Origin of the sequence: uncultured Sneathiella sp., from assembly GCF_963976355.1 — a bacterium.
Taxonomy (GTDB): domain Bacteria; phylum Pseudomonadota; class Alphaproteobacteria; order Sneathiellales; family Sneathiellaceae; genus Sneathiella.
Genome location: NZ_CAXBKA010000005.1, coordinates 286015 through 343532, shown reverse-complemented (window position 1 = coordinate 343532; position 57518 = coordinate 286015). Strand labels below are relative to the sequence as shown.

Below are 57518 nucleotides of genomic sequence, written 5' to 3'. Positions count from 1 at the left end.
TTAAGACCTTCCGTGGCATATAGCTCCAGTACGTCACCGGCCCGCCTGAGATAGCACGAACAGACCTCGGCAATCATATTGCCGGCGATTAGACGTACAATCTCATTCAGGCGCTGTTCCGCATCACCATGCCCCGCCATAACCTGGTGGAGCTTGCGTAGAAGCAATCTGGGCGCGCTGATGCCGAGGCCACTCATTTACGAGGTATTCCTCTCCACCTCAGAACCCTCAAGCGCGGCACGGGCCTGCGCAACCAGTTCCTCGACGATCTCTGTCGTTGCCTGTTCCTTCTTGACCATGCCAACACTTTGACCGGCCATGACGGAGCCATACTCAACATCGCCCTCGATCACAGCCCGACGCAACGCACCTGCCCAAAAATGCTCAATTTCAAGCTGTGCAGCCTCAAGATCCAGTTCACCGGATTTGTATTTCGCAATCACTGCGTGTTGCGTTTCGATGAATTTCTTCCCGCCTTCATTGTTAAGAGCCCGAACGGGGATAACCGGAAACATCGGATCGACCTGAACCGTTGTGACCGCGTCGCGCGCGCTTGCACGGATAAAGGCTTTCTTGAAATCGGGATGGGCGATGGATTCATGCGCGCACACGAAAACCGTGCCAAGTTGACAGCCGGAAGCGCCCATCCGCAGATAATTGGTAATTGCTTCGCCACGGCCAATGCCGCCCGCCACAAAAACAGGCACTTCCGTAACATGCGGCAGGATCTCCTGCGCCAGTACACTGGTTGCCACCGGCCCGATATGTCCACCGGCTTCCATGCCCTCAATAATCAGAGCATCTGCACCTGTACGGATCAGCTTCTTGGCCAGCGCCAATATCGGCGCGAAACAAATAGTCTTGGCGCCGCCTTCCTTGATTTTGAAGATGGTTTCCTTGGACGGCACACCACCCGCAAGCACGACATGTCCGACATTATTGGCAAGGCAGATGTCAACAAGCTTGTCGAGATCAGGATGCATGGTGATCAGATTCACACCGAACGGCTTGTCTGTGAGCGCCTGCGTTCCCTTGATTTCCGCATCAAGCAATTCCGGCGTCATTGCCCCGCAGGCGATAACACCGAACCCGCCAGCATTGGAAATTGCAGCAACGAGATTACGTTCCGACACCCAGGACATCGCCCCGCCCAAAATCGCGTATTTGGTGCCGAGGAAATCGCACCCGCGCTTCCAGGCCATCTCGATCGTTTCAGGCCCGTTCGTCATCTTCTTGTCCATCTTACGCCGCATCCAGTCCAAAGGCAGTATGAAGGGTTCGTACTGCAAGTTCCGTATACTCTTCCGCCAGCAACACGCTGACTTTAATTTCCGAGGTTGAAATCACCTGAATATTAATACCCTTTTCGGCCAGCGCGGAGAACATTGTCTTGGCGACACCGGAATGACTGCGCATCCCCATTCCGACTATCGACACCTTCACGACATTCGGATCGGGGACAATCGCCCGACAGGCAGCCTTGTCTTTCAATTGATCCAGAACCGCAAGCGCCTGATTCATTTCCTTGCGACCGACGGTAAAGGTAAGGTCCGTCGCCTTGCCGTCTTCCGAGACGTTCTGGACGATCATATCAACATTGATATTCGCATCTGCCAATGCACCGAACACAAGCGCCGCCATTCCCGGGCGATCCGCCACCTGTTGCAATGTCACCTTGGCTTCATCACGGGTGTAGGTAACGCCACTCACAACCTGCTGTTCCACGATATCTTCCTCATCTACAACCAATGTTCCTGGTAAATCTTCGAAACTAGAGAGTACCTGCAATTTCACCCGGTGTTTCATCGCCATTTCGACGGACCGTGTTTGAAGAACCTTGGCACCAAGGGACGCCAGTTCCAGCATTTCCTCATACGTAATTTTATCAAGTTTAGCGGCTTTTGTCGCGATCCGCGGATCGGCGGTATAAATTCCGTCAACATCCGTATAGATATCACACCTGTCCGCCTTTAGTGCTGCTGCGAGTGCCACAGCGGATGTATCGGAACCGCCGCGGCCCAGTGTCGTGATCCGATTGTCCGACCCAATTCCCTGAAATCCGGCACAGACGGCCACCTGCTGATCCTCAAACCGCTTGATGATTTCCGTGCAGTCTATGTTCTCTATCCGCGCCGCGCCGTGAACAGCATTCGTCTGAACCGGAATCTGCCAGCCCAGCCAGGATCGCGCGGATACACCGAGGCCCTGAAGCGCAAGCGACAGGAGACCAATGGTCACCTGCTCACCACTCGATACAACGACGTCATATTCCCGTGCATCGTGCAAAACAGAGACATCCGATACAAGATCAACAAGCCGGTTCGTATCGCCGGACATCGCGGAGACGACCACCGCCACCTCATGACCAGCATCAACTTCCCGCTTCACTTTCAGGGCGACGTTCTTGATCCGCTCTACCGTGCCGACCGAGGTTCCCCCAAATTTCATCACCAGCCGCGCCATGGCCGCATTACCTCTCCCCCCGCCCCTTGGCAAGGGTCCAAAAAATGATGTTTGTTGTCACATTTGCCCTTTGGCTACAAAGGAGCGTATACATATACTTAAGGATGCCTGTGGGGCAAGCTCCACGGCGAATTTAATACAATAAGGCTGACTTTTTTATGGCGTCTGATAAAGAGGCAATTATGAACGACGCAACGACGGCGAAATCCGTAGATCCGGTCGAGATAGCAAATTTCGAAGCGATGGCCGAAGAATGGTGGGATGAGAACGGCAAGTTCAAGCCCCTGCATAAGTTCAATCCGATTCGAATTGGCTATGTCCGCGATACGGTTATCTCTCATTTCGGGCTGCAAACGGACGATGCCGTGGTGAAACTCAAACCTTTCGCTGGGCTGAAAGTTCTGGATATTGGCTGTGGCGGCGGATTGCTGTCTGAACCTATGGCCCGACTGGGGGCACATGTTATTGCGGCAGATGCCTCCCGGAAAAATATCCAGATTGCCTCCCTTCATGCTGAGAAATCTGGTCTCAATATCGACTATCGCCATACGACGGCTGAAGAACTTGCCGCAACGGGAGAAAAATTCGACATAATCCTGAACATGGAAGTGATTGAGCATGTCGCGGACATCGACGGCTTTGTCGAAGCCTGCGCTGCTATGCTCAAACCCGGCGGAATTATGTTTGTCGCGACGCTGAATCGCACGGCGAAAAGCTTTGCCTTTGCCATTGTCGGCGCGGAGTATGTCCTTCGCTGGCTGCCCAAAGGCACTCATAGCTGGAAAAAATTCTTGAAACCGTCGGAAGTCGCCCGCCTTGCCCGAAACAATGGCCTGGCGGTCAAAGATGTTGCAGGTGCGACCTATAATCCGTTCGAAGATCGATGGCATATCAGCAAGGATCTCAGCATCAATTATCTCCTTGCCGCCGTAAATCCTGCATAATCTTATTGAATCCGAATTGACCGCACCAATAAAGTTGCCTTATTGGGTAATTTTTTAGATGTAAAGAGAACCGTCATGTCCCTTAAGCCGTCACCGCTCGCCCCTGCCGCGTTTCCTGCTTTCCCGGAAATCAAGGGGGTGCGATTTGCCACCGGCAATTCCGGCATGCGCTATAAAGGCCGCGATGACGTCATGCTGGCAGAATTCTCTGACAAGACGACGGTTGCCGGGGTATTCACTAAGAACGCCATGCCGGGTGCCCCGGTTGACTGGGACCGCGACATCCTGCCGTCCGGTACCGCGCGGGGACTTGTCGTCAATGCCGGGATCGCAAATGTCTTTACCGGCTCTGCTGGCCGCAAAGCCGTGGAAGATACGGCCGCCGCCGCCGCTGACCTTCTCAGTACGGCACCGGAACAGATTTATATTGCGTCGACCGGTGTAATTGGCGAGCCTCTTCCGACGGAGAAAATCACGAATATTCTTCCGCGGCTGGCGGGGGACCTGTCTCCTACAGCCGGCGAAGCTGCAGCAAAAACCATCATGACCACCGACACCTTCGCCAAAGGAGCCGTCGCAAAGGCGACCATCGGGGGGAAGGAAGTGTCGCTCGCGGGATTTGCAAAGGGATCCGGGATGATCGCGCCAGACATGGCGACCATGCTCGCCTTCCTGTTCACCGATGCCGCGATCCCTGCCGACATATTGCAGGCATTACTGCAAGAGGCAAATGAGAAGAGCTTTAATTGCGTTACCGTGGACTCCGATACATCCACCAGCGATACAGTTCTTCTTTTCGCAACAGGAGCCGCAGGAAACGAGGCCCCGACGCAATCAACGGACCCGACCCTCGATGATTTCAAACGCGCGCTTCTGGAGATCATGAAAGATCTTGCGCAGCAGGTCGCACGCGATGGGGAAGGCGCCAGCAAGTTCATAACCGTAAAGGTGAGCGGCGCGACAAGCGATGCGTCTGCGAAAGTCATTGCACTGGCCATTGCCAACTCCCCGCTCGTGAAAACGGCAATTGCCGGAGAGGATGCCAACTGGGGCCGGGTTGTCATGGCGGTCGGAAAATCAGGCGAAAAGGCGGACCGAGACAAAATGAGCCTCCGGATGGGTGGCATTCTGATTGCCGAAAGTGGCGCTCGCTCCCCCTCATACCGTGAAGCGGATATCATACCGCATATGCAGGGAAAGGAGATCCTGATTGAGGTAGATGTCGCTATTGGAAGTGGATCGGCATTTGCCTGGACCTGTGATCTGACACATGGTTATATCGAGATCAATGCCGATTACCGAAGTTGAGAGCCCTGTGATGTCCTTTCCGACCATTCTCGTTGCGGCCGTTGCACTGGTTGATGATGATAACCGTGTCCTGATCGCCCAGCGCCCCAATGGCAAAAGCATGGCCGGATTGTGGGAATTTCCTGGCGGTAAAGTCGAAACCGGGGAAACTCCCGAAACAGCCCTCATCCGGGAGCTGAAAGAGGAACTCGCCATTGATGTGACAGAGGCCTGCCTTGCTCCCTTTACCTTCGCGAGCCACACATACGAGGAGTTCCATCTATTGATGCCGCTCTATGTCTGCAGACGTTGGAGTGGCACACCGCGCCCGATTGAGGGCCAAACACTCAAATGGGCGCGTGCGCCAAGACTGGGGGATTTTGCAATGCCTCCGGCGGATATCCCTCTGATCGCCATGCTCAGGGATCTTCTATAGAACAAAAGCATCTGTGAGAGCGCCTGTTCTGACATAAAAAAGGCCGGTATTTGGACTTTCTCCTCATCCAAAGACCGGCCTATGTAAACTATACCTCAAATTTTTGAGTTTGAAACCCAAGGCAGGCACCAGATGCCTCGACATTCAGCAAGTCTACATTAGAAATTACAAACCAAAAAGCGCTCCAGATCAACTACTTTTATCCTCGAATATGGTTATAAATCCTTAGTTTTCTGCATTTTTTGCGGATTAATATCTAGTAAGTACCGAGTTTTCATCATTATTCTGCTTTATGGCTTCTGTTGGCTGAATTTATAAAATTCTACCCTCACGCCAACAATTGCACCGAAAAATACAATCAAAGCGGGGCTAGATTTGCACTTTCTAATCGTCAGTTTTAAGAATATCGCTCATGTTATGATGCGCGCTGCCACGCCGTAGCGGTTTTTGCTGGCTGTCATGCGGGGACCAGCCCGTCATATAGATTATCTGGAATGTCGCGGGCACGCGGCCATTTTCATCGGCATATCGCTCCAAGTATAGTTCCGCTGCCCGCATCAGGACTTTACGGCCTGTGAAATTTTTCTGCCGCGCCATGAGAGCATTTGCCTCCCCCATTCCGCGCAATTCATGCATGAGAGCAAATGGATGCTCGTATTTCAGCGTGATCATCTCCGTATCTGTCACCGGCAACGCCAACCCTGCCCTTTGAAGCAGCGCGCCAGCATCCCGAATTTCCGTAAAAGGTGAGACACGCGGGCTAACACCGCCCTTAATGTCCGATTCCGCCTCAAAAAGGCAGGATTTTAGCTCCTGCAGGCTGTCAATGCCAAACAGAGCCCCCAAGAACAGCCCGTTTGGCTTGAGTATACTTCTTATCTGTGCGAGCGAGCCGGGGAGGTCGTTTGTCCAGTGCAGGGCAAGAACGCTCCCCACAAGATCAAATGTTGCAGGCTTAAATGGCAAAAATTCTTCATCAACTACAACAGCAGAATCTTTACCGTCGCGCAACATTTCCGCGCATATATCGGTGCGGATTACCTGCTGCGCTTTCTTGAGGGAAATCACCTGCTCCGCGAACCCTCCCCCTCTTCCCCCAAGATCGAGAGCCAGCTTAAAATCGTGATTGATATCCAGAAGTCTCTCCGACAGCCGTGCGGCAACCTCGTCAAACAGGAAGCGATATCGCGGCCAATCGCTTAGGGCGGCACGGCGGCGATGATCCGCAACCACTCTGCGATCAAACAGAATATGGCCGGAATCTATTAGCGAGGTTGGTTTTCTCATTTTGACCTTATGGCATTTTCCCGATTAGGACACAATTACAGAGCGCATGTACCGTCACCCAAAGTTTATTTATCGATATGTTTTCAAACATGTTTGCCGTATAGTTCGCCAGCATGACTATCTCAGCCCGCCTGCTCATTAATCACATACAAAAAACGGCTCTGGATGCCGTCTTCCCGCCGGGCTGCGTCAACTGTGCTGAACCCATCGATAGCCCTGGCAATCTGTGTGGCCGCTGCTGGCCTGAAATGACATATATATCGGCTCCGTTCTGCAACATCTGCGGATATCCATTTGAGTATAATGCGGGAGATGACATGATCTGTGCCGCCTGCCTTAAACGAGCCCCGGCATATTCAAAGGCCCGTGCCGTCCTCAAATATGATGAGGCAAGCCGGGACATGATTCTCGGCTATAAACATTCGGATCAGACGAACCGGGCGCCGACCTTCGCACAGTGGATGCATCGTGCTGGGATGGATCTAATTAATGATTGTGATATTATTTGTCCTGTTCCCTTGCACCGGCAAAGACTGATCCGACGACGCTTCAACCAATCGGCGATGCTTGCCCGGGAACTGTCGAAGCTAAGCCATAAACCAGCTATACTCGACCTCCTCATAAGAAAGTATCATACCAGAACGCAGGGAGGATTGAGTGCAAGGGCCAGATTCCGAAACGTTCGCGGGGCGTTCGACGTAAACCCAACGCGCGCTATGCTTCTTGAAGGGGCTCGGGTATTATTGATCGACGATGTATTGACGACCGGCGCTACGGTAGAGGCCTGCAGCAAGTGCCTGATAGATGGCGGGGCACAGAATGTAGACGTCCTCACCTTCAGTCGCGTTGTCAGAGCGGTCAACACCATTATATAATTTATCCAGTTCGGTATGTATCCTATAAGGGAAGATGCACTCGATGAAGAAAATAGAAATATACACGACGATGTTCTGTCCCTTTTGTTCACGGGCAAAAAAGCTGCTGAACAACAAGGGAGTCGATTACAAGGAAATTGACGTGACTGTAGACGGAGAACTCCGTGAGGAAATGACGCGACGCGCCAATGGTGCCTATACCGTTCCGCAGATATTTGTCGATGGCGACCATATTGGAGACAGCGACCAAATCCATATGCTCGATGCAAAGGGAAAACTAGATCACATTTTGGGAATCAATTGATCCCGAAAGGAGAATAACATGTCTTCATTCACCGCTGCCTGCATACAGATGACGAGCACAGGTGATGTGCGGGGAAACCTGGATGTCGCAACCACGCTGATCCGGGAAGCGGCGAGCGCTGGTGCTGACTTTATTGCAACACCGGAAGTAACGAACATGCTGGAGCCTAACAAGGCGGAAGCACGCGCCAAGGCACAGTTTCAGGAAAATGACGTTACATTGAAATCCTTCCGTGCATTGGCGGAAGAAACCGGCACCTGGATTCTGGCGGGTTCGCTTGTTGTCAAAAAGCCGGATGATGAGCGTCTCGCCAACCGGTCCTTCCTGATCCGCCCCGATGGCGGTATTGCCGCCCAGTACGACAAGATCCATATGTTCGACGTTGAACTCAGTACCGGGGAAAGCCATAAGGAAAGCCGCGCCTATGCGCCCGGAAACACTGCGCAAATCGCAGAAACCACATGGGGAACAGTTGGACTCTCTGTCTGCTATGATGTGCGGTTTGCCCATCTCTATCAGCAATTGGCGTTAAATGGTGCAAAGTTCCTGACGGTTCCGGCAGCCTTTACAGCGACGACGGGCAAAGCGCATTGGCATGTTCTGTTAAGGGCGCGCGCAATTGAAAACGGTGCCTTTGTTATTGCCCCCGCTCAGTGCGGACAGCATTCGGAGAAAAGACGCACCTATGGCCATTCGCTGATTGTCGATCCCTGGGGGGAGGTTCTCGCCGATGGCGGTGAGGAGCCCGGCTTCGTCACTGCAAAGATTGATCTGGAGGAGGTACAAAAACGCCGCCGCCAGGTGCCTAATTTAAGCAATATTGTGGACTTCACGTTGCAGACGCCAGAAGCAGTTTCCGATGCGGCTGAGTGATGTTTCCTGATCAGAAGCGTTTTCTTGCGGCAACGGATTGACGGCAGGCCGGTACCGGCTCTTCCGTATAACCGTCGAAACAATCAATAACGTCGAAGGCCCCTTCCAGCCGCTCGATAAGTTCTCCCGGCGCCAATAGAAAATCCGGGTTCCTCGGGCGCCCGTATTTTTCATTCCCTAGCGCAAAGGTATCATAGAGCAGAATGCTCCCGGGTCTGAGCGTCTCATACATATATGGAAAAAGAGGACGCCAGAGATAATTCACGACCACAATCGCGCCTGCGCTTTCGAGTGGGAAGGGCCATGCCGCCCCCTCTAGGTCCGACTTGATTATGGTAAGACCGCGCCGTCCTTCAAAGGACGCGATTGCCGAGGTATCAATATCCACCGCAAGCACTTCATGCCCCTGTTCCAGTAGGAACAGACTATGCCGCCCACCGCCGCATGCCACGTCAATAACCGGCTGACCTTTCGGGATGAGGTTCGCATGTTTTTCAATCCATGGTGATACGGGGCGCATATCTTATCTTGCTTCCATCGATTAAGGACTTGTGTTTAACTGGAAAACGATTATTTCTTAATAAGAGATATTTTCAACTGTTTGCCGTTATTTTTGCAGATGATTAAATACGATCTTAAATGTGAAAATGCCCATGTATTTGAAGCATGGTTTAAAAACAGCGCCGCCTTTGATGAACAGGCGGACGCGGGCGATGTGATCTGCGCCGTTTGCGGATCAACGGCCGTGGGCAAGGCGCCAATGGCACCGTCCGTCTCGCGCAAGGGAACAACGAAAAGTTCGGAGCGTGACAACACCGCCAAACAAGAAGCCAACCAAGCTGCTATGGTCATGTCGGCGCTTCGGCAGCTCCGCAAATCTGTTGAAGAAAACTGTGACTATGTGGGAACACGGTTTGCCGAGGAAGCGCGTAAAATTCACTATGGCGAAATTGAAAATCATGGCATTTACGGCGAGGCGACGGCGGAGGAAAGCCGGGAATTGAGCGAAGAAGGTGTCGAAATTGCTGAAATTCCTTGGCTTCCAGCGACTAACAGTTGACCCTCCCGATCAGATAAAGAAGGCCCGGAAATTCCGGGCCTTCTTTTTGGACGCCGCAAAGGCCGCTTACTCTTTTTTGCCATCTCCCGTTACGGAATTTTCCTGCGATTTCTCCGCCGCCTTCTCATCTTCAGTCGGCGTCATCAGAATAATTGAGGCATCCGCCTTCAATTCTTCAATCAGCTTGTCGATCACCAAGTTGCTTACCTTGGACTGGAGTTCAGGCTTCTTCTCTTCGAAGGTCGGCGGTTCGGTATTGCGCCGGTCCTCAGCCTTGATGACATGAAAGCCGAACTGGCTCTCTACAGGCGCTTTCGTATATTCGCCATTCTTGAGGTTAAAGGCCGCGTCCGCAAATTCCGGCACCATGCTGCCCTTTGCAAAAAACCCAAGGTCACCACCGTTTGGACCTGATGGGCCGGTCGAGTATTCTTTGGCAAGCTCAGCAAAATCACCGCCTTCATCCAGAAGCTTGATGACATCGTTGGCTTCTTCTTCCGTCTTGAGAAGAATATGCCGTGCATGGAGCTGTTCTTCAGGCGTGAAGCCAGCGACGATCTTATCGTACTCTTCCTTTAGCAACTCATCTGTGACCAGCTCATCAATCTTGGCCTTGATGTAGAACTCCTGCATTAGCTGCGTCTGCACCGCGTCAAGACGGTCCTTATATTCCGGGTTATCGCTCAGATTCTCTTTCGCGGCCGCCTGAGAGATCACTTCCATGCTGATCAATTGCTGCAGCAGTTGCTCCTTGATCATGGCTAATGGTGCCTGACGGTATTGTTGTGGCAGAGAACTGTATAGAAACGCAATGTCCGCCTCAGTAATGTTTTCGCCGTTCACAGTTGCGAGAACGTCACTGTCTGGCTCTTTGGCTGGCATGGCCTCCTCTGTCTTCACCTCATCCGAAGCGACCATATCCATGCCCGGGATCGCGTCACTTTGCGTGCCAACGTAATATCCGATAACCAGACAAAGCACGGCAACGACAGCCAGAGCGAAAAAATGTAGTGATTTCATAATACTAGGACCCTGATTTCTATTTTATGCGTTTGGGAGCAAGCTTAAAAGTTCCCGCGAGCGGAGATTTCAAGCGAATATAGTAATATTTCAACTCATAACAACCTTTGTTCCCTCTGAACCGATTTTTTCTATCTTTTTGCCATTAAATCCAACGGCTTTTTGCTCCTTCCTCGCCGGATTGATTGACATGATTGCACTTGCCCCTTATCTGTCTGAATATTTATAATGCTGGTTTTGCCCTCGAAGTGAGACTATTTAAGACATAACCTCCGCGCACGAAACTGCGCACCCAGAAAAAAGCAACCCATGACTGGAGTTTAGTCAGATATGTTCGGTTCCTTTGCCAAGAAGTTGTTCGGGTCGCCGAATGACAGGGCACTTAAACTTGTTCGAACCAAAGTTGACGAAATCAATGCGTTTGAGGACAAGATCAAGCCATTGTCCGACAGCGAACTACTGGCGAAAACCCAGGAATTCAAGGATCGCCTCGCGGCGGGATCTACACTCGACGATCTCCTGCCCGAAGCCTTCGCCTGTGTCCGTGAGGCAGCTTCCCGCGCTCTTGGGGAACGACATTATGATGTCCAGTTGCTCGGCGGCATCGTCCTGCATCAGGGAAAAATCACCGAGATGAAAACCGGTGAAGGTAAGACCCTTGTCTCCACCCTCCCTGCCTATCTTAATGCCCTGACCGGCAATGGTGTGCATATTGTTACCGTAAACGACTATCTGGCCCAGCGAGATTCACAATGGATGGGACAGGTATTCTCCATGTTGGGACTAACGGTCGGCTGCATTATTCATGGCATCGATGAACAGGAGCGTGCCGCTGCCTATCAGGCCGACATTACATATGGCACAAACAACGAATTCGGCTTCGATTATCTCCGCGATAATATGAAATACGAAAAATCGGCGATGGTGCAGCGAGGGTTTCATTATGCCATCGTCGACGAGGTGGACAGCATCCTGATCGATGAAGCACGAACGCCCCTCATTATTTCCGGGCCGGCGGAAGATTCGTCGGAACTTTATCTGGCCATTGATGCTTTGATCCCGAACCTCAAGGAAGACGACTACGAGGTAGATGAAAAAACAAAGACAGTCGGCTTTTCGGAGGATGGTGCCGAAGATATTGAAAAGGTGCTGGATGAGGCCGGCCTTCTAAAGGGCGACAATCTCTATGACGTGGAGAATGTCGCGATTGTTCATCACCTCAATCAGGCGCTTCGCGCACATAAACTTTTCGAGAAAGACAAGGACTACATTGTCAAGAACGACAAAGTCATCATTATTGACGAATTCACCGGTCGTATGATGGAAGGGCGCCGCTACTCAGAAGGACTTCATCAAGCTCTTGAAGCCAAAGAAAAGGTCACGATCCAGCCGGAAAACCAGACACTGGCCTCCATTACCTTTCAGAACTATTTCCGCCTGTATGACAAGCTTTCCGGCATGACCGGCACAGCCGCGACGGAAGCGGATGAATTTCATGAAATTTATGGGCTGGAAGTCATTGAAATCCCCACAAACGTGCCCGTCGCGCGGCTGGATGCGGATGACGAAGTTTACCGCACAGCCGAAGAAAAGTATAACGCCATTGTCATAACGATTGAGGATTGCCTGAAACGGGGCCAGCCTGTCCTTGTTGGTACTGTCTCCATAGAAAAATCCGAAATGCTGTCAGGTCTTCTAAATCAGAAGAAGATCCCACATAAAGTCCTGAACGCCCGCTATCACGAACAGGAAGCTGAAATTATCAGCCAGGCGGGCCGCGTCAGCGCCGTTACGATTGCCACGAACATGGCAGGACGCGGAACGGACATCAAGCTTGGCGGCAACGAAGAGATGATGATCGCCGCCAAAACTGGAGATATGACGGATGAGGCAGAAATCGCCAAGGTAACTGCCGAAATCAAAGCCGAGATAGCCGAACAGCGCAAACAGGTGCTTGCAGCAGGCGGACTCTTCGTCATCGGGACAGAGCGGCATGAATCCCGGCGTATTGACAACCAGCTTCGCGGCCGCGCCGGACGGCAGGGAGACCCCGGCACTTCACGCTTCTTCCTCTCGCTTCAGGATGACCTGATGCGCATTTTCGGGTCCGAGCGGATGGATGGCATGCTCCGTAAACTTGGCCTGGAGGAAGGAGAGGCAATTGTCCATCCTTGGATTAACAAGGCACTGGAGAAGGCGCAGCAAAAGGTCGAGGCGCGGAACTATGACATCCGTAAGAATCTCCTGAAATTCGATGATGTCATGAATGACCAGCGCAAGGTCATTTATGAACAACGGATTGAATTAATGGACACGCAGGATGTGTCGGAGACAGTCACGACCATGCGCAATGAAGTGATTGACGATATGGTTGCGACCCACATTCCCCCCAAGGCCTATCCGGAGCAATGGGATGTGGAAGGGCTGAAACTGGAAGCGGCCCGGACACTGGCTCTTGAACTGCCCGTGGATGAATGGGCGGATGAAGAAGGGATTGCCGATGAGGAGATCCGTGACCGCCTGAAAGATCACGCCAATCGCAAGATGGCGGAAAAGGCAGTCCGCTACGGTTCTGAAGTTATGCGCATGGTCGAGAAAAGTGTCCTGCTGCAAATACTCGATCAGGCATGGAAGGAACATCTTCTCCAGCTCGATCAGTTGCGCCAGGGTGTTTCACTGCGTGCATATGCCCAGAAAGACCCGCTCAATGAATATAAGAGCGAAGCCTTCAATATGTTTGAAATGATGCTAAACCAGCTACGGGCAACGGTGACGACCTATCTTTCGCATGTCCAACTGCAAAATCCGGCGGAGCAGTTAAAGCGTCCCGAGCCGAACGAGCAGGAAATGACGGCAACCCATCTTGATCCAACAACCGGTGAAAACGAACTTGAAGCCCCAGATATCAATACGGACGGGGACAATAATGAGAATTGGGGCAAGGTCCGACGCAATGCGCCCTGCCCTTGTGGTTCGGGAAAAAAATTCAAACAATGCCACGGCCGGATCTGAGGGTGCAGGAAAAAATTATTTCAGGGCAATTATATGATCTCTTTTCTAAAATCTTTGCTGTCCGAAGATAATACGGCTAAGCCCAGAACACAGGATGAGGCGCGTATCGCAACGGCTGCGCTCTTGATTGAGGCCGCCCTGTCCGATGATGATTTCAAGGATGTCGAACGCGATGCAATCGTCGATGTGATAACGCGACATTACAAGACATCTGACGCCGAGGCCCGTGAACTTGTTGCTCACGCTGAAGAGGCACAATCGGAATCGGACCAGCTTTTTTACTTTACCCGTGCGGTAAAAGACAGCTTTCCCGTCGAGACGAGAGTGCAAATGATCGAGATGTTATGGGAAGTTGCCTATGCTGATGGCGTTCTCAGTAAATACGAGGCCAACCTTGTCCGCCGCATTTCCGGACTGATCTATGTAAGTGACCGAGACAGCGGCACCGCGCGCAAAAGGGTTATGGCCCGCCTTGGTATTACAGAAGACTAATTTTTCCTGCCCGTGATGTTTTTAGGGTTGTTTTTCCCTGTTATTAGCGATAATCCGTTAGGGAAAGACTTCCATGTCTTGTGTTTTTGTTGCTTCCACGAACTGACCGGAGAAAATAAATGACCTACGTTGTTACCGAAAGTTGCATCCGCTGCAAATTTATGGACTGCGTGGAGGTGTGTCCGGTCGACTGTTTCTACGAAGGCGAAAACATGCTGGTAATACATCCCGATGAATGTATCGACTGCGGTGTGTGTGAACCTGAGTGCCCGGCAGAGGCAATTCTTCCTGATACAGAAGAAGACGCTGAAAAATTCTTGGAGCTTAACCGTGAGTATTCTGAAATATGGCCGAATATTACGGTAAAAGGCGAACAGCCTGAAGATGCTGAAGAATGGCAGGGTAAGCCTAATAAATATGAGACCGAGTTCAGCCCAAAACCTGGCGGGCAAGGGTAATTTCCGTCAACACACCGCGGAAATACGTAAAACTCTCAGAATTTAGATAACATTATTAGCTTTTAGCCTAAAATTGTGCTATGGTTACTCCATGCTTTAGGTTTGTTATAGTAGGGGTAGTGTGCAAACTGCATGTATTGCCGTTTGCGCCAAATATAGCTTGGCCTATTTTTATGATGGATTCCGTAAAGATCTGCAGCGCTGTTAACGCAGCTGCTTTTTTTTGCGCCATCACAGGAATTCGGGAATTCCCGCGGTTGATGAGAAGGACTTAAATGACAAAAGAAATGGATTTCGCACCGCTTGATCATGTGGTCTATCCAACTCATGGTGTTGGACAGGTTGTCAGCATAGAAGAGCAGGAAATTTCAGGCATGTCCCTGACGTTGTATGTGGTCGATTTTGCCCATGAGAAAATGACCCTTCGTGTACCTGTCAAGCAAGCCAAGAACGTCGGCATGCGCGCCTTGTCTTCCCCCAAGAAGATGAAGTCGGCACTCGATACCCTAAAGGGCCGCGCTCGCATCAAGCGGACCATGTGGAGCCGCCGGGCTCAGGAATATGAAGCAAAGATCAACTCCGGTGACCCGGTACAGATTGCGGAAGTCGTTCGTGACCTGCATCGGAATGACGATCAGCCGGATCAGTCTTACAGCGAGCGGCAGATTTATGAAGCTGCCCTGGTAAGGCTCTCACGTGAGCTTGCCGTTGTCGAACAGATCGAGGCGGACGCCGCCACCGAGAAAGTACAGAAGGTTTTGAAAGTCGCCTGACTTTCGTAAATGAAGAATAAATCAAGGCCCGGAAGAAATTCCGGGCTTTTTTTATAATAATTTGACGAAAATCTTTCGGGAGACTTGCCAACAACTCCACAAGGTTTCATTGTGAGCACTATGAAATCAAATAGTTACAAAGAGAAATTTGGCAGCCTGAGCGCCGCCAGACGTGTCTGGGCTATTGCCTCAATCCATGGGGAAGCAGCGGCGCTTGTAACTGTTCATGATGAAATTTCCCGCCGATGGGAACATGGCGATCGTCTTGTATATCTTGGAAACTATTTGGGTCGCGGCTCGGACATCAAGGCTGTATTTGATGAGCTTCTCTCCTTTCGTATCAATCGCCTCTGTATGCCCGGCATGATACCGGAGGATATTGTCTTTCTGCGTGGTGCGCAGGAAGAAATTCTGCGCAGCCTCCTCCAGTTGCAGCTCGCGCCGCAGCCAACCGACGTATTTAATTGGATGATTGCGAATGATATCGGCTACACCCTTGAGGCATATGGCGAATCAGAAGAAGAAACCCGACGCTATGTCCGTGAAGGTATACTGGCCACGACAAAATGGACGAACCGCCTTCGCGAGAAAATCCGGGAGCATCCGGGCCACAACGATATCCTGATCGCGCTCCGCCGCGCCGCCTTTACGGAGGGAGGGGAACTCCTGTTTGTTCATGCCGGCATCGACCCTGATCTGCCCGTCGTCGAGCAAAATGACAACTTCTGGTGGGGTCACAGCCATTTCAAAGATATCAACACGCCCTATGCCGGTTTTCGCAAAGTCATTCGCGGTTTTGAAAGGCATCATGGCGGCGTTACCGTGACGCCCTATACAATTACGCTCGACGGCGGTTCGGGTTTTGGCGGCACATTGGAAGCCGCTTGCTTCAATCTGGACGGCAAGACCGTCGACCAGATTAGCGTCCCAACCTGATTTCAGATTTCTTAACTGCCAAACTTGATATTTTTATATTGCTGACCCGCAGGCGGCACCCCGTCCTCAAACGCCGGGTTGAGAAGAATGAATAATGCTTTCTTGTCTTTCGACACATCCGCCATTCCGGACAAGATAGAAGAAAGGCTCTCATCGCTTGTAACCGCCTCAATCTCTATTTGTGCCGGTTTGATGGCCGCCGCTTCCGCGTCATCGATCGATCGGAAGCTTTGGAAGCTCTGGGTAAATCTATCCTGAAGACTGCTGTCCGACACGGTGCTCTGATAGACAAATCGTGCGACACGTCCATCATCAAAATCAATCGCCGCTGCCGTCAGGTATATAGTCGTTCCATTACGATCAAGTGCAAGCCGGGTTACAGCCGCCGGGGCACCCCCAACCTCGATAGAATTAACACTGGGAACAGTCAGCTTCGCGAGCCATTCCCGCTGCAAATAATTTGCCATTGACTGCCCAGTGTTTGCCTGTTTGCCGAGATCAAAAACCATTTGGCTTCCCTTCCCGTCAACCGCATAGACTGCCTGGGCAGAGTTGATAAGCTGAAATCCTTCCGGCGCCATGAATTTGAACTTAAGGACAGGATGCAGAAACTCTCTGCCGCGAATGATGCCTTCTTTTGGGTCATCGCCATACAGCATGCCGTTAATGGCCGCTAAATAGCGCTCCTTCTCAAACTGGCGGTCCAGGTCGTCGGCATTTTGGGTGGCCGATGTTGCCGCCCGTTCAATACGATCTCCTGTTTGGGGGTGGGAGGCAAAGAAGTCAAAGCTGCCGCCGCCGGAATTTCCTGTGAGAGCCGCCATATATTCGGTCTGAGCCTGCATACGGACCAGAAAATCCGCCATTGCCTCCCGCGGATAACCTGCTTTTCCAAGATATCTGACACCGAGTTGATCGGCCTCATACTCCTGCTCCCGGGAATAGGATGCAACATAGAGACCGCCCAACTGCTGCCCGAGCTCCTGAACAATCGAACTGCCGGTCAATACACCTGCAAGCGCCCCCAGCAGACCTATCCCCGTTGCGCGGGACTGGCGCGCCGCGCCATGGCGGGCCGTGACATGCCCGATTTCATGGGCGAGTACGCCAGCAACCTCAGCTTCATTGGTGGCAAGGGCCAGCAGACCGCGCGTGATATATACATATCCGCCCGGAAGCGCAAAGGCGTTGACGACAGGTGAGTTCAGAATAGTGAATCGCCAAGGCAAATCCCGCATTTCCGAGACAAAGGCAAGGCGCAGGCCAATATCGAGAATATATTCGTTCAACCCTTCATGAATATATTCACCACCATATTGTGCAACAACACGCTCATGCTGCTCCGCTCCGATTTTCTGGTCATCTTGCGGCTCGAAAACGGAGAAGAGATTATCCAACAGGTTGGCATTGGCCGGTGTACTGGTTGGGGCTATCAATCCAAGTGCGACCACCGGGACAATGAAGAGCCGGGCCTTTCGCCAGCGTTTATGTGATGTGCTTTTCTTCACCTGTTGCTATCCTTCACCTGCGGCTTCCTCTATTTCGAGCTGCTCCGGAAATTCCAGCTCCATATATGGGCCGTTATAGAACCGAACGAGACCCCTTACCGTAATTGATTTACTCTTCAGGTCCGCCAACTTCCAGTCCCCGCGCTCTATTTTTTTCCATGCACTCGAAGATATGGCCGCCGTAAAGTCAGTTCTCCAATCCTCCCCGAAGTTAAGATAGGTAGTACTGCCCCCCTTATAAACGTCGAGAACGACCCCCTTCGCAATAATGAATTGTCCGTTCCAATATTGCTTTGGGGGATGGTTTGCGTCCAGTACAGCGAACTGACGCCAGAGCCCGACTTTCCGCTCCGCTGCCTTCTTTTCTGCCTTAATCAGGCGCTGCCGAGAGGCCAACGGATAGCCGGGAGCCCCGCTCCACCAACCATACCCCTCGGCAATCAGGGCTTCCTCAAGCCACACACCGTCAGATGTAATGATGCGGCCTTGCAGATCACCATACCGATTATCAAGCGACCCGGACTTTCGAAATTCTTCCGCTTTTAATACAAAAGGCAAGCCGTTGAGGGATTTGAGAATAAATTGGCGGGCATCCTTGTAAAGAGAAGGATCGGCGTGTTCATCAACGAGCCGCACCCCATGAAGCGCAATCCGGGAATCCTTAATCGTCACTATCCGGTCGCCGTCAAGTTTTTGCATGACAAGACCAGATTGGGGCGTTTCTGCCTGAGCTATGGCACATAGTCCAATCACGACGCCTGCAATAACTAGTCCCAGACCACGCATTCTTCCCTCCTGCCCCTAGTCTGGCGGCTATTTCATCGGCAATCAATCACAATAAGAGCAAGCCCTTTTTATTTTACATATATTTATTGTATAAATATTTTTACACAATTGTAGTTGATATTTAATAATTTACCTCATAACTATGGTGGGAATACAAATTGATTGGATAGAGAATGACAGATTCCAGCGCCCAGTTTTACCCCGAATCGGAAGCCGCCCGGCTCCGCGGCCTCTATGGTCACCTTTCCGGCGCCGCATTGCTTGATGCGCTGGTCGCCAACGACCTCGGCGGAAAGATAATGCTCTCGTCCTCCTTCGGCGCGGAATCCGCCGTCCTGCTCGACATGGTCGCCGAAGTTGATCCGACAATCCCGGTAATTTTTCTCGATACACGTCGGCTGTTCGGAGAAACATTGCGCTATCAGAAAACACTGACGGATCATTTCGGACTGGAGGATGTACGGATCATCAGCCCTGATAACGGCGTACTATTGCGGCTTGATCCTGACGACATGCTTTTCAATGAAGACCCGGACAAATGCTGTCAAATCCGCAAAGTGGAGCCGCTTGATAAGGCCATGGATAAAATGGGAAATCTGGGATTTAGAGCCTGGATTACCGGCCGCAAGAACTTCCAAGCGGCGACCCGGTCCGGGCTTCAGACGATCGAAGCGGATACGGATTTTATCAAGATCAATCCCCTTGCCGACTGGACGGGGGAAGATATCAAGCAGGCATTTCTGGCAAAAAACCTACCGCCGCATCCGCTTGTAGCGGACGGGTTCAAATCCATCGGCTGCATGCCCTGCACCAGCCGTGTCGCTGAAGGCGCAGACCCCAGATCCGGTAGATGGGCAGGAAAAGCGAAAACGGAATGTGGCATCCACATGCGGCGCCCATCAGGACTGGCAACCCCTATATAACATATTTTTAATGTGATTTAATTTTAAATCACATTTTTCTTGCGATATTAAAATAAATATCTACATTTATAAGAAATAAGGATATTGGCTCGCGTCTTGTTGTATGTTGAGCCCTTTATAAGGAGAACAACAATGGCATTGCAGGTTTATACGGCATCCCTGTTGAAAGAAGGTCTGGTCGCGTATCTTACACTTGAAAACGGCAGTCCTTCTTGGACTCCCGATATACGGCTGGCGACTGCAGGAACGGACGCAGAGCTTGAAGCACTGAAGCTGGCGGCTGAGCAATCGGAGCTTGAAAATCATGTCGTCGCCCCTTACGCGATTGACGTCCTTGAAACTGAAGCTGGCTATGTCGCCTCGACGAAGCGCGAGCAAATTCGCGCGAGCGGTCCGACGATCCGCCTGCCTCAAGACGCAGTCCGGGCGAGCCGCAAAGCCGCCTAAAGGCAAGGTATCCAATGTATCAATATTCAGAGCAGGACCATCAGCTCCTGCTGGAACGCGTTGCCCAGTTTCGCGGCCAGGTCGAGCGACGGGTGAAGGGCGACCTTTCCGAGGAAGAGTTCAAGCACCAACGTCTCCGTAACGGCCTGTATCTGCAGCTTCATGCTTACATGCTCCGGGTTGCTATTCCCTATGGGCTGCTATCATCGGACCAGATGCGTACACTCGCCCATATTGCCCGTAAATACGACAAGGGCTATGGCCATTTCAGCACCCGACAGAATATCCAATATAACTGGCCAAAGCTCGAAGATGTTCCGGATATTCTGGACGACTTGGCGAAAGTGGAAATGCACGCCATCCAGACGAGCGGAAACTGCATACGCAACACGACGTCCGATCCGCTTGCAGGCGTTGCCCGCGATGAGGTTGAGGATCCCCGCCCCTATTGCGAACTGATTCGCCAATGGTCTACCTTCCATCCCGAATTCAATTTTCTGCCACGCAAGTTCAAGATTGCCGTCAGCGGCGCAATTCATGACCGGGCAGCGGTCGCCGTGCATGACATTGGCCTGCGGCTGATCAAGAATGACAACGGGGAAACCGGGTTTGAAGTACTCGTCGGCGGTGGCCTAGGCCGAACGCCGATGATCGGAAAGACAATTCGCCCCTTCCTCCCGAAACAGGATATGCTGACTTATCTTGAGGCCATCTTGCGGGTCTATAATCAGCTGGGCAGGCGCGACAACCTTTATAAAGCCCGCATCAAGATACTCGTTCATGAAACCGGAGAAGAAAAGTTCCGTGAACTGGTCGAGGCCGAGTGGGAAAAGATCAAAACCAGCGGGCTCTTTATCCGCGATGAGGATTTTGCCTGGATAAAAGGGTTCTTCAAGGACCCCGAATATGAAAGCCTGCCGGATCAAGACGGGGACTATGAGAACCTTCTGCTGAGCAACCCGGATTTCGCGCGCTGGGCCGATAAGAATATCGAGCTGCACAAGCAGCCGGGCTACCGGATTGTATACCTGTCCCTGAAAACAGCCCATCAACCTCCCGGCGATGTAACAGCCGATCAGATGGACGCGATTGCCGACCTGGCGGATAAATACAGCCTTGGGCAAATTCGCACTACTCATCGGCAAAATCTCGTGCTCTCCGATGTGAAGCTGAAAGACCTGCCGGCGCTATGGGAAGAACTGGTAGCGCTTGATCTTGCGACGCCGAACTACAATCACGTAACGGATATCATTTCCTGCCCGGGGCTGGACTACTGCGCGCTGGCAACTGCGCGGTCCATTCCGATTTCTCAAGCCATTACGGAGCGGTTTGACGACCATGACTATGTGAACGACCTTGGAGATGTCAGCATCAATATCTCGGGTTGCATAAATGCCTGTGGGCATCATCATGTCGCTAACATCGGAATTCTTGGTGTTAACAAGAAGGGAACGGAAGTTTATCAGTTGACATTGGGCGGCAGCGCTCGTGAAGATGCGGCGATTGGCAAGATTATTGGCCCGGCTTTTGAGGCGGACCAAATCGTTGATGCCATTGACAAGGTGCTTTCGGTCTACCTCGAGAACCGCGAAGATCCGGAGGAGACCTTCCTGACGACCTATCGTCGGCTCGGGCAGCCCTTGTTCAAGGAACGACTTTATGGATAACTATATCAAGGATCGCAAAGCGGAAGACGATGAATGGATGCCGTTCACCGGGCTGGAGGAGAGCAGTTCTCTGCCGACGGGTGATATCTATGTTCCACTTGAAGAATGGCTGAAATCCCGCGAATCGCTTCTTGAACGCAATGGACGGCTGGGTGTCTTGCTGCGCAATACCGATGACCCCGCGCTGATTGCAGACGATCTGGAGCGGCTCGACCTGGTCGTGCTGGAATTTCCAAAAATGGCGGATGGCCGGGCCTTCAGTCAGGCAAGGCTCTTGCGGGAGCGTTATGGCTTCAAAGGAGAGATCCGGGCCACTGGCGATGTGCTTTACGATCAGCTATTCTATATGCAACGATGTGGCATTAACGGATTTGAGCTCCGGGGTGATCAAGATGTCGCGAACTCGCTAAAAGCCTTTGACGAGATGACAGTAACCTATCAACCTGCCAGTGACGAAGAGTTTCCAATCTGGCGGCGGGAGAGTTAAGTTTCCCGGAATAAGAGAGCCGCGCAACGCGGCTCCTTTTGAAAGCACCTGGTTCTCGCTCCCCCGGCAGCCAGGTGCTTTTTCATTCGAGATCCTTCTCAATTCCCGGCCAATTGCCATTAGCCTGCTTTATGTTGCCGGGGATATCTTCCTCCCACGTGCTCTGCACGCCTTTTGAGTAGTTCAGGTAAAGCTTGTCATCCACGATTTTCCATGCCTCAGGAACTGTCGATGCCGTATAGCCCTGACTTACCGCCCAGGCGCAATAGCCGCCATATTGCGGCGCGTATTTTTCGGGGTTAGCCTCGAACATCTTCTTATGTTCTTCATTGGCGAAATGCCACTCGGCCCCTTTCCATTCAACACTGTAGTCGCTGTTCCCCTCAACCGGTTTGCCCTCGGTAAAATAGGCAACGACGTCATACCCTTCAACGGCCGTTCCGAACAGAGTGCTATAATAGCGTTTTTCTGCTGCGGCCGTCTGTGTCATCGCAACGGAAATGATCGCGACAACAAGGGCGATTGCGATGCCTTGAAGATTAATCCAGCGGTTCATCATCTTGAATACCTCCCATGCAGGGTTGAAAACCATGTCTTTGCAATGAGAAGAAGATAATGAAATAGGCTTCAGCAGCCAGCCACATTTAATAACAAAGGCGTGAACGCTATCGCCGTGTGGGCCGCCCGCCGACATAAAGGAGAGCCATCAGGAATCCCGTCACAAATCCTGCGACATGCGCTATCCAGGCAATCTCCGCACCCGGCCCGACCAGCAACGTACCGAGCGGAGTCGCGCCAATGATAACATTAAGCCCAAGCAAGACAGCAATCAGGGTCAGCACACCACGCAATCCGTAACGTGGAAGGAGGATAATAGTCGTCGCCCCCATCGCTCCGAACACAGCTCCCGATGCGCCGTAAAGCGTGACATCAATATTGGGCACGGCGATAAAATATTCCGCCACAGCACTGAGCCAGCCAGAGATACAGTACAGAAACAGATACCGCACCGCCCCAAATTGCCGTTCCACCATGGACCCGAACGCCAGAAGCATTCCGGCATTCAGAATCATATGGCTCCAATCATGGTGGAGGAACATATGGCTGCTCAGCGTTATAAATATATGCGCAAGGTCGGCCGGTGTCGGCTTCTCCAAAATCGCCGATATGATGACCGGACGAAAAGAGAAATTTTCGTAAACCCAGCCGAATGTCTCAGAAGTGGTAACCGTCAGCAACAGGTGAACGATGAAAATTGCGGCAACCAGATACACCGTTACAGGTGGTACATTAAAGACCGGTTCCCGATTTTGCTGTTCGTCTGTCACGCAGTCCCAGTCCGATTGTTTTCAATATGTTGACGGACCATAAGAGTATTTTACCCCTTTTTCAAGAGGGCGCGAGGACACCAAACCCGCCCGAGATTCGAAGGTACTTTGACATATCGCCATCTCATCACGCAGCCGGTTTATCCATAAAGGTCGAAAACCTGCCGTCGCTGGCTATCCCTCATTCAAAGCAAGAATTTTAGCAATTTCTCTGTCTCCATATCCAAGCCCGCGCAGCACCTCTTCCGTATGCTGACCGACTTTCCCCGGAGGTGTCGCAACATTCATCGGGCTGTCCTCATTGGCAATAAAAGGTGCCCCGACGAGACGCAATGCCTCATCAAATCCATGGACGTTATCGGCCGTGACCAGAATACCGCGATGTTCAAGTTGCGGGTCTGAAGTCGCCTCACCAAGGGTTCGCACTGCCTGTACGACAACACCGGCCTTGTTCATGATGTCTATCCATTCGGCGGTTGTTTTGGTCCGCATCGCCTCCCCTACCAGTTCGAGACCGGCCTTGAGGTTTGCCTGACGCGCTTCAAACGTCGCAAAACGCGGATCTTCCAGCATGTGAATAAGGCCTGCTGCCTTCAGCATCGCAATATTCTGGTCCGGCGTGATGGTCGCTATAAGGACAATTCCGTCACTTGTCTCGAAGACCCCGGCCGTTGGCTGCCGGGTCGGCGACTCATTGCCGATCAGAGGCGGAATGTTTCCACGCACCATATAGTCCGCCATCTGCGCAGCGGCAATCATTAGGGCGCTGTCATACATTGCAACATCAACATATTGACCCTTGCCGGTCTTTTCCCGCCGATATAGAGCCGATGAAATGGCAAAAGCGGCATTGGCTCCGGTGAACATATCAATCACCATGATACCGATGCGTGTCGGACCTGACTCCTCATGGCCATTCAGTGTAAACAGCCCGGAGGCAGCTTGAATGGCTGAGTCATAGGCCTTATCACCACTTCTCGGACCTACCTGGCCATAACCACTGATGGAGCAATAGACGAGGTCGGACTTTCTCTTTTTCAGCGTCTCGTAATCAATACCGAGCTTTTTGGCGACGCCGGGACGGAAGTTCTCAACCACGACATCTGCATCGTCGATCAGCCGGTAGGCTATTTCACGCCCTTTGTCTGATTTAAGGTCTATGGCCAGACTTTTCTTGCCAAGGTTTACCGTTAAAAAGGCAGGCGAAAGCCGCTTGGCCACCATCTCCGCATCGGTGAGTGTCGTACGAAGCTGGTCCCCTTTGATCGGCGCTTCGATTTTAACGACTTCTGCGCCGAGAAGAGAAAACATCTGTGTGCTGATAGGGCCGGCCAGAACCTGCGTGAAGTCAACGATCTTCAGTCCTTCATAAGCTCTCATTTCGAGCCCCCCTTTGGAACGATCAGCGCATCTACGGCCACCGCTCCTTCCGGCAAAACGATAAAGGGATTCACATCAATCGTCTCGATGGTATCGGCATTCTCGGCCGCGAAGACGGAGAGTTTGGAAAGTGCTTCGGCAAGAGCTTTCAAGTCCGATGCCGGAGCTCCACGAACACCATCGAGCATTGCCCGGCCCTGAATTTCGTCAATCATCCGATAGGCCTCATCCACACCGAAGGGCGCAAGGCGGAAGGTAACATCTTTCAGCACCTCAACAAAAACACCGCCTAGACCAAACATGACCGCCGGACCAAAAACCGGGTCGCAAACGACCCCCATAACGGTTTCCACGCCGCCCGAAACCATTTCCGCAACGATTACACCGTCAATCTTTGCTTCCGGTTTCGCCTTTTTGGCGCGCTCTATGAGAGTCGCGTAGCCCTCCGCCACATCCTGTTCCGAATTCAGCTTCAGCAGAACGCCCCCAATTTCTGTCTTGTGAAGAATATCCGGCGAGGCAATCTTCATGACGATCGCACCACCAATATCCCGCCAGACCTTGACCGCCTCATCCGCTGACTGAACCAGCTCTTCCCGAGTAACGGGGATACCGATACTGCCCAGAATCTTTTTTGCTTCATGCTCGGCAACCGGTTCCGTCGGCGCAGGCAATGCACCACTCGGCAGCTTTGGAGGCGCATCGGGTCGGCCCCGCGCATACACCTCTCCGAAATAGTTGAGCGCTGCCATTGCTCGCACAGTCAGGGAGGGGTCTTCATAGCAAGGTATTTTGAGATCTTCGTAGGGCGAGACGACTTCTTTCGGACCAATCAGACTCATCATCAAAACTTCGTCAGGATAGTCGTGACGAACATTGGTAAAAATCTGCAAACAGGCATCCCGCGTGAAAGGTGACGCCGGAACGCCCGCGAGATAGACAATATGGCTGTCGAAATCCGCTTCCTCAATCGTCATCCGGATATTGGTTTCCATCAGCTTCGGATCATTCAGCGCCTGCGCCGTGAAATCCACCGGATTATTGACTCCGGCGAAAGGTATAATTTCCTTCAGCTTTTTCTGCGTCGCAGCAGGTAATGGCGTGACTTCCAACCCGTATTTGACGGATGCATCCGCCATCTGAACGCCAACACCGCCGGAAATGGTCTGCAGATCGATCTTGCGGCCTTTTGGATATTTTCCGAACTGACAGGCATAGGCTATATCGACAAATTCCTCGGTCGTTTCCGCACGATATACGCCGTACTGTTTGAAAAGCGCATCATAAACGGCGTCCGCCCCGGCGAGTGACGCGGTATGCGACGCCGCCGCCGCCGCTCCCGCCTCGGTCTTGCCAACCTTCATGAAGATCACAGGTTTCTGCGCATCCCGCGCCTTCTCAAGAGCGCTACACACACGATCAGCATTTTTCATTCCCTCCGCATAGGCAAGAATGACCTTCACTTCCGGATTCTGGGCGTAATACTCGATTACTTCCGCCACATCGACATCAGATTCATTGCCTGTCGTCACCCAGTAGTTCGCGCCAACCCCACGAAGCTGGGAAACCGTAAAGACATGCGCCCCGTAGGCCCCGCTCTGACTGACAATTCCAATCGGACCAGGCGGCAGCAGCAAAGCTCCTGGGGCATTACTGAAGGTCCCATACCATCCTGCACTGATATTGAAGACACCAAGGCAGTTGGGGCCGACAATCCGCATGCCACTTGTCCGGGCGATCTCAGAAATTTCGCGCTGCGCCTGCGCGCCTTCCTCACTCTGTTCCGCAAAACCAGAGGTAAACATAACCGCACTTTTCACGCCATGATCGGCGCAATCCCTCAGCGTCTGAACAGCCACCTTCGCGGAAACGGCAATAATCGCACAATCCACATCCTTCGGAACATCCTGAATTCTGGCGTAAGCAGGCAAATCCTGAATGGTGTCGTAGTTTGGATTTACGGGGTAAATTTCACCTTTATAGCCCGCCGTTTTCATGGCGTGAATGGGTCGGCCACCGATACGCGACGGTGTGTTCGATGCGCCAATAACAGCAACAGATTTAGGCCGGAGCATAGGCTCAAGTGGATGGGTCATCTTGTTTCCTTATTATTCCTTCGTTATAAGTTTAATTAGTTAAGCCCTTCGGCCAATTGAGCCGGAACCTTGATGGGCAGAGCCAAAAGCTGCTGCGCATAAGTCTTCGCAAGATTATCAAGATGCAGCGTGGACGTCCCACCACCACCAAGGCAGTCCGTCAGCAGAAAATTCACGGCATTCATTCCCGGCAAATCGAACCGCATGACCTCGCCCTCGACAACATGGCCAAAATAGTTCCTGACCGCCTCCTCCGTTGCGCTCTTCTTGATCCATGGTAGGTAATCCGCTTTGCGGGCGATAATGCCGACATTTGCGTTATTGCCCTTGTCCCCGCTTCGTCCCGCGGCGAGCTTGATCAAAGGCACTTCAACTATCGTGTCGGGCGCCCTGTCGGATACTGCATCCTGCGGCGCATGTGCAGGTGTCGGCATGGCTGAAAATTCCGCTGGAACCGGATTTTTATATTTAACCGGTTTATTGTTGATGTACACTTTTGGATCAATACGCGCTTTATCTATCTGAAAAGCGAACTGAGTGACAACCGGCGTGATCTTAGGCCGCCCCGCAGAACCGGCAGAGCAACGCCCGGTTGTCATGGAAAGGCCAACGCCCGTTGTTTCCTTGGAGAACAGATCGATCGCCGCGCGCTCATCATGACGCACGTCAATCTGCGTAACGATTTCCTTTGAAGCGGCGGCGGCTTCCTCTGCATTCTGACCCCACAATGTCTGAGACCCGATAATATGTACGGCCGTATCCCGATAGTCCCCCAGATTTCGCTCCACGAAAAGCCGCCTTGTACGCTTGATCAGGGCATCCGCAAATGCGCGCCCTTTCTCGACAGCGTCAAAGCCCGTAATCACCGTTGAGGCGGTTGCGCGAAAGCCGTCCTTGTAGGTGCCGGAGACTTTATAGCTGGAGGTCGGCGGCCGACCTTTTACATTCGCCACTTCCAGCCAGTCCTTCTTCGTTTCCGTCAGGGTCGCGTTGGAAAAATCGCAAATCACGTCTGGCATGATATATGCCGAAGGATCACCGATTTCGTACAGGATCTGCTCCCCAACTGTCAGGCGAGAGACAAGTCCGCCGGTCCCGTCGGGTTTTGTGATCGCGAATGTTCCGTCTTCCCGGCATACGGCAATGGGGTAGCCCATGTCATCCCAGCCACCCACGACATCCTGCCAATCCGTGAAGTTACCCCCGGTCGCCTGCGCACCGCATTCAAGAATATGTCCGGCCAATGTCCCGGCCGCGAGTTTATCATAATCATCAACAGTCCAGCCGAACTCATGGATCAATGGACCTAGTGTCACGGCGCTGTCGACGCAGCGGCCGGTGATGACAACATCAGCCCCGTTATCCAGCGCGGCAGCAATTGGAAAGGCACCAAGATAGGCATTAGCGCTGATCATTCCTTCGGGCATCTCCGCGCCTGAAAACATTTCCGTGACACCTTCACGTCGCAGAGTATCAATCTCATCCGCTAGATTATCGCCATCAACCGTTCCGATCTTGAGATCGACCCCCGCTTCATTGGCCACCTTCTCAAGCGCCGCAGCGCAGGCCGCTACATTGACTCCGCCCGCGTTCGCGACAACCTTGATCCCGCGCGATTTGATCTCATGCAGAAGTGGCTTCATCGCGAGGTCCACAAAGTCACGGGCATAGCCCTGATCGGGAGATTTTTCTTTCGCGCGCACCAGAATGGACATCGTGACTTCCGCGAGATAATCGAACACGAGATAGTCAAGATCCCCTTTCATCACTAGCTGTCTTGGAGCTTCCTGAGAGTCACCCCAATAACCCGAGGCCCCACCGATGCGGATATTTTTTGCCTGTGTCATGAGCGTCACCCTTTCACATCATCACCGGCAACTTGCCAGGCAGGTTTCCGTTTTTCGGCGAACGCCGACTGCCCTTCCTTGCCTTCCGTGCCGCGATTGAGTTCAGAGAATTTCCTGGCGGAAAAACGGATCATCTCTTCGTCGGGCAATGACCCCACCTTCAGCATGATCGCCTTGGTCGCCGCATTTGCCATCGGACCACATTTAAGTACCCGCGCAACAACCTCTTCCAGCATATGGTCAATCTCATTGTCTGCCGCGAGATATTGCGCAATACCATATTCAAATGCCTTCGCGCCATCGAACCGCTCGGCGGTGAGCGCAAGCTGACGCGCCCGCGTAAACCCGATCCGCTTGACCACATAAGGGGCAATCTGCGCCGGCGCGACCCCCAGCGTCGTTTCCGGCATTCCCATTCGAGCGCCTTCGGCAACAATTGTAATGTCTGCCAGACAGGCATAGCCCATGCCGCCGCCGAATGCCGATCCTTCGACAACCGCAATGGTCGTTTGCGGAAGGTTCTCAAATTTCAGGAATGCCAATCCCGCGGACTGGTTCCGCTCCATGATCGGGTCTCTGTCTGCAGTGACCACGTCCTCCGCCATATTGCGGCGTTCCTTGATATCACCGCCAGCACAGAAATGCCCGCCGGCCCCGCGCAAAACGACGACCCTGACATCCGGCGTATTCTCAAGCCAATCGACAACTGATGCAAACTCCGCGCCCATCTTGCTGTTGATCGCGTTCCGCTGATCAGGGCGGTTAAACGTCAAGTTAAGACGCGGACCTAAAACATCGAGCTTCAAGAACTCACAATCCGGTAGTTTATGCATCTTCTTTTTCTTTCTTATTTTTGCATCACCTGCGCGAATTTATTCGGTCAGGTATCTTTTAAGCATATCCTTAAACTGATCGATGTGCAGTGAAACTTTTTCCCAATCTCCCGAAATCATTTTTGTCAGCGCCAAGCCCCGCAATGTTATCATCAACATTCGGCGCCAAGACTGGATTTCTTCCCTGTTGCGCCCACTATCGGCAAAAACAGCCTGCCAGACAATAGCTCTTTTTTTGTCAACTTCCGCCAGTGCGCTCGTTATCGCCGATTCAAACTCCGCATCCTGCCGACCGCGCATCGCTATTTCGATAAAAGCCGTATAATTGGTGCCGCCAAAACCCTGCCAGTAGTTATCGACGATGCGGTCAATTCGCTCCTCTAATGGCAGGCGCACGAGAGCCTCCGCATCCAGGTGATGGCTGAGCCGCTCGGCAATTTCAAATATGCTTTCAACCAGAAGCGCTTTCGGGTTTTCGAAATGATATTGAATGGCGCCACGTGTCAAACCGGCTTCCCGCGCGACCTCCTCCATAGTGAGTTGTCCAGCGCCCTTTTCATTGAGCAGCTTGATTGTTGCATCCACCAGGCGCGCCCGGGTTTCCGCCCGACGCTCTTCCTGACTTCGGCGCCCTTCGCCCTTTTCCATATGCACTTCAGTCAAAAAAAATCTTCCTGCCCACCCACAAAAGAACTTCTTGAGCAGTCAAGCAATTTACTGTTTGTAACATTCATTCATGAATGTTAGTTTTATAACATACAAAACGCAATCCCAAAAAAGGGTCGGCAGATCAAATTAATATTCTGCGGAATAAGAAAGTTACATAACAATGCAATTCACCCAGGAACACCGGGAGCTTACCGAAAGTCTGAAGAAATTCATTGAGGCTGAAATCAACCCTCATGTCGATGAATGGGAAGAGGCAGAGCAATTCCCCGCCCATGAACTTTTCAAGAAGATGGGAGATATGGGGTTTTTGGGTATCAGCAAGCCCGTTGAATTCGGCGGGAGCGGACTCGATTATTCATATGAGGCCGTCTCCTCCGAAGCATTGGGATATATTGCCTGTGGTGGTGTCGCCATGGCCATCGGTGTGCAGACCAATATGTCGACCCCGGCCCTCGCCCGTTACGGGTCGGATGAACTTCGTCGGAATTATCTCGCCCCCGCCATTGCCGGAGACATGGTCGGCTGTGTCGGTGTGACCGAGGCCGCTGCCGGATCTGATGTGGCCAGCCTGAAGACAACAGCGAGAAAAGACGGCGATGACTATGTGATTAATGGATCGAAAATGTACATCACCAACGGCCTTCAGGCCGACTGGATATGCCTTCTCGCGAACACGGGGGGCGGACCGGTCCATAAGAACAAGACCCTGATCATTGTCCCGATGGACAGCCCCGGCATTACCAAACACAAAATCCGCAAAATCGGCATGATGTCGTCAGATACGGCGCAATTATTTTTTGATGATGTCCGCGTTCCCCAGAAAAACCGCATCGGCGAGGAAGGCCGGGGCTTCATCTACCAGATGCAGCAATTTCAGGAAGAACGCCTTTTCGCAGCTGCACGCGGCCCCCGCGTCATGGAAGAGGCGATCAACGAGACGATTGAATATACCCGCGAGCGCAAGGCCTTCGGCAAGTCCATCCTGGACAATCAGGTCGTCAATTACCGGCTGGCAGAACTTCAAACGGAGGTAGAAGCCCTGCGCGCCCTCACCTATCACGCAGTAGAGCGCTATGTATCCGGAGAGGATGTAACCAAACTCGCGTCGATGGCAAAGCTGAAAGTCGGTCGACTACAGCGGGAGGTCATGGATAGCTGCCTGCAGTACTGGGGAGGACAGGGATATATGTGGGAATCTTCCATTTCCCGCAAATTCCGGGATTTCCGTCTTACATCAATTGGCGGTGGCGCCGACGAAATCATGCTGAAGGTCATCACAAAACTGATGGGGATTTCGCCGGACTAGACTGTCGGCAAAGCATTGCACAACGAAAATGTCTAAACCGCAGCAGCCAGATAACTTGCCTGATTGATCGCGCGCTTGGCGTCAAGCTCCATGGCCTCATAAGCACCACCAACAAGCTCTGCGTCGACTCCTCTTTCGATCAATTCGTCATAAAGGGTTCGCAAAGGAAGCTGGCCCGCGCAAACGATGATGGTGTCCACATCCAGAATTTCATACTGATCACTGATTCGGAGATGCAAGCCGTCGTCATCGACTTTCAGATACTCAACGCCGTTGATCATCTTGACGCCACGGCGTGCAAGAGAAATACGATGGGTCCAGCCGGTCGTCTTTCCAAGGCCCCGTCCGACCGGAGAGGTCTTTCGCTGTAATAACGTCACGTCCCGATCCGCCCTCGCAACCACAGGCTCCACACCCGTAACGCCGCCACGCGGATGATTTTCAAAATCAATACCCCATTCCCGGGCGAAGATATCAACATCAAGAGCCGCAGATTTTCCGGCATGCATTATATTCTCAGCGACATCGAAACCGATACCACCCGCCCCCATGATGGCCACCGTCTTTCCGACAGGCTTCACGCCGGTGATAGCATCGATATAGCTGATGACTTTAGGATGGGTAATACCTTCAACATCCGGGATACGCGGCGAAATACCGGTCGCGACAATGACTTTGTCATACCCCGCCCGCTCCAGCATATCCGTGGTCGCCTTGGTATTGAGATGCAGCTCTATTCCCCGCTTTTCGATCATCTTGTTGAAATAGCGAATAGTCTCATAAAACTCTTCCTTGCCGGGGATACGTTTCGCCAGGTTAAACTGGCCGCCGATCTCCGGTGCCGCATCATAGATTGTGACGCTGTGACCGCGCCTGGCCGCAACCTCCGCATAAGCCAGTCCCGCCGGTCCCGCGCCGACAACTGCAATCTTCTTCTGCGCTTCCGTCGGCTCGTAATTCAGGATTGTTTCATGGCAGGCACGCGGGTTAACAAGACAGCTCACCTCCATTCCATTGAATGTATGATCCAGGCAAGCCTGATTACAGGCGATACAGGTATTAATTTCATCTTCCCGGCCCTCGAAGGCCTTGTTGACGAGGTCTGCATCTGCCAGCATCGGCCGAGCCATGGAGACAATATCAGCGTCTCCCCGCCGCAAGACTTCCTCCGCCACTTCCGGCATATTGATGCGGTTGCTCGTGATCATCGGGATATTGAGCTCCTTGCGAAGCCGTCCCGTCACCTGGGTAAAGGCAGCGCGCGGCACCATGGTGGCAATTGTCGGCACCGCAGCCTCATGCCAGGTGAAATGCGTGCTGATAATATTGACACCGACGTTTTCAATCTTCTTGGCAAGCTCGATAATTTCATCGCGTGACATGCCACCCTGCAACATGTCCATAGCCGCTATACGAAATATGAGGATAAAATTCGGGCCCACGGCCTCCCGTATCCGGCGCATGACCTCAACCGGGAACCGCATCCGGTTTTCGTAGGAGCCGCCCCATTTATCAGTTCGCTGGTTCGTCTTCTCGACAAGAAAGGTGCTGAGCAGATACCCGGCGGAACCAATCATCTCCACGCCGTCATAGCCTGCTTTCTGCGCACAAACGGCGCAATTCACCATGTCCGCTATCTGTTTTTCTATTCCGGCTTCGTCCAGTTCACGCGGCGTTTTACTGGCAATACGCGAGCGGATAGCCGATGGTGCAACGGGACTGTCATTGCGGGCAAGCGGCCCCATATGAAGGATTTGCATGCATATTTTTGTCTCCGGGTCCGCCGCATGCACGGCATCCGTCACCAACCGATGCTGCTCCACCTCTTCCGCGTTGGAGAGCTTTGCGCCCATCCCGCCTTCCGCATTTGGTGCAATGCCGCCCGTAATAATCATCCCGACGCCGCCGCGGGCGCGCTCCGCGAAATAGGCCGCCATGCGCTCAAAACCGTTTTCGATTTCTTCAAGGCCCGTGTGCATGGACCCCATGAGCGCGCGGTTCTTGATTTTTGTAAAGCCAAGATCAAGAGGGGAGAAAAGGATCGGATATTTGTTATGTACAGCCATATCAATTTTCTCTCATCATGTGCCAATCAAGGATGACGGGTTCCCGGAGCTGGTGGATTACGGGCAGGACCTGCGAAGCATTGGGCGACGGACATCCACCGCGTTGCGATATCTCCCTCAACCTTCAAATTCGTATCGGCGATATTGCGTGTCTGGGTCACAACCTGGCAGAATTCAGCCGCCTCCCCCTCAATCATATCATCCGCATTATCGGCATTCCATTCCCAGATTGCGCCCGAGGGTGCGGTCAACCGCACATGAGGAACCCTCTCCGGTATTTCCTCTTCCCGGTTTTTAAAGGTCCAGCCGAAGGTATTCATGCCCATAACAGCAATGCTTTTGATATTATCCTGCTCGACACGTTCAACGCCCAGCAGGTCATATATTTCCTGCGCATGGGACCAGGTTTCCATCAGCCTCGCCGAAATGCTGGACCGCGCGCTCATGCTAGGTCCGACCCATTGAAGACGCTGTTTTGGATCCGCCGCATAGAAACGGTCCGCCATTGCCATATAATAGTCCCGCCAGGCATCCCGGAGCTTGATTCCCTTGAGCCCGTCCAGCATTTCATCTGTTGCAACCACCAGGGAGCCGGATTTTTCCTGAAGACCTTTCAGTTTTCCGTAAACCCTCTTGAATTCCTCTTCATCCGATAGAGTCAAGTCTGCCACATAGTTAAAGAAATGCAGATGCTGCATGACATCATTTACGGTCCAGTCCCGGAATAGGGTCACCCGGCCATAATCCTTTTCGCCCAACGGAGTAATGAGCTCATAAAGCGCTTCGCTTACGTCCCTGAAATCATAGGCTTCCTTTAACATAAGCTCCCTCCCCTAACAAATTGGTCTTATTCTGCCGCCTCGGCGGTTTCAATCTCGAACAGTAAATCGCCGACCGATACCTGATTTGCCGCTGAGGCCACGACCTCTTCTACAACTCCGGCAACCTCCGCCAGGATATCATGCTGCATTTTCATCGCTTCCAGCACAGCAAGGCGCGTTCCGACCTTTACCGTATCCCCGGCCTTCACGAACACTTCCAGCAACGTGCCGTGCATCGGGGCGGTTACATGGCCGCTACCGGCGGCCACGGCGGCAGATTTGGGAAAGGCGAGACTATTAACGAACCGGAGAGTCCGGCCATCGTCAGTCAGTTCCACCACACCTGCCGACGGCGTATTGTAGTGAAGGCGCTTGCGTTTGCCATCCACCGTCAGCTGCGCGCGGTTCTCACTGCGGCCCATAACCTCAACTTTTAACGTTGTGGCATCGACCATAACCTCGTAGCTGCCACCACGAAGCGGGGATACGGTCACGTCATTCTCAGCATTGCCCGATGCGAACATATAGCGAGTGAGCAGGGCGCCGCCGCTTGACCAGTCCATAAGCTGATCACTTGTAAAAACGGCGGTAGCTTTCGCCTGATCCCGCTCGACCTGATACAGCAGGACAGCCGCCATCGCCATCTCGGCAGTATCCGGCGATTTCGCCGCCAAACGTGCCGCATCAAACAATTCGCCGATGAAGGCGGTTGTGGCGTCTCCTTTTGCGAATTTCTCCTCGGCCAAAATATCGATCAGGAACCCGCGGTTTGTGGTCAGGCCGAAAATTACAGTGCCCTTGAGTGCTTCTATCAAACGGTGCCTTGCCGCCTCCCGACTTTCGCCATAGGCAATGACCTTGGCAATCATCGGATCATAAAACGGAGAAATTTCCTGTCCGGCATCAATGCCGCTATCGAAGCGAATACCGTCGCCAGCCGCTGGCTCCCATGCCTCAATCCGTCCCGTGCAAGGAAGGAAATCCTGTGTCGTGTCTTCCGCATACAGCCGCACTTCAATGGCATGGCCCGCAAGCACTATGTCGGACTGGTCCAGCCCGAGCGGCATTCCCTCCGCTACCTGTATCTGCAATGATACCAGATCGAGCCCTGTCACCAGTTCCGTTACCGGATGTTCGACCTGGAGACGGGTATTCATTTCCAGAAAATAAAAATCACCGGAGGCATCCAAGAGGAATTCAACCGTACCGGCGCCGCGATAATTGATGCTGCGCGCGGCCTCCACCGCAGCCATCCCCATCTTCTCGCGAAGTTCCGGCGTCATGACGGGGCAAGGGGCTTCTTCCACGACTTTTTGATGCCGCCGCTGAACCGAGCAATCCCGCTCTCCCAGATGAATGACGTTTCCGTGCGTATCGGCGAACACCTGAACTTCGACATGCCGTGGTTCGACAATCGCCCTTTCCAGGATCAGTTCATCTGATCCAAAAGCGTTTAGGGCTTCAGAGCGCGCCGAATTGAGCGCTGCAGAGAGCTGCGCCTCTTTATGTACAAGGCGCATGCCGCGCCCACCGCCGCCCGCCGCCGCTTTTACCATGATCGGAAAGCCAATATCCTTGGCGGCTTCTGTCAACACATCATCAGACTGATCCGCGTCCTCATAACCCGGAACGCACGGCACCTCGGCGGCGATCATCCGTCTTTTGGCCGCCGCCTTGTTTCCCATCAGATCAATGGCTTCGGCAGTCGGACCGATAAAGACAATTCCTGCATCCTCACAGGCGCGGGCGAATTCCGCATTCTCGGAGAGAAAGCCATATCCCGGATGAATTGCTTCCGCGCCCGCTTCTTTCGCCGCAGCAAGAATTTTAGTGCCATCCAGATAGGATTGCTGCACTGGCGCCGGTCCGATCAACACCGCTTCATCCGCCGTGCGAACATGGAGTGCGCCTGCGTCCGCTTCTGAGTAGACTGCTATCGTGCGATAACCCAGACTCCCGGCCGTTTTCATGACCCGGACGGCAATTTCGCCCCGATTGGCAACCAATATGCTGTTAAATTTTCTCATGACGACCGGACCCGACTATTTTCATTTTCTTTTTTTTTCATGGATCACCGCAATTAAAACCGGCCTACGCCGAAGCTGTTCGGCTGCAAGGTCCGATGCCGGGCCTCCCAACAGGTTTGCAGGGCAAAGCCGATCACCTTGCGACTGTCACGCGGATCAATAACCCCCTGATCGAGAAGCCGTCCAGAAGTGTAGAATGCGTCTGCCTGACCGTCGAAATGGTCAATCAGGCGTTTTTTCTGCGCGGCCAGCGCGTCTTCATCAACCGGCACTCCCTTTCGCTCGGCACCGCTACGCGCCACCTGATCCATGGTGAGCGCCGCCTGCTCACCGCCCATCACGCCCGTCTTGGCATTGGGCCAGGCAAACAGGAAGTCCGGCTCATAGGCAAGACCCGCCATACCATAGTTACCAGCCCCGAAACTCGCGCCAATGTAAAGGGTGATTTTCGGCACCCGGACATTTGAGACGGCCTGGATCATCTTCGACCCATGCTTAATCATGCCCTTATGTTCATACTCTTTACCGACCATATAGCCGGTAATGTTGTTAAGAAATATGAGTGGGATATCGGCCTGATCACAAAGCTGGAAGAATTGCCCGCCTTTCGCAGCGCCATCCGGATCGATCGGCCCGTTATTGCCCACGATACCACACGCCTGCCCATAAATTTCCGCCTGCAGGCAAACAAGAGTGGAACCATAGCGCGGCTTGAAATCCTCAAAATCGGAGCCATCAACTAGGCGGGCAACGACTTCGCGCACATCATAGGGCTTTCTGTAATCGACCGGAACGGCACCGGCGATTTCCTCCGGATTATACATCGGCTCCTTGAAAGATTTTATCGCAGGACGCGGGCATTTGTCGTTCCATCCCAGCCGTCCGATAATATCCCGTGCAATCAGGAGGCCATGTGCGTCGTCTTCGGCAAGATATTCGACCAGGCCCGTGGTCGTTGCATGCATTTCCGACCCGGCAAGTTCCTCATCATCCGAGATTTCTCCCGTCGCCGCGCGCACCAGGGCCGCACCGCCGAGGGAGGCCCGTCCGCGCCCCTTAATCCCGATCACATAATCACTCATTCCCGGCATATAGGCACCGCCTGCCGTGGAGGGCCCATGCAGCACGACAAATGTCGGAATACCCGCCGCACTCAGCTTTGCCAGCCTTTGAAAGGTACCGCCCCCATGCGCCCAGGATTCGACCTGATATTTAAGGAGGTTCGCCCCCGCACTCTCGACCAGATGTACGAAAGGGAGTTTCTTCTCAAGCGCAATATCCTGAATTCTTCGAATTTTCTCGCCTGTCTTCTGCGTCATCGCGCCCGCATTGATACCGCTGTCACTTGCACAGATCATACAACGGACACCATTGATAAAGCCGATACCAGTCAGCGAGCTGGCGCCCGGAATACTTTTTTCCCGGTCCGTCGTATCGACGCAATAATTGGCAAGACCAAACAGTTCCAGAAACGGCATTCCCGGATCCAGCAACCGAACCAGGCGCTCGCGCGGTGTCAATTGCCCCCGCTCATCAAACCGGTCGCGGCGACGTTCCGACAGCTGTTTCGCGCGATCTTTCAGCCCGTGAAGCTGGTCAACAAGTGCCAGCATATCCTGCCGGTTAGCCGCATAGCTCTCGGACGAGGTCGCTATCTTCGAAGTGAAAGTGGCCATTCGGGACCCCCGATTTTATTTTTTTCTTTAATTGATAGCATAGGAGCGTTCACCGCGTTAAGTAAAAAAGACAGCTGAGGCAAGGCCGGGCTGAATTAACTGGCAATCACCGGACAGTCGATTTACACTGTCCTCCGCTACCTGCATAAGGTGGTGCGGGAATGATAGATATCCGTTCCCGCAAAAATACTTGTGACACATAAGAAAAAATAAAAAGGAGCCTGTCCAAATGGAAGTAGGAATATTGGCCTACGGGGGATACATCCCGCAAAGCCGATTGCAGCGTAGTGAAATTGCCAAAGCGCATAGCTGGTTCAACCCCGGGCTTAAGGGCCTTGCCAGAGGGGAACGCGCCATGGCGAACTGGGATGAGGATAGCGTGACCATGGCGGTGGAAGCAGCTCGCGATTGTCTTGCCGATTTTGACCGCGGTCAAGTATCCGCTGTCTATATGGCCTCTACAAGCTTTCCTTTTGTCGACCGGCAGAATGCCGGCATTGTTGCCGATGCGCTCAATTTGAGCAGCAGCCTGCAAACTCTGGACTTCGCCTCATCGCAACGGGCAGGAAGCGCCGGGTTATCGGTGGCATTGCAGGTCGCAAAAGGCGGCAGCGGACCGATCCTGTTTACGACGTCGGAAAAACGCAAGACCAAAGCAGCAAGCCCGCTGGAATTGACTTCCGGTGACGGCGCGGCGGCGTTCCTTGTCGGCACCGGCAAGGTTGTGGCCCGCCTTCTTTCCGCCCATACCGAAGCAGTCGATTTTGTCGATCACTTCCGCGGCGAAAACGAAGATTTCGACTATAGCTGGGAAGAACGCTGGATACGTGATGAGGGTTACCTCAAGATTGTTCCCGAAGCGATTAACGCAGCGTTAACGGAAGCAGGCGTCAAGGCGGAAGATATCACCACCTTCTGTTTTCCGGTCGCCGCCCGGGGCGTTGCTGGAGCGATCGCCAAGAAAACCGGTCTTCAGGAAAGCGCGATTGCCGATAACATGCAGGCAAACTGCGGCGAGACCGGAACGGCGCATTCCATGGTGATGCTGGCGCAAGCCCTTCAGAACAGCGCACCGGGAGATAAGATCCTTGTCGCAAGTTTCGGCCAGGGAAGCGATGCACTTCTTTTCGAGGTGACTGACGAGATCAAATCGCTCTCCCCGCGCAGAGGGATTTCCGGTTATCTCGCCCGCCGCTACGCAGAAACCAATTACAACAAGTTCCTTGCCTTCCACGAACTCGTCAATATGGAACGCGGAATTCGTGCGGAAACGGACAAGAAGACCGGCCTGACAACCCTCTATCGGAATAAAGGCATGGCGCAGGCCATGGTGGGCGGACAATGCTCCCAATGCGGCACGGCTCAGTTCCCGAAATCAAATATGTGCGTCAATGAAAATTGTGGCGCCATTGGCACGCAAGAGGATTACCCCTTCGCCGACCGGGTTTCCAAGGTGAACTCTTTCACCGCCGATCGGCTGACATATTCGCCCGACCCGCCTGCTTATTACGGCATGGTGCAGTTTGAAGAAGGTGGTCGCCTGATGAGCGATTTCACCGATATTTCTCCAGACATGGAGATTGAAGTGGGTATGCCCATGCGGATGATGTTCCGAATCAAGGATTATGACAACAAGCGCGGTTTCAGGCGCTATTTCTGGAAAGCGACCCCTGCGGGCGCTTCAAGCAAAGGAGAATAACAATGGCCTCGGGAATTAAAGATAAAGTTGCCATTCTCGGCATGGGCTGCTCGCGTTTCGGCGAGCGCTGGAACGACAATGCGGAAGATCTGATGATCGAAGCATATGTTGAGGCACTGGCGGATGCCGGCATTGAAAAAAGCCAGATCGAAGCTGCCTGGCTCGCAACCGCCATTGAAGAGGAACATGTCGGTAAATCCGCCGTACCGCTCTCCATGGCGCTTCGTTTGCCGAACATACCGGTGACACGTGTCGAGAACTACTGCGCCAGCGGATCAGAAGCCTTCCGTGGTGCTGTATATGCGGTCGCTTCAGGTGCCTGTGATATTGCCCTCGCCCTTGGCGTTGAGAAACTGAAAGACACCGGTTACGGCGGCCTGCCTCAACGCAACCGCGGCTCTGTCAACGATATGTTCTGGGCGAACGCCTCCGCACCCGGATCTTTCGCGCAGCTGGCCTCCGCCTACTCAGCGAAGCATGGCGTTAGCAAAGATGACATGAAACGGGCTATGGCTCATATATCGGTTAAGAGCCATGATAACGGATCCAAGAACCCCAAAGCACATCTTCGCAACAAGATTAATGAAGACAAAGTCATGAATGCCCCGATGATCGCGGAGCCGCTTGGCCTCTTTGATTGCTGCGGCGTGAGTGATGGATCAGCCTGTGCGATTGTCACAACGCCGGAGATTGCGAAATCTCTCGGCAAGACTGACCTGATCACGGTGAAAGCACTGCAGCTGTCGGCGTCCAACGGTCGGGAAGCACAGCATAACTCCTGGGACGGCAGCCACTTTGTCACTACCCGGGCGGCGGCGAACCGTGCCTATAAGGAAGCTGGCATCACCAAGCCACGCGAACAGATCAGCATGTTTGAAGTTCATGACTGCTTTTCCATCACCGAGCTGGTGACGATGGAGGATCTCTATATCTCCGACGAGGGGAGAGCGGTCAATGACGTGATGGACGGGTTCTATGACGCGGATGGCAAGGTCCCCTGCCAGATTGACGGCGGTCTTAAATGTTTCGGCCATCCAATTGGCGCCTCCGGCCTTCGGATGATTTACGAGATGTATCTGCAGATGCAGGGACGCGCCGGTGATCGTCAGCGAAAAGAAGAGCCGGTCTTCGGGATGACCCACAATCTCGGCGGTTTCCCACATCAGAATGTCTGCTCTATCGCCATCGTCGGGAAAGAAGGCGCCTGACGCGTGAAAAGCTCTTCGGGTTGCCGCCCACCATAACGGCGGCCCGAAGAATATTTTTCTCCAAGCAGGTCAGGCAGACTTGCGAAGATCGCCGATCTCGTCTTTAAGCACACGCTTCAGGACCTTCCCTGTCGCATTACGCGGCAGTTCATCCTTAAATATCACATGTTTCGGGATTTTATATCGCGCGAGCTTCTCCTGACAGAACAGGATGATGTCATCCGCCGTGAGTGATTTGCCCGGAGCGATGACAACAACGGCACAGCCGACTTCATCCCACCTATCATCCGGAACACCTATGATAGCCAAATCAGCAATCTCAGGCATCTTGAAGAGGATGCTTTCGATCTCTGCCGGATATACATTTTCCCCGCCCGATATATACATATCCTTCCAGCGGTCGACGACATAGAAATGCCCGTCCTTATCCACACGGCAGGCATCGCCCGTATGCAGCCATCCGTCCGTTATTGTTTCCGCGTTGGCTTCCGGCCGGTTCCAGTATCCGGGAGTGATGTTTGGACCCTTCACCCATAGCTCTCCGGTTTCGCCCACCGGCACATCCACACCCTCCTCGTCAACAATGCGCGCTTCGGCATTCATCGCAAGCTTACCGGCGGAGCCAGGCCTTGAAAATGCCATTTCTGCATCCTGCACGGTCACTGTAGGGCTTGTCTCGGTCATGCCGTATCCCTGCTGCAACGCCAATCCCTTTGCCTTGTAAGTTTCGAGCAGCGGCACCGGCGTCGGAGCGCCGCCAACGCCAGAACAGGCGAGACGGGAAAAATCCGTTGTCGCAAAATCAGGGTGCTGGCTCATAAACAGGTAATTTGCTGGTACGCCGAAGAAATGGGTCAAGCCGATTTCCACATCATTTATGATGCGAAGGCACTCGCCGGGATCGAAGGCGCGCATGACCAATGTCGTTCCACCGAAATACAGGGCAACCGAGCTATAGCAGTTTAGCCCGCCGGTATGGAAAAGCGGCAGGATAGTCAATGTCTTGGCGTTTGGCGTGAAATACGTGGGCACGCCCAGATTGACCGCGTTATAGAATGCCATTCCATATGTATTCATGGCACCTTTTGGCAGCCCCGTTGTGCCCGAAGTATACATGATCGTCCAGATGTTATCATGCGTGACCGTAGCAAGTACCGGCGTTGGTTCAGCAGACTTAATCGCCGCTTCATAGGCCGTATTCCCGCCACCACCATTAGTCTCAAGCAATATTGGCACGCCCGCCTTCTCCTGAAGCTCCGAACATTCGGCTGCGAATTGCGTATCATGGATGAGTACTTTCGGCGCGGCGTCCTGAATAATGAAGTCCAGCTCCGCGACCGTCAGCCGCCAGTTAAGAGGCAGAAATATGCCGCCTATCTTGGCGCAGGCCGCCTGTATTTCCAACATATCAGTTGAGTTCATAGCCAGAACGCCGACCCTGTCCCCCTTATCTACGCGGCAGTTATTTTGAAGATGAGCCGCCAATCTCAACGCGCGGTCATTTGCCTCGGCATAGGTGAACTCACGATCAGAGTGCAGATCGACCCAGACCGTTTTATCCGGCACCCTCGCTGCGTGATGACTGAGCCAGTCATAATGCAAAACACTCATATATTCCTCCCGAATGGCTTGTTTTTCTTGGTCTTGCGCGTGCTCAAATCTCTGTAAGACGCGGGAACGATCTACTTCATCTCATTCATCTAAATGTGTAAAGAGATTTGTAACTGCGCCTACATCGCCTTATTATGAGGAAAAATTATAAGGACCTAACACTGGCAAGAGGCGTTCCGTCATGACCTACAGCTGCTTTGACGTTCAAATAGACAACAACATTGCGCATATAATTCTAAACCGGCCGGAGAAGCGGAACAGCATGGTTCCTGCCTTCTGGAATGAACTTCCGAAAATTGTCCGCGATATCGACGAAAACTCAAAGGCACGCGTTATCGTCCTGTCCTCGACAGGTCCTCATTTTTCATCCGGGCTGGATGTTGCGTCCTTCGTTGAACCTGAAATTGCCGATCCCGCCGCGAAGAAAGCCGCAGAAATACAAGCAGGCGCAAATTTTTACGGTGCCGTAAAGAATATGCAGGGGACCTTCACCGTGTTGCAGGAATGCCGACTGCCAGTTCTTGCGGCGGTTCAGGGCGGCTGTATCGGTGGCGGCGTTGATCTGATCACCGCCTGTGACATGCGCTTCGCTACCGAGGATGCCTTTATCACAATTTTTGAAACCAATATTGGCATGACCGCAGACGTTGGCACTTTCCCTCGGATTACAAAATTAATCGCAGATGGTCTTGCCCGGGAGCTTGCTTACACGGGACGCCGGATGCACGCAGATGAAGGCAAAACAGCCGGCCTCTTCAACAACGTTTATAAGGATCATGAAGCTATGATGGCGGCCGTCATGAAGATGGCCGCAGAAATAGCGAGCAAAGCGCCGCTGGCAATAATGGGATGCAAGCGGATGATGAATTATTCACAAAATCACACAGTAGAAGACAGCCTGGACTATATTGCAATCTGGAATGCCAGCATGCTTCAGCGAGACGAGATATTTGAGGCAATGAAGGCAAACCAGGAAAAGCGGCAAGGTGAATTCGTTGATTTGCCGCCCATTCGAAAAAACATTGGCTAAGCTGGGATTGGTGGTCGACTGCGCCGTTTATACTGGGTGGCGATCCCGACAGGACTCGAACCTGTTACCTCAAGATTAGGAATCTTGCGCTCTATCCTGATGAGCTACGGGACCGTTTCCCGGGTTTAGCAGACAGCCATTTCCCGCGCCATATAAAAATGAAACGGGCCGGTTTGCCGGCCCGCCTCTGTAAATAAATCTATTAGTCTGACGTCAGAACACAATTCTTGGCATAGTCCGCAGCTTCATTGGCAGACCAATCACCTTTTGGCTTTTCTTTCATTTCTGCGCACCATTCCTTGCTTCCAACTTCCGGATCGCAGGCCGCCAGCCCCAGCGTGAAAAGTGACAGCAGAGCAAGGCAGATTATTTTTTTGGTCATGATGTTCCCCAGTAAGACATAAAAAAGGGACGGGGTGCAGTCAAGCATCCCGTCCCTTCGGATCGTCAAATTTAGTTGCCTTCGACCGTGATGACAACGCGGCGGTTTGCGGCGTTTCTGACACCATCGGCAGTCTGGACTTTCAGGTCTTTCTTACCGTAGGAGCGCATGATAATCCGTTGCGGCTCCATGCCCATATCCATGCCCATGAAGGCAACGGCTTCGGCACGACGCTCACCCAGTTTATCGTTATACTCAACGCTACCGACTGTATCGGTATAACCGGCGATCGTGATCTTCGGATCTTTGAATTCCTTCATGTACTCCGAAGCTGCCTTGATTTCATCATCAGAACCAGGCAGAGGTGTCGAGGAGTCGAAAGCGAAGTTCACTTCAAAGGACTTCGGCTCCATCATCATGGGTTCTTTCTTCTCCATGACGACAACTTTCTTCTCTACGACGACAACTGGCGCCATTGCAGTCTCAATTTCCTCAATGGCGAGGATGAAGGCATCCCGGCATGCTGCGATATCCTTCGGCTGGCGATTTTCTTCCTGCTCCTGGACCCAGCAGTCAAAGCTTGTCTGCGCGCGCGCTGCGACTAAAGGAAGTTCTTCGGAAGCACCCGCACCGAGAGCGGCCATCAGCCGTTCACGGGCACCGACCAGAACCGGTTCGCGATCGGCAGGAAGGTGCCATTCTTCAGGGTGATAAGGGTCGACTTGTTCGCCCCGTGTTGCCGCCATAGCCTTTTCCGCAAAGCGATCAGAATCAATATAATCGCCTTCGTTATATTCAGCCTTCGCGAGGTCAACGTACCCCGTGTAGAGCGCCTGCTGGAATTCGGTCCCGCCGGGGCTTAGCTTTTCCGCCTGTTCCAATTTACCACCACATGCTGCTAATACGAGCGATGCGGCGCCAACAATTGCGAATTTCATCGTATTTTTCATAATCTTCCCCTCAACCGTCTTCTTAAGTGCGAAAGGTTTCACACTGGGTATGGTTAATAGTAGTACGTTGTAACCCTGCAAACAATAGAAATTGCATTCACGATCTTGAAATTAAGGGTTTTAGCCTTAGTTTCAACTCTCAGTTTGCAAATAATTAATAGAGGCTAGCCATGAATAATGTCTGAATTACGGCAAATAACGGCAATTATTATGGTTACGACGAACAAGCTATACTGGATCAATCGTGTGTATTTTTTCTATGGACAAAGACCGCGGGAAAGCTGTCTACTCTACTAATAACTTATAAGGCAACGACGAATTTTATGGCGCATTCACACTCACACGAGAGCGGCGACACGCATACCCATTCACACGATCATACGCCCAAGGTAACCAAGGATAGCGAACGCCGTATTTTCTGGGTCATGTGCCTCACTGGCGGATATATGCTGTTGCAGGGACTTGGCGGCATATTTTCTGGATCGCTTGCTCTACTCGCCGATTCCGGACATATGCTCTCCGATACAGCCGCCCTCGCCCTGGCCTGGTTCGCTTTCCGGCTCGCCTCCAAACCAGCGGACAGCAAACGCAGCTATGGATACCACCGGTTTCAGATTCTGGCCGCCTTCACAAATGGTCTGACACTATTCTTTATCGCCGGCTGGATTATAATCGAAGCTATCGGGCGCCTCATAAACCCCGGTGAGGTAATTGGCGGGATGATGCTTGTGGTCGCCATCGGCGGGCTGGTTGTCAATATTGTCGGCTTCTACCTCCTTCATCGCGGCGATCGGGACAACGTCAATATGCAGGGCGCACTTCTCCATGTGATGGGCGACTTACTGGGATCCGTGGCCGCAATCGTTGCCGCGGTCATTATTCTGTTTACGGGCTGGATGGCGGCAGATCCCATTCTGTCCGTCCTTGTTGCAATTATCATTCTGAAAAGTGCGTACGGACTTGTTCGCCGTTCAGGGCATATACTTCTGGAAGGGACGCCCGATCATCTTGATATGGCCCTTATACGGGATAAACTAACGGCCTATATGCCCGAAATTGTCGATGTACATCATATGCATGCCTGGTCCCTGACGGCGGAAAAACCAATCGTTACCATGCATGTCCAGGTCGAGCCTTCAGCAGATCTCGAAAGTACGCTGCGTGCCATAAATGCTTTTTTGTTATCAGAGTTTGAAATAGATCATGCCACGTTGCAACTAGAGCATAGCAATTGCGCAACGCAAGGTTAAGATCGGATCTTTTTACTGCCAGAGAGGTCGGGCCGCGCTCGACGCTCCCTTCGCATTTCCCCATGGACCCGAGCTGGTGATAAGGATCCACCGCAGCGGCGGCATGCTAACCTGCTGTACTTCAATCAAATTTCCCCGCGTGATTTTGGCTTCCAGCCGCTCTGCCATTTTCGATTTCTGAAGACTACAACTCACCGCATCACCGGGCAGCCAGTATTTCGCCGGCACCCTGCCCTGTATTCGATACCGCTTGACCGGTAACTTGCCGGAGACGATTCGGCAATCTCCGGAGAAAGCAGCACCGGGATCACCACCCACGTCAAGCTGTATCAAATCCATTTGGGAAGCGTCACTGGTTCCGGTGACGAGCAGCAGGAAAGCCAGAAACCCTATAATCGGAGCAGAATGTCGCATACGACCAGACTATCCGGACATGGTTAAAAAACGGTAACCTTGACACCGGAGAAATGATTGAAGTATCCGGCCAGCGGTTTCGGATCAGGAAGTTGACGGCAAGTCCATGTCGAGAATGGTCATGTGGAAAGCGAAGGATACCTCCCCCTCATCTTCATCACGATAGACAACTCCGATAAATTCATCATCCAGCAATACTTCGGCCGTGCCGTCCGAGGGTCGTCTCTCTTTCACATTAAAATCTTCATTGTCGAACTTTTCACGCAAATATCTCTGTACGCGCAGTGTTTCTGTTCTTGTCATCCTTACCTCGCGTTTCTAAAGGACTTCGAGCGAGTCAGCGATCGGACCTTTTAACCCCATTCGCACAACGCATTTTACCCGCGTATCAATCCCGAAGTTTTCAAGGTCGACATCAGAGCGTTCGAGCATATTTGTATGGATAAAGACATCCTCACCGCCGCCTTCAGGTGTTACAAAGCCATATTTATGCTCTGGCACGTACGTCGTTACTACGCCCGTCATCTCAATATCGACACCGACCGGAATCTCTTCTTCCTCTTCAGGTTCATGAATTGCCACGACCTGCTGGCCACGGTCCCCGTCAGCAAGATCGCATATTATCTGCATACCTTCCCGCAGTTCCTGATAGGAGGTATTCTGCAAAACTGAAATATGGACAAAGGCGTCCGGCGACCCATCGGCGGGAGACACGAAACCAAACCCTTTGGCTTCATCGAAGAATTTCACAGTGGCCGAAATGTTTTTACGGACGGGTTTGGACGGCTTACGATCATTCATCCTTTAAGGACCTCATTGTTTAATTACAGACTGTGCAATACCTAAATTAAAGTCAAAGCTCAATCTTTCCGTTCATTTTCTATCAGATCGTGAAACGGCTGTCTGCACAGTAATTTTGATATTCTATCGGATATACGAACTTAACCAACCTTCGCAGCACATCTCGCGATACTTCGCTGGATCAGGTTGGCGATCTCCGGCCTCGAACCGACCGCTCCAGCATAATGGACCGCCATCGTGCTCATGGATTGTTGTTGCCATTTTGCGATTGAACCCGGAACATCCTCTATGGCATGCGGACCGTCCGCAGCAAACAGCCCGACTACTATAAGGGCCGACCCATCGTCAAGGCAGGCAGACAATACTTCATCAAGACGCGGTGCCTGGCTGAGAAAGGCAACATAGACGCCCGCAAATTCATCTCTTCCTGTGACGGCCTGTTGCTGCAAACATGTTGCCTCCGCCGAGGCAGATGACGTTTCCGAGCCATGAGCAACAAGCAAAAGCTGCACTTTCTTGGGCGTATAATTATGATCCCGACAGATTTCTTGTGCCATAGTTATAATGACGTCAGCGAGTTCGGGATCGGTTCCTAACGGATCGCATAGATAAAGCTGATGGCGGCTTTCAATACGTCGCCCCTTCTCCAGCTCGAAAAGTTCCGGTATCCGGTTTCTGACAAAGTACCCGTTGCTCATGAAAAAGGGCAGAAGGAAAACTTTGCCCTCTGGCAAAAGCGGCCGTGACTTATCCCGCGACAGAAAGCATACATCCACAAGCTCATATAGATTACTATGCACAAGTGTGGCCGCATGCCGGACCGCAGCCTCCTGTGCAGTATCGGAAATACGGGAGCCATGAGCGACAACAATTACTGACGGGCGTGAGGATGGCATCTTCTACTCAATCGGTAAGGATATACAGGCGATCAGATAGTCGCCTTTCCTACTGTTTACAATTTCTCAGGTAAAAGTGGAAAAAATATCGTCCGGAATTGCCTTTACCATGTAACCTTGAGCCGCTATTTAGATTTTAGTAGCCCGCGGGCTTCAAAATATGTGATAATGACGCCATAAATGGCAAAAAACAAAAAACAGCCATTGATAAAAACTAAATATTCTATTGGGAGGAATAACGAAATGATCAAACGTAAAGCTATGTCGATTGCCGCGTTTTCAGCTGCGTCGATGATGACGTTTAGCGTCTCGGCCGCCGAAGTCGACGGCCCGGAAGTTAACTGGAATCTATCTGTTTGGGGCAAAGAGCGCGCCTTTACCAGCAGCGTCGAAACAATTCGTGACTATGTTGCGGAAAAAACGGATGGAAAATTCAACATCAAAATCCACTACGGCGAAGCGCTGTCCAAGGCGAGAGAGAATCTGGACGGCATCAAGCTTGGCGCTTTTCAGATGGCCGCACTCTGCACAGCTTACCATCCGGCAAAAAATCCAACACTTTCTGGTCTCGACCTGCCATTTCTGCCGTTCCCTAACCTGCAGGTTCAAACTGCAGTTCATGAAGCTTATTATAAGCACCCCGCCGTGGCGGAAGATATGGCCCGCTGGGATGCAATGCTGCTGATGAGCTCACTGCTGCCTCAGTACGAGTTTACCGGCGTAGGTGATCCGCCCCTTACACTGGAAGATTGGAATGGCATGCGTGTCCGTGCCCTTGGCGGTATTGGTGAAGCGATGACAAAAATCGGCGCTGTTCCAACGACTGTACCGGCGCCAGAAGTGTATACATCCCTTGAACGCGGTACGATTGAAGCAGCGTCCTTCCCCTTCACATACGCGCATGTTTCCTATCGTCTGACAGATATTGGTAAATGGCATACGGCGAATATGTCACCAGGAGCGAACCATTGCCCGGTGGTTGTGAACATTCCTGCTTATGAAGCGTTGACACCTGAGTATCAACAGCTTCTGAACGACGCTAAAGCTCCGGCATATGAAGCCCTGTATGCAGCATATGAGGCTGCCGATGCGAAAAACTTCCCGCTTATGAAAGAAAAGGGAATTCAGGCAATCACCTATTCCGACGAGGAACTGGCAAGATTCCGTGAAATTGGTGCAAAACCGGTTTGGGACGAGTGGGTCGCAAAAATGAACAGCGATGGATATCCCGGAACCGAGTTGTTTGAGTTGATTATGACAACATCAAAGCAAGCGACCAATTAGGCAGTCTGGATAGAGGGTCTGGTGAACCAGGCCCTCTTTTCTTTTAAAGTAAAAAATCATGACAACTCAAAATATCCCGCAGGGTTCGGGGTCACGGTCGGCGTTCGCGTCATTTGACCGCGGCTTTTCCAAACTCGAAAATTTTCTGAACGGTATTTCCGCTCTGGCAATTTTTGCTGTGATGATACTTGGTGTTACACAGGTTCTCAGCAGAAAACTGCTCAATTGGCCAATACTCGGATACATAGATTTTATCGAACAGAGCATGGTCATTTTTGCCTTCTTCGGGATTGCCTATTGCCAACGGCTTGGCGGCCACGTCCGAATGGACCTTTTCATGGCTAAATTCAGCGCACGCCCTCTGTATTTCTTTGAAGGGATGGCAACGCTGATAGGACTTTTTGTCATCACTGTGTTAATTGACACAAGCTGGCTCCATTTTCTCCGCGCCTATCAACTTGGTGATTCAACGATCGATATCGGGATACCAATCTGGCCCGCCAAATTAACTATTCCGTTGGCCTTCGGTATCCTTTGGATTCGTTTCGCACTGCAGTTCGTCGGATTTGTGCGTTTATTCATAAATCCAAACGCGGAAATCATCGCAGTGCCGATTATTGAGGACGTAACTGCGGTTGCGCGTCATGAAATCAGTGATGCTCTTGGAGAAGAGGCAGGAAAACAGGCCAAGTTTGACGAAACATATACTAAAAAGGGGAAAAAATAATGGGAGTGGATCCTCTTTTGGTCGGCGTCGTTGGCATGGGCGCCCTGATCGTAATGGTCTTCTTGGGTGTACGTGTCTATATCGCCGCAACCCTGGTTGGCATGCTGGGTATCGTCTCGATTATCGGATGGAGTGCGGGAACCGGAATTGTCGGGACTATTCCGCACTCAAAATCGACGCTGTACTCCCTGAGTGTGCTGCCGATGTTTATCCTGATCGGCTATCTCGCATTCCATGCAGGCATTACAACAGCCGCTTTTGATGCCGCGAAAAAATGGGTCGGCTGGGTTCCGGGCGGACTCGCTGTGGCGACCGTCTTCTCTGCTGCGGGCTTCGCCGCAGTCTCGGGCGCCAGCACGGCGACAGCTGCCGTATTCAGCCGTGTGGCGATTCCGGAAATGCTGAACAATGGCTATGATAGAAGACTCGCTGCCGGTGTGGTCGCTGCGGGCGGCACGCTTGCCTCCCTGATCCCGCCAAGCGCCATCCTCGTGATCTATGCGATTATTGTCGAAGAATCGGTGGGCGCCTTGCTGCTCGCAGGGTTCATTCCGGGTATCGTGTCTGCACTGATTTACGCTCTCATCATCATGGGACGCGCAACAGTTAATCCGAAGCTTGGTCCACCGGTGCGCGGCTTTACCTTTAACGAAAGGATGAAGTCCTTACCGGGCACCTTACCTATCATAGCAGTTATCGTGATTATATTCAGTGCCATTTATGGTGGCTGGGCCACGCCGACAGAGGCAGGCGCTCTTGGCGCATTCGTCGTGCTGATCCTTGCCTTCATCCATGGTATGCGGACGAAGGAGCTGAAGGACGCGCTTTTTGAAACGGCCAAACTGACCGTGATGATCTTTTCCATCATCTGGGGCGTACTGGTGTTTGTGCGGTTCCTCGGATTCTCGGGCTTGCCGGAAGCATTCGCCGAATGGATATTGGGGCTACCTCTTCCGCCAACAGTGATCATTATTCTGATTCTCTGCGGCTATGCCATTCTTGGTATGTTCATGGATGCCATCGGCATGCTGCTGCTGACGCTGCCTGTCGTTTTTCCGGCCGTGATTGGACTGGGATATGACCCCATCTGGTTTGGCATTATTGTGGTGAAAATGGTTGAGATCTGCCTGATCACACCTCCCATCGGACTTAACTGCTATGTTGTAAATGGCGTGCGGCCTGATATTCCGCTTTCCGACGTTTTCCGTGGAATCGGTCCATTCTTTATTGCCGACGTTTTAACGGTCGCCCTGTTCATCGCCTTTCCTTGGCTGATAACATGGCTACCGCAAACAATGCTGAATTGACATTGACTCAATAGTCCGATCTCCTGCAAATAGAAAAAAAATAAAAAGGAGTAGGTAAATGGACTTCACGCTCACGGAAGAGCAACATGCCATCGTCGAGAATGTGGCGGCGCTGTGTGCCCGTTTCGACGACAATTACTGGCGGGAAAAAGATCGAACGGGTGATTTCCCATTCGATTTTCACGCCGCCATGGCAAAGGACGGCTGGCTCGGGATAACGATGCCGGAAGAGCATGGCGGTGCCGGACTTGGCGTCGTTGAAGCCGCCCTGATGATGCATACAGTCGCGAAGTCCTCTGGCGGCATGTCAGCGGCTTCGGCCATCCACATCAATATTTTTGGGCCCCATCCGATTGTTGTCTTCGGAAGTGACGAACAGAAAAATCGCTGGTTGCCGTCGCTCATCAAGGGCGAGGTAAAATCCTGCTTTGGGGTGACAGAGCCCAATGCCGGACTGAATACAACTGCACTTCAGACACGGGCAGAGAAAACTTCAGACGGATATCTGGTGAACGGTCGCAAGATCTGGACAACGACGGGGCAGGAAGCAGACAAGATCATGTTGCTCGCCCGAACCACACCGAAGGAGAAATGCAAAAAGGCAACTGACGGCCTCTCGCTTTTCTATACCGATATGAACCGCGACTATATGGATGTTCGGGTGATCGAAAAAATGGGCCGCAAGGCCGTTGATTCGAACGAAGTTTTTATTGATAATCTCCCCGTTCCCGGAGAAGACCTGATCGGCGAAGAGGGCAAGGGTTTTTATTATCTCTTGCACAGCCTCAACCCGGAACGTGTCCTTGTCGGTATTGAAGCAATTGGTATCGGCATGAATGCATTGGAGCGTGCTGCGAAATATGCCCGCGAACGGGAAGTCTTTGGACGCCCAATCGGCCAAAACCAGGGCATACAACATCCGCTGGCGGAAAACTGGATGGAACTGGAAGCCGCTTACCTGATGGCGATGAAAGCCGCGTCAAACTACGATGCCGGTCTTGAAGCAGGCGTCTATGCCAATGCGACAAAGTACCTTGGTGGCGAAGCGGGCTTCAAAGCCTGTACACAGGCCGTCATGACGCATGGCGGCATGGGATATGCCAAAGAGTTCACGGTTGAGCGCTTGATGCGAGAAGTGATGATCTGCCGTATTGCTCCCGTAAGCCCACAATTGGTGCTTTGCTATATCGCGGAAAAAGCGCTGGGCATGCCCAAGTCCTATTAATACACGCCGCTAAAACCAAAGGTAATAACAATGACTACTACCAAAGACGGGCCGCTGACCGGCCTGCGTGTTATCGATTTGACCTCAGTGCTTCTGGGCCCATATGCAGCCCAGATCCTTGGAGATATGGGCGCCGATGTCATCAAAGTCGAAGGACCGGAGGGGGACACCACCCGTGATCTCGGGCCACGCCGGTCTCCAGGCATGGCGGCAATATATCTCAATGCCAACCGGAATAAACGCGCGCTTTGCATCGACCTGAAGTCAGCGGACGGGCACGCCGCTCTCATGAGACTTGTAAAAACGGCGGATATCTTCCTGCATAATATGCGCCCTTCTGCCATCAAGCGGCTTTCTCTCACCTATGACGATTTGCGAGCTACGAACCCGAACCTTATCTATTGCGGTGCCTACGGGTTTAATCAGGATGGCCCTTACGCCGATAAACCGGCATATGACGACATGATTCAAGGGGTGAGTGGTCTGGCGGCCAGCCAGTCACAATTGATGGGACGGCCTGGCTATATGCCGACGGTCATTGCTGACAAGGCGACGGCCTTGACCGCTGTATATGCCATAACCATGGCCCTCTATCATCGGGAACGGACCGGAGAAGGTCAGGAAGTGAACGTTCCCATGTTTGAGACCATGGTGCAGTTTCACATGCTGGAGCATTTATATGGCGGCAATTTCGAGCCACCCCTCGGTCCTGTCGGCTATCCGCGCGCGCTATCGCCGAACCGTCATCCATACAAAACCAAGGATGGCATGATTGGCGTGCTTCCCTATGTTGACAAGCAATGGCGGGCTTTCTTCGAGATGGCGGGCCGGCCAGAGCTGATGGATGATCCCAGGTTTTGCAATATCGCAGCACGTCTTGATAATATCGATGCGGCCTATCAGGTTTTAAGCGAAATCATTGAAACCCGCACCTCGGCGGAATGGTTGCGTGATCTGGACGCCGCCAGTATTCCGGCTGTCCCCATCAATACGCCGGAAGATCTTCTCGAGGATGAACATCTTAAAGCGACCGGATTCTGGCAAACCATGGAACATCCAAGCGAGGGAACGCTCAACTATCCAGGCATTCCGACAACTTTTTCTGCTTCTCCCGGTCGTGTCCGGCGACATGCGCCGCAATTAGGCGAACATAACCGAGAGATTTTAAAGGAAATCGGGATGACGGATAACGAAATTGACAAGATGATCTCTAAAGGTATTCTCGTTTCTCAGGCTAAATAGGCTGTCCATAATAGCAAATAAAAAGCAAGAAACAGGCCATGCATATACGTGAGTTTGCGAAAACAACACCGGACAAACCAGTCATCATCATGGCGGGCAGCGGTGAAACTGTTACCTATAAACAGCTTGATGACCGCTCCAACAAGGCGGCGCAGTATTTAAGAGCGCAAGGACTTGAGATTGGCGGTCACGTTGCCTTGCTCATGGAAAACAATCCCCGCTTTTATGAGGTCTGCTGGGCGGCGCAGCGTGCAGGATTGTATTATACGGCCATCAGTTCCCGCCTGTCTGCGGAGGAAGCCGCCTACATTATCAACGATTGTGGTGCGCGCATTTTCATTACCTCCGAATATAAATCGGAGCTGGCAGGACAGCTTATCGACCGCATCCCGAATGTGGAAGAGAAACTGATGATTGACGGTACGATATCGGGCTATCATTCCTATGAAGACAAAGTAAGCGATTATCCGGCGGAACCGCTATCGGATGAATGCGAAGGGGCAGACATGCTCTATTCGTCGGGCACCACGGGGCGGCCGAAGGGCGTCAAACCTGCCGAGGTTGGAAATCCCATCGGGACAGAGGACAGCTTGTTTAACTTGTTAAAGAACCAGTATAAAGTCACCCAGGATACGATCTATCTCTCTCCCGCACCGCTGTATCATGCTGCGCCGCTTCGCTATAACATGCGCATTCAGCGGCACGGCGCGACCTCCATCATTATGGAGAATTTCGACGCGGAAAATTATCTGCGTCTGCTGGGAAAATACAAGGCAACCCATTCGCAATTGGTGCCAACCATGTTTGTCCGGATGCTGAAACTTCCAGAAGCCGTCCGTCAGAGATATGATATCAGTTCTCTCAAAGTCGCGATCCATGCCGCTGCCCCCTGCCCGGAAAAGATCAAACGCCAGATGATGGAGTGGTGGGGCCCGATCCTCTATGAATATTATGGCGGAACCGAAGGAAACGGATATTGCGCTGTCACTCCGGAAGAATGGTTTGAGCATCCGGGGACCGTCGGCCGGGCGTTGGTTGGCAATCTCCATATCGTTGACGAGGCTGGGGACGAGTTGCCGGTGAGGGAGATTGGGAATATTTATTTCTCGGATGGGCGCGAATTTTCCTACCATAATGACCCCGAACGCACCGCACAGAGCTATAATGACAAGGGCTGGAGCACGCTCGGAGATGTGGGTTATGTCGATGAAGACGGGTTTCTCTACCTGACAGACCGGCAAAGCTACATGATCATTTCCGGCGGCGTGAACATCTATCCGCAGGAGATCGAGGATTTACTGCTAACCCACCCGAAAGTGTATGATGCAGCGGTATTTGGCGTGCCCAATGAAGAATTCGGCGAAGAAGTAAAGGCCGTCATCCAACCCATTGACATGTCCCTTGCAGGCAACGAACTCGCTGAAGAAATTATCGAATTCTGCCGTGACAACATCAGTCATGTTAAATGCCCAAGGTCCGTTGACTTTGAGGCAGAGCTTCCCCGTCATCCGACGGGAAAGCTTTACAAACGGCTTTTGAAAGACCGTTACTGGGGTGACAAGACGTCACGTATCGTCTGACATCAGGACGCGAGACGGAATTCCTCCAACCCGCGCATATTTTCAAGGGTCATGCGGCAGGCGGCAGCCGCCTCCTGCCCTTTGATCACGAAATGCTCACGGAAGAACTTCATATGCGCATCCGTCTCCTGGAAATGATGGGGCGTTAGGACGACGGACAATATGGGAACGCCACAATCGAGCTGTACCTGCATCATTGCGTCAAGAACAGTACCAGCGACAAAATCATGGCGATAAATTCCGCCATCGACGATCAGGCCCGTTGCCATGATCAGATCATAACGTCCGGACTCAGACAGCTTTTTCGCCATCAACGGTATTTCGAGACTTCCCGGAACATTGTAAATGTCAAATCCATCTGCATCATAACCGTGACTCACCAGTTCCTCGATAAAGGATTTGCTGGCTTCATGCACAATATCCGCATGCCAGTTCGCCTGAATTATGACAATGCGATTTGATTGTTTACGAATGTCCGGGGTTTGATTGTCAGTAGACGTGTTTTTGATTTTCATTTTATTGGCCTTGTTTTAACAAGTTGACAACAACCCAAGGCAAATAGGAATAACAAACGGGTTGGCAGCAGCCAAACCGTTCGCTTTCTTCCTGTTCTCTTCCATCCGGACTATGACCGTCGGCTTCGGATTTACACCGAATCTGCTGACCCCGCCGAAGCGGGCGCTCGCGGGCTTGAACAAAACCTGTTCTTTACCGCCGGTAGGGACTTTCACCCTGCCCTGAGAACACTCCTTCTATTTATGAAGGAATATCATTTTTTAATTTAAAGATGTTTTCTCCGTTTGCAAGTCTATCCGCATTTATACTAGTTTTGCCCCATCCTACACGGTCTATTGTAAGAGTAACCATTGAACGAAACCGCATTTTTAGAGCATTTGAAAGATGCTATCCGCTATAACCAGCTGGAACGTTATTTCACTGCCGAAACCGGTGATATTCAAGATGCTCAAGGCCATTATGATCTGAAACCCGCTCTGGACGTAATCCGGGAGGATCAAGCCGACAGCGGCGGATTGAAGCTATCCCATGCCCAACGGCGCATGCTCATGATCCTCGTCGCCCTGTGGGAGGGACATATTGCGGATGAACTCTTTAGGGAAGGCCTTGGAAGCCTCTCCCTCGCCATCCAGTCCATGGACAAAAATAACCGCACCCTCTTGAGCGAGCTGATTGTCACCTATCCGGGATGGGGCCAAAGCTGAAAATACCTTCGGGCGGTTTGACAAGTAATTGAATTTCCCGCTTTCCAGACAAATATTCATTTTATGGTAAACAGTTGTGAAGTAGCTTAATCGCATGATGAATTGGAATAAACTCCTCTCGACCAAGCGATACGGGCAGGATCACAATGATCCCGTATTGGCTTCGCGCAGCCCGTTTCACAAGGATCAAGACCGAATTGTCTTCTCCTCGGCCTTTCGGCGCCTACAGGACAAGACCCAGGTTCATACCCTGGCGGAGAGTGATTATGTGCGCACCCGCCTGACCCATTCCATGGAGGTGGCATCCGTTGGCCGCTCTTTAGGGGCCAACGCCGGGCAGGTCATTATCGACCGTCACTTGAAGGGCAGCGATTACAGCCCGGCCGACTTCGGCCATATCGTATCTGCGGCATGCCTTGCCCATGATATCGGTAACCCGCCCTTTGGTCACTTCGGTGAGGAAATAATCCGCTACTGGTTCAAGAATGGCGCCAATGCCGCGGGCCGTGTCGATGGATTGGACCATGCCCAGATTTGTGATTTTGAAATGTTCGAAGGCAATGCACAGGGCTTCCGTGTTTTGACGAAACTACAGAACTGGCGGA

The 57518-nt window shown here is 52.4% G+C and carries 55 protein-coding genes, 1 tRNA gene, 2 pseudogenes and 1 riboswitch (2 of these 59 only partly in view); of the genes and pseudogenes, 29 read left to right on the top strand and 29 right to left on the bottom strand.

All coding sequences use genetic code 11. The features are described from left to right. The 3 genes in view from ptsP to AAC599_RS13880 are tightly spaced (at most 13 nt apart) and all read right to left on the bottom strand, a layout consistent with a single transcriptional unit that may run on beyond the window. On the bottom strand, nt 1–197 hold the 5' portion of the coding sequence (gene ptsP, locus AAC599_RS13890) for a phosphoenolpyruvate--protein phosphotransferase (RefSeq protein ID WP_340150997.1). The gene continues 2068 nt to the left of window position 1, outside the view; only the first 197 of its 2265 coding nucleotides appear in the window; its start codon is at nt 195–197; its stop codon lies beyond the left edge, outside the window. Further along, entirely contained in the window at nt 198–1229 is a 1032-nt protein-coding gene (locus tag AAC599_RS13885; protein ID WP_340150996.1) for a nitronate monooxygenase, read from the bottom strand. It abuts the gene before it with no gap. A 13-nt stretch (nt 1230–1242) separates the two neighbouring features. Beyond that, nucleotides 1243–2463: an aspartate kinase gene (locus AAC599_RS13880; RefSeq protein ID WP_340150995.1), complete on the bottom strand. Its 1221-nt coding sequence runs from the start codon at nt 2461–2463 to the stop codon at nt 1243–1245. A 182-nt stretch (nt 2464–2645) separates the two neighbouring features. On the opposite strand from AAC599_RS13880, the gene ubiG reads away from it, so the two are divergent. The 3 genes from ubiG (at nt 2646) to mutT (ending at nt 5130) form a co-directional block, all read left to right on the top strand. Next, a complete protein-coding gene (ubiG, locus tag AAC599_RS13875; protein ID WP_340150994.1) occupies nt 2646–3407 on the top strand; it encodes a bifunctional 2-polyprenyl-6-hydroxyphenol methylase/3-demethylubiquinol 3-O-methyltransferase UbiG in 762 nt (253 codons plus the stop codon). Between the two features lie 75 nt (nt 3408–3482). Further along, entirely contained in the window at nt 3483–4715 is a 1233-nt protein-coding gene (gene argJ / locus AAC599_RS13870; RefSeq protein WP_340150993.1) for a bifunctional glutamate N-acetyltransferase/amino-acid acetyltransferase ArgJ, read from the top strand. Nucleotides 4716–4725: 10 nt separating this feature from the next. Next, the gene (gene mutT / locus AAC599_RS13865) at nt 4726–5130 is read left to right on the top strand and encodes an 8-oxo-dGTP diphosphatase MutT (protein ID WP_340150992.1); all 405 of its coding nucleotides are present in this window, start codon (nt 4726–4728) and stop codon (nt 5128–5130) included. A 384-nt stretch (nt 5131–5514) separates the two neighbouring features. On the opposite strand, the gene AAC599_RS13860 is transcribed toward mutT, so the two are convergent. Then, complete coding sequence (locus tag AAC599_RS13860) at nt 5515–6417, bottom strand: methyltransferase domain-containing protein (protein ID WP_340150991.1); 903 nt, start codon at nt 6415–6417, stop codon at nt 5515–5517. A gap of 113 nt (nt 6418–6530) precedes the next feature. On the opposite strand from AAC599_RS13860, the gene AAC599_RS13855 reads away from it, so the two are divergent. The 3 genes from AAC599_RS13855 to AAC599_RS13845 are packed head-to-tail and all read left to right on the top strand — an operon-like array spanning nt 6531 to nt 8469. After that, nucleotides 6531–7292: a ComF family protein gene (locus AAC599_RS13855; RefSeq protein WP_340150990.1), complete on the top strand. Its 762-nt coding sequence runs from the start codon at nt 6531–6533 to the stop codon at nt 7290–7292. Between the two features lie 43 nt (nt 7293–7335). Further along, a complete protein-coding gene (gene grxC / locus AAC599_RS13850) occupies nt 7336–7596 on the top strand; it encodes a glutaredoxin 3 (protein WP_340150989.1) in 261 nt (86 codons plus the stop codon). A gap of 18 nt (nt 7597–7614) precedes the next feature. Beyond that, nucleotides 7615–8469 carry a carbon-nitrogen hydrolase family protein gene (locus tag AAC599_RS13845; protein ID WP_340150988.1) on the top strand — a complete coding sequence of 285 codons (855 nt, stop codon included), beginning with the start codon at nt 7615–7617 and terminating at the stop codon, nt 8467–8469. A 10-nt stretch (nt 8470–8479) separates the two neighbouring features. On the opposite strand, the gene AAC599_RS13840 is transcribed toward AAC599_RS13845, so the two are convergent. Further along, nucleotides 8480–8989 (bottom strand): class I SAM-dependent methyltransferase, encoded by a 510-nt coding sequence (locus AAC599_RS13840; protein ID WP_340150987.1) that lies wholly within the window; start codon nt 8987–8989, stop codon nt 8480–8482. A 99-nt stretch (nt 8990–9088) separates the two neighbouring features. Here AAC599_RS13840 and AAC599_RS13835 point away from each other — a divergent pair, with 99 nt between their 5' ends. After that, complete coding sequence (locus tag AAC599_RS13835) at nt 9089–9529, top strand: DUF1178 family protein (protein WP_340150986.1); 441 nt, start codon at nt 9089–9091, stop codon at nt 9527–9529. Nucleotides 9530–9595: 66 nt separating this feature from the next. Here the strand turns inward: AAC599_RS13835 and AAC599_RS13830 are convergent, their stop codons facing one another. After that, on the bottom strand, nt 9596–10549 hold the full coding sequence (locus tag AAC599_RS13830) for a peptidylprolyl isomerase (RefSeq protein WP_340150985.1): 954 nt from the start codon (nt 10547–10549) through the stop codon (nt 9596–9598). A gap of 330 nt (nt 10550–10879) precedes the next feature. Here AAC599_RS13830 and secA point away from each other — a divergent pair, with 330 nt between their 5' ends. From secA to AAC599_RS13805, 5 genes are all read left to right on the top strand, one after another. After that, entirely contained in the window at nt 10880–13561 is a 2682-nt protein-coding gene (secA, locus tag AAC599_RS13825; RefSeq protein ID WP_340150984.1) for a preprotein translocase subunit SecA, read from the top strand. A gap of 33 nt (nt 13562–13594) precedes the next feature. Beyond that, the gene (locus tag AAC599_RS13820; RefSeq protein WP_340150983.1) at nt 13595–14053 is read left to right on the top strand and encodes a TerB family tellurite resistance protein; all 459 of its coding nucleotides are present in this window, start codon (nt 13595–13597) and stop codon (nt 14051–14053) included. A 119-nt stretch (nt 14054–14172) separates the two neighbouring features. Continuing rightward, nucleotides 14173–14511 carry a ferredoxin FdxA gene (gene fdxA / locus AAC599_RS13815; RefSeq protein ID WP_293961050.1) on the top strand — a complete coding sequence of 113 codons (339 nt, stop codon included), beginning with the start codon at nt 14173–14175 and terminating at the stop codon, nt 14509–14511. A 275-nt stretch (nt 14512–14786) separates the two neighbouring features. Beyond that, complete coding sequence (locus tag AAC599_RS13810) at nt 14787–15284, top strand: CarD family transcriptional regulator (RefSeq protein ID WP_293961052.1); 498 nt, start codon at nt 14787–14789, stop codon at nt 15282–15284. 120 nt (nt 15285–15404) lie between these two features. Then, a complete protein-coding gene (locus AAC599_RS13805) occupies nt 15405–16220 on the top strand; it encodes a hypothetical protein (protein ID WP_340150982.1) in 816 nt (271 codons plus the stop codon). Nucleotides 16221–16231: 11 nt separating this feature from the next. Here AAC599_RS13805 and AAC599_RS13800 read toward each other — a convergent pair whose 3' ends face one another. Next, entirely contained in the window at nt 16232–17728 is a 1497-nt protein-coding gene (locus AAC599_RS13800) for a M48 family metalloprotease (RefSeq protein WP_340150981.1), read from the bottom strand. 6 nt (nt 17729–17734) lie between these two features. Continuing rightward, entirely contained in the window at nt 17735–18514 is a 780-nt protein-coding gene (locus tag AAC599_RS13795) for a thermonuclease family protein (protein ID WP_340150980.1), read from the bottom strand. 173 nt (nt 18515–18687) lie between these two features. On the opposite strand from AAC599_RS13795, the gene AAC599_RS13790 reads away from it, so the two are divergent. The 4 genes from AAC599_RS13790 to AAC599_RS13775 all read left to right on the top strand — a co-directional run bounded on the left by AAC599_RS13790 (nt 18688) and on the right by AAC599_RS13775 (nt 22038). Further along, a complete protein-coding gene (locus tag AAC599_RS13790; protein ID WP_340150979.1) occupies nt 18688–19437 on the top strand; it encodes a phosphoadenylyl-sulfate reductase in 750 nt (249 codons plus the stop codon). Nucleotides 19438–19569: 132 nt separating this feature from the next. Then, the gene (locus tag AAC599_RS13785; RefSeq protein WP_340150978.1) at nt 19570–19884 is read left to right on the top strand and encodes a DUF2849 domain-containing protein; all 315 of its coding nucleotides are present in this window, start codon (nt 19570–19572) and stop codon (nt 19882–19884) included. A 14-nt stretch (nt 19885–19898) separates the two neighbouring features. Beyond that, the gene (locus tag AAC599_RS13780) at nt 19899–21551 is read left to right on the top strand and encodes a nitrite/sulfite reductase (RefSeq protein WP_340150977.1); all 1653 of its coding nucleotides are present in this window, start codon (nt 19899–19901) and stop codon (nt 21549–21551) included. Further along, complete coding sequence (locus tag AAC599_RS13775; RefSeq protein WP_340150976.1) at nt 21544–22038, top strand: DUF934 domain-containing protein; 495 nt, start codon at nt 21544–21546, stop codon at nt 22036–22038. Before AAC599_RS13780 ends, AAC599_RS13775 begins: the two co-directional genes overlap by 8 nt. An 82-nt stretch (nt 22039–22120) precedes the next feature. Here the strand turns inward: AAC599_RS13775 and AAC599_RS13770 are convergent, their stop codons facing one another. From AAC599_RS13770 to AAC599_RS13740, 7 genes are all read right to left on the bottom strand, one after another. Beyond that, nucleotides 22121–22597, bottom strand: a complete 477-nt coding sequence (locus AAC599_RS13770) for a YHS domain-containing (seleno)protein (protein ID WP_340150975.1) — start codon at nt 22595–22597, stop codon at nt 22121–22123. Nucleotides 22598–22703: 106 nt separating this feature from the next. Next, nucleotides 22704–23366, bottom strand: coding sequence for a rhomboid family intramembrane serine protease (locus tag AAC599_RS13765; RefSeq protein ID WP_340150974.1), 663 nt, complete (start codon nt 23364–23366; stop codon nt 22704–22706). A 174-nt stretch (nt 23367–23540) separates the two neighbouring features. Further along, a complete protein-coding gene (locus AAC599_RS13760; RefSeq protein ID WP_340150973.1) occupies nt 23541–24746 on the bottom strand; it encodes a CoA transferase in 1206 nt (401 codons plus the stop codon). After that, nucleotides 24743–26842, bottom strand: coding sequence for an acetate--CoA ligase family protein (locus tag AAC599_RS13755; protein ID WP_340150972.1), 2100 nt, complete (start codon nt 26840–26842; stop codon nt 24743–24745). The genes AAC599_RS13760 and AAC599_RS13755 overlap by 4 nt, the downstream gene beginning before the upstream one ends. 35 nt (nt 26843–26877) lie before the next feature. Next, nucleotides 26878–28689: an acyclic terpene utilization AtuA family protein gene (locus AAC599_RS13750; protein WP_340150971.1), complete on the bottom strand. Its 1812-nt coding sequence runs from the start codon at nt 28687–28689 to the stop codon at nt 26878–26880. Between the two features lie 5 nt (nt 28690–28694). Further along, the gene (locus AAC599_RS13745) at nt 28695–29522 is read right to left on the bottom strand and encodes an enoyl-CoA hydratase-related protein (RefSeq protein ID WP_340150970.1); all 828 of its coding nucleotides are present in this window, start codon (nt 29520–29522) and stop codon (nt 28695–28697) included. A gap of 39 nt (nt 29523–29561) precedes the next feature. Beyond that, nucleotides 29562–30176: a TetR/AcrR family transcriptional regulator gene (locus AAC599_RS13740; RefSeq protein WP_340151013.1), complete on the bottom strand. Its 615-nt coding sequence runs from the start codon at nt 30174–30176 to the stop codon at nt 29562–29564. 175 nt (nt 30177–30351) lie between these two features. Between AAC599_RS13740 and AAC599_RS13735 the strand changes: the two genes are divergently transcribed. After that, on the top strand, nt 30352–31497 hold the full coding sequence (locus AAC599_RS13735) for an acyl-CoA dehydrogenase family protein (RefSeq protein ID WP_340150969.1): 1146 nt from the start codon (nt 30352–30354) through the stop codon (nt 31495–31497). 32 nt (nt 31498–31529) lie between these two features. Here the strand turns inward: AAC599_RS13735 and AAC599_RS13730 are convergent, their stop codons facing one another. From AAC599_RS13730 to AAC599_RS13715, 4 genes are read right to left on the bottom strand one after another with little or no spacing between them, the layout of a single operon-like run. Continuing rightward, nucleotides 31530–33563: an NADPH-dependent 2,4-dienoyl-CoA reductase gene (locus AAC599_RS13730; RefSeq protein ID WP_340150968.1), complete on the bottom strand. Its 2034-nt coding sequence runs from the start codon at nt 33561–33563 to the stop codon at nt 31530–31532. A 26-nt stretch (nt 33564–33589) separates the two neighbouring features. Continuing rightward, nucleotides 33590–34384 (bottom strand): TIGR03084 family metal-binding protein, encoded by a 795-nt coding sequence (locus AAC599_RS13725; protein WP_340150967.1) that lies wholly within the window; start codon nt 34382–34384, stop codon nt 33590–33592. Between the two features lie 26 nt (nt 34385–34410). Continuing rightward, a complete protein-coding gene (locus tag AAC599_RS13720) occupies nt 34411–36411 on the bottom strand; it encodes an acetyl-CoA carboxylase biotin carboxylase subunit (protein WP_340150966.1) in 2001 nt (666 codons plus the stop codon). Nucleotides 36412–36464: 53 nt separating this feature from the next. Further along, on the bottom strand, nt 36465–38087 hold the full coding sequence (locus tag AAC599_RS13715) for a carboxyl transferase domain-containing protein (protein ID WP_340150965.1): 1623 nt from the start codon (nt 38085–38087) through the stop codon (nt 36465–36467). A 229-nt stretch (nt 38088–38316) separates the two neighbouring features. On the opposite strand from AAC599_RS13715, the gene AAC599_RS13710 reads away from it, so the two are divergent. Together AAC599_RS13710 and AAC599_RS13705 are read left to right on the top strand one after the other, a co-directional pair. Beyond that, nucleotides 38317–39786, top strand: a complete 1470-nt coding sequence (locus tag AAC599_RS13710; protein WP_340150964.1) for a 3-oxoacyl-[acyl-carrier-protein] synthase III C-terminal domain-containing protein — start codon at nt 38317–38319, stop codon at nt 39784–39786. Between the two features lie 2 nt (nt 39787–39788). Next, entirely contained in the window at nt 39789–40994 is a 1206-nt protein-coding gene (locus AAC599_RS13705; protein ID WP_293959295.1) for an acetyl-CoA acetyltransferase, read from the top strand. Nucleotides 40995–41063: 69 nt separating this feature from the next. On the opposite strand, the gene AAC599_RS13700 is transcribed toward AAC599_RS13705, so the two are convergent. After that, a complete protein-coding gene (locus AAC599_RS13700) occupies nt 41064–42605 on the bottom strand; it encodes a long-chain fatty acid--CoA ligase (protein WP_340150963.1) in 1542 nt (513 codons plus the stop codon). Nucleotides 42606–42786: 181 nt separating this feature from the next. On the opposite strand from AAC599_RS13700, the gene AAC599_RS13695 reads away from it, so the two are divergent. Continuing rightward, complete coding sequence (locus tag AAC599_RS13695) at nt 42787–43635, top strand: crotonase/enoyl-CoA hydratase family protein (protein WP_340150962.1); 849 nt, start codon at nt 42787–42789, stop codon at nt 43633–43635. Between the two features lie 37 nt (nt 43636–43672). Here the strand turns inward: AAC599_RS13695 and AAC599_RS13690 are convergent. The 3 genes from AAC599_RS13690 to AAC599_RS13680 form a co-directional block, all read right to left on the bottom strand. Next, a tRNA-Arg gene (locus tag AAC599_RS13690) sits at nt 43673–43749 on the bottom strand. Nucleotides 43750–43837: 88 nt separating this feature from the next. Then, complete coding sequence (locus AAC599_RS13685; RefSeq protein ID WP_293959301.1) at nt 43838–44017, bottom strand: DUF3012 domain-containing protein; 180 nt, start codon at nt 44015–44017, stop codon at nt 43838–43840. Between the two features lie 71 nt (nt 44018–44088). After that, nucleotides 44089–44967 carry an OmpA family protein gene (locus tag AAC599_RS13680; protein ID WP_340150961.1) on the bottom strand — a complete coding sequence of 293 codons (879 nt, stop codon included), beginning with the start codon at nt 44965–44967 and terminating at the stop codon, nt 44089–44091. Nucleotides 44968–45290: 323 nt separating this feature from the next. Between AAC599_RS13680 and AAC599_RS13675 the strand changes: the two genes are divergently transcribed. Beyond that, nucleotides 45291–46217 (top strand): cation diffusion facilitator family transporter, encoded by a 927-nt coding sequence (locus AAC599_RS13675; protein ID WP_340150960.1) that lies wholly within the window; start codon nt 45291–45293, stop codon nt 46215–46217. A 12-nt stretch (nt 46218–46229) separates the two neighbouring features. Here AAC599_RS13675 and AAC599_RS13670 read toward each other — a convergent pair whose 3' ends face one another. From AAC599_RS13670 to AAC599_RS13650, 5 genes and pseudogenes are all read right to left on the bottom strand, one after another. Then, nucleotides 46230–46631 (bottom strand): hypothetical protein, encoded by a 402-nt coding sequence (locus tag AAC599_RS13670; protein WP_340150959.1) that lies wholly within the window; start codon nt 46629–46631, stop codon nt 46230–46232. Between the two features lie 84 nt (nt 46632–46715). Beyond that, on the bottom strand, nt 46716–46934 hold the full coding sequence (locus tag AAC599_RS13665; RefSeq protein WP_340150958.1) for a DUF3126 family protein: 219 nt from the start codon (nt 46932–46934) through the stop codon (nt 46716–46718). A gap of 15 nt (nt 46935–46949) precedes the next feature. Further along, nucleotides 46950–47144: pseudogene (locus tag AAC599_RS13660) on the bottom strand (cold shock domain-containing protein); the annotation flags it as partial. A 75-nt stretch (nt 47145–47219) separates the two neighbouring features. Beyond that, a pseudogene (locus AAC599_RS13655) lies at nt 47220–47432 on the bottom strand (cold shock domain-containing protein); the annotation flags it as partial. A 140-nt stretch (nt 47433–47572) separates the two neighbouring features. After that, on the bottom strand, nt 47573–48328 hold the full coding sequence (locus AAC599_RS13650; RefSeq protein WP_340150957.1) for a CbiX/SirB N-terminal domain-containing protein: 756 nt from the start codon (nt 48326–48328) through the stop codon (nt 47573–47575). Between the two features lie 180 nt (nt 48329–48508). On the opposite strand from AAC599_RS13650, the gene dctP reads away from it, so the two are divergent. From dctP to AAC599_RS13620, 6 genes are read left to right on the top strand one after another with little or no spacing between them, the layout of a single operon-like run. Then, on the top strand, nt 48509–49612 hold the full coding sequence (dctP, locus tag AAC599_RS13645) for a TRAP transporter substrate-binding protein DctP (RefSeq protein WP_340150956.1): 1104 nt from the start codon (nt 48509–48511) through the stop codon (nt 49610–49612). Between the two features lie 58 nt (nt 49613–49670). After that, nucleotides 49671–50339: a TRAP transporter small permease gene (locus AAC599_RS13640; protein WP_340150955.1), complete on the top strand. Its 669-nt coding sequence runs from the start codon at nt 49671–49673 to the stop codon at nt 50337–50339. After that, on the top strand, nt 50339–51646 hold the full coding sequence (locus AAC599_RS13635) for a TRAP transporter large permease (protein WP_340150954.1): 1308 nt from the start codon (nt 50339–50341) through the stop codon (nt 51644–51646). The genes AAC599_RS13640 and AAC599_RS13635 overlap by 1 nt, the downstream gene beginning before the upstream one ends. Nucleotides 51647–51704: 58 nt before the next feature. Then, nucleotides 51705–52871 (top strand): acyl-CoA dehydrogenase family protein, encoded by a 1167-nt coding sequence (locus AAC599_RS13630; RefSeq protein ID WP_340150953.1) that lies wholly within the window; start codon nt 51705–51707, stop codon nt 52869–52871. 30 nt (nt 52872–52901) lie between these two features. Then, nucleotides 52902–54113, top strand: coding sequence for a CoA transferase (locus tag AAC599_RS13625; RefSeq protein WP_340150952.1), 1212 nt, complete (start codon nt 52902–52904; stop codon nt 54111–54113). Between the two features lie 38 nt (nt 54114–54151). Further along, nucleotides 54152–55693 carry an AMP-binding protein gene (locus AAC599_RS13620; protein WP_340150951.1) on the top strand — a complete coding sequence of 514 codons (1542 nt, stop codon included), beginning with the start codon at nt 54152–54154 and terminating at the stop codon, nt 55691–55693. Between the two features lie 2 nt (nt 55694–55695). Here AAC599_RS13620 and AAC599_RS13615 read toward each other — a convergent pair whose 3' ends face one another. Next, the gene (locus tag AAC599_RS13615) at nt 55696–56208 is read right to left on the bottom strand and encodes a 6,7-dimethyl-8-ribityllumazine synthase (protein WP_340150950.1); all 513 of its coding nucleotides are present in this window, start codon (nt 56206–56208) and stop codon (nt 55696–55698) included. 89 nt (nt 56209–56297) lie between these two features. Further along, nucleotides 56298–56442: riboswitch (FMN riboswitch) on the bottom strand. 117 nt (nt 56443–56559) lie between these two features. On the opposite strand from AAC599_RS13615, the gene AAC599_RS13610 reads away from it, so the two are divergent. Together AAC599_RS13610 and AAC599_RS13605 are read left to right on the top strand one after the other, a co-directional pair. Then, the gene (locus AAC599_RS13610; RefSeq protein ID WP_340150949.1) at nt 56560–56913 is read left to right on the top strand and encodes a hypothetical protein; all 354 of its coding nucleotides are present in this window, start codon (nt 56560–56562) and stop codon (nt 56911–56913) included. Between the two features lie 94 nt (nt 56914–57007). Next, a protein-coding gene (locus AAC599_RS13605) for a deoxyguanosinetriphosphate triphosphohydrolase (RefSeq protein WP_340150948.1) crosses the window boundary here: on the top strand, nt 57008–57518 show its 5' portion. The gene runs 824 nt beyond the window's last position; 511 of the gene's 1335 nt are visible here — the first part of the coding sequence; the start codon lies at nt 57008–57010; its stop codon lies beyond the right edge, outside the window.

Bases quoted from the DNA above. Each gene is read 5' to 3' on its own strand.
- AAC599_RS13785 (WP_340150978.1), top strand. From the start codon at position 19,570: ATGGCATTGCAGGTTTATACGGCATCCCTGTTGAAAGAAGGTCTGGTC.
- AAC599_RS13615 (WP_340150950.1), bottom strand. From the start codon at position 56,208: ATGAAAATCAAAAACACGTCTACTGACAATCAAACCCCGGACATTCGT.
- argJ (WP_340150993.1), top strand. From the start codon at position 3,483: ATGTCCCTTAAGCCGTCACCGCTCGCCCCTGCCGCGTTTCCTGCTTTC.
- AAC599_RS13625 (WP_340150952.1), top strand. From the start codon at position 52,902: ATGACTACTACCAAAGACGGGCCGCTGACCGGCCTGCGTGTTATCGAT.
- AAC599_RS13680 (WP_340150961.1), bottom strand. From the start codon at position 44,967: ATGAAAAATACGATGAAATTCGCAATTGTTGGCGCCGCATCGCTCGTA.
- AAC599_RS13665 (WP_340150958.1), bottom strand. From the start codon at position 46,934: ATGACAAGAACAGAAACACTGCGCGTACAGAGATATTTGCGTGAAAAG.
- AAC599_RS13835 (WP_340150986.1), top strand. From the start codon at position 9,089: ATGATTAAATACGATCTTAAATGTGAAAATGCCCATGTATTTGAAGCA.
- AAC599_RS13720 (WP_340150966.1), bottom strand. From the start codon at position 36,411: ATGAGAAAATTTAACAGCATATTGGTTGCCAATCGGGGCGAAATTGCC.
- AAC599_RS13790 (WP_340150979.1), top strand. From the start codon at position 18,688: ATGACAGATTCCAGCGCCCAGTTTTACCCCGAATCGGAAGCCGCCCGG.
- AAC599_RS13685 (WP_293959301.1), bottom strand. From the start codon at position 44,017: ATGACCAAAAAAATAATCTGCCTTGCTCTGCTGTCACTTTTCACGCTG.
- AAC599_RS13885 (WP_340150996.1), bottom strand. From the start codon at position 1,229: ATGACGAACGGGCCTGAAACGATCGAGATGGCCTGGAAGCGCGGGTGC.
- dctP (WP_340150956.1), top strand. From the start codon at position 48,509: ATGGCAAAAAACAAAAAACAGCCATTGATAAAAACTAAATATTCTATT.
- AAC599_RS13635 (WP_340150954.1), top strand. From the start codon at position 50,339: ATGGGAGTGGATCCTCTTTTGGTCGGCGTCGTTGGCATGGGCGCCCTG.
- AAC599_RS13705 (WP_293959295.1), top strand. From the start codon at position 39,789: ATGGCCTCGGGAATTAAAGATAAAGTTGCCATTCTCGGCATGGGCTGC.
- AAC599_RS13830 (WP_340150985.1), bottom strand. From the start codon at position 10,549: ATGAAATCACTACATTTTTTCGCTCTGGCTGTCGTTGCCGTGCTTTGT.
- AAC599_RS13750 (WP_340150971.1), bottom strand. From the start codon at position 28,689: ATGACACAGGCAAAAAATATCCGCATCGGTGGGGCCTCGGGTTATTGG.
- ubiG (WP_340150994.1), top strand. From the start codon at position 2,646: ATGAACGACGCAACGACGGCGAAATCCGTAGATCCGGTCGAGATAGCA.
- AAC599_RS13760 (WP_340150973.1), bottom strand. From the start codon at position 24,746: ATGAGAGCTTATGAAGGACTGAAGATCGTTGACTTCACGCAGGTTCTG.
- AAC599_RS13650 (WP_340150957.1), bottom strand. From the start codon at position 48,328: ATGCCATCCTCACGCCCGTCAGTAATTGTTGTCGCTCATGGCTCCCGT.
- AAC599_RS13805 (WP_340150982.1), top strand. From the start codon at position 15,405: ATGAAATCAAATAGTTACAAAGAGAAATTTGGCAGCCTGAGCGCCGCC.
- AAC599_RS13630 (WP_340150953.1), top strand. From the start codon at position 51,705: ATGGACTTCACGCTCACGGAAGAGCAACATGCCATCGTCGAGAATGTG.
- grxC (WP_340150989.1), top strand. From the start codon at position 7,336: ATGAAGAAAATAGAAATATACACGACGATGTTCTGTCCCTTTTGTTCA.
- AAC599_RS13715 (WP_340150965.1), bottom strand. From the start codon at position 38,087: ATGGCCACTTTCACTTCGAAGATAGCGACCTCGTCCGAGAGCTATGCG.
- AAC599_RS13795 (WP_340150980.1), bottom strand. From the start codon at position 18,514: ATGCGTGGTCTGGGACTAGTTATTGCAGGCGTCGTGATTGGACTATGT.
- AAC599_RS13780 (WP_340150977.1), top strand. From the start codon at position 19,899: ATGTATCAATATTCAGAGCAGGACCATCAGCTCCTGCTGGAACGCGTT.
- AAC599_RS13820 (WP_340150983.1), top strand. From the start codon at position 13,595: ATGATCTCTTTTCTAAAATCTTTGCTGTCCGAAGATAATACGGCTAAG.
- AAC599_RS13880 (WP_340150995.1), bottom strand. From the start codon at position 2,463: ATGGCGCGGCTGGTGATGAAATTTGGGGGAACCTCGGTCGGCACGGTA.
- AAC599_RS13730 (WP_340150968.1), bottom strand. From the start codon at position 33,563: ATGGCTGTACATAACAAATATCCGATCCTTTTCTCCCCTCTTGATCTT.
- AAC599_RS13840 (WP_340150987.1), bottom strand. From the start codon at position 8,989: ATGCGCCCCGTATCACCATGGATTGAAAAACATGCGAACCTCATCCCG.
- AAC599_RS13700 (WP_340150963.1), bottom strand. From the start codon at position 42,605: ATGAGTGTTTTGCATTATGACTGGCTCAGTCATCACGCAGCGAGGGTG.
- AAC599_RS13640 (WP_340150955.1), top strand. From the start codon at position 49,671: ATGACAACTCAAAATATCCCGCAGGGTTCGGGGTCACGGTCGGCGTTC.
- AAC599_RS13695 (WP_340150962.1), top strand. From the start codon at position 42,787: ATGACCTACAGCTGCTTTGACGTTCAAATAGACAACAACATTGCGCAT.
- AAC599_RS13775 (WP_340150976.1), top strand. From the start codon at position 21,544: ATGGATAACTATATCAAGGATCGCAAAGCGGAAGACGATGAATGGATG.
- AAC599_RS13710 (WP_340150964.1), top strand. From the start codon at position 38,317: ATGGAAGTAGGAATATTGGCCTACGGGGGATACATCCCGCAAAGCCGA.
- AAC599_RS13855 (WP_340150990.1), top strand. From the start codon at position 6,531: ATGACTATCTCAGCCCGCCTGCTCATTAATCACATACAAAAAACGGCT.
- fdxA (WP_293961050.1), top strand. From the start codon at position 14,173: ATGACCTACGTTGTTACCGAAAGTTGCATCCGCTGCAAATTTATGGAC.
- secA (WP_340150984.1), top strand. From the start codon at position 10,880: ATGTTCGGTTCCTTTGCCAAGAAGTTGTTCGGGTCGCCGAATGACAGG.
- AAC599_RS13770 (WP_340150975.1), bottom strand. From the start codon at position 22,597: ATGATGAACCGCTGGATTAATCTTCAAGGCATCGCAATCGCCCTTGTT.
- mutT (WP_340150992.1), top strand. From the start codon at position 4,726: ATGTCCTTTCCGACCATTCTCGTTGCGGCCGTTGCACTGGTTGATGAT.
- AAC599_RS13675 (WP_340150960.1), top strand. From the start codon at position 45,291: ATGGCGCATTCACACTCACACGAGAGCGGCGACACGCATACCCATTCA.
- AAC599_RS13810 (WP_293961052.1), top strand. From the start codon at position 14,787: ATGACAAAAGAAATGGATTTCGCACCGCTTGATCATGTGGTCTATCCA.
- AAC599_RS13735 (WP_340150969.1), top strand. From the start codon at position 30,352: ATGCAATTCACCCAGGAACACCGGGAGCTTACCGAAAGTCTGAAGAAA.
- AAC599_RS13620 (WP_340150951.1), top strand. From the start codon at position 54,152: ATGCATATACGTGAGTTTGCGAAAACAACACCGGACAAACCAGTCATC.
- AAC599_RS13745 (WP_340150970.1), bottom strand. From the start codon at position 29,522: ATGCATAAACTACCGGATTGTGAGTTCTTGAAGCTCGATGTTTTAGGT.
- AAC599_RS13725 (WP_340150967.1), bottom strand. From the start codon at position 34,384: ATGTTAAAGGAAGCCTATGATTTCAGGGACGTAAGCGAAGCGCTTTAT.
- AAC599_RS13845 (WP_340150988.1), top strand. From the start codon at position 7,615: ATGTCTTCATTCACCGCTGCCTGCATACAGATGACGAGCACAGGTGAT.
- AAC599_RS13755 (WP_340150972.1), bottom strand. From the start codon at position 26,842: ATGACCCATCCACTTGAGCCTATGCTCCGGCCTAAATCTGTTGCTGTT.
- AAC599_RS13670 (WP_340150959.1), bottom strand. From the start codon at position 46,631: ATGCGACATTCTGCTCCGATTATAGGGTTTCTGGCTTTCCTGCTGCTC.
- AAC599_RS13860 (WP_340150991.1), bottom strand. From the start codon at position 6,417: ATGAGAAAACCAACCTCGCTAATAGATTCCGGCCATATTCTGTTTGAT.